Origin of the sequence: Streptomyces hyaluromycini (genome assembly GCF_002217755.1) — a bacterium.
In the GTDB taxonomy this organism is placed as follows: Bacteria; Actinomycetota; Actinomycetes; order Streptomycetales; family Streptomycetaceae; genus Streptomyces; species Streptomyces hyaluromycini.
Genome location: NZ_BCFL01000021.1, coordinates 1 through 57,671, shown reverse-complemented (window position 1 = coordinate 57,671; position 57,671 = coordinate 1). Strand labels below are relative to the sequence as shown.

At 72.0% G+C, this 57,671-nt stretch carries 52 protein-coding genes and 1 rRNA gene (1 of these 53 running past the window's edge); 14 read left to right on the top strand and 39 right to left on the bottom strand.

Annotated features, from left to right (window positions below):
• From SSP29_RS24580 to SSP29_RS24550, 7 genes are all read right to left on the bottom strand, one after another.
• A protein-coding gene (locus tag SSP29_RS24580) for a S1 family peptidase (RefSeq protein WP_089102976.1) crosses the window boundary here: on the bottom strand, positions 1–76 show its beginning. It extends 1,004 nt beyond the left edge of the window; only the first 76 of its 1,080 coding nucleotides appear in the window; its start codon is at positions 74–76; the stop codon falls past the left edge of the window.
• A 259-nt stretch (positions 77–335) separates the two neighbouring features.
• Complete coding sequence (locus SSP29_RS24575; RefSeq protein ID WP_089102975.1) at positions 336–1,163, bottom strand: slipin family protein; 828 nt, start codon at positions 1,161–1,163, stop codon at positions 336–338.
• A 123-nt stretch (positions 1,164–1,286) separates the two neighbouring features.
• Positions 1,287–2,186: a S1 family peptidase gene (locus SSP29_RS24570; RefSeq protein ID WP_089102974.1), complete on the bottom strand. Its 900-nt coding sequence runs from the start codon at positions 2,184–2,186 to the stop codon at positions 1,287–1,289.
• A gap of 249 nt (positions 2,187–2,435) precedes the next feature.
• Positions 2,436–3,215 (bottom strand): DUF1684 domain-containing protein, encoded by a 780-nt coding sequence (locus SSP29_RS24565; protein ID WP_089102973.1) that lies wholly within the window; start codon positions 3,213–3,215, stop codon positions 2,436–2,438.
• 111 nt (positions 3,216–3,326) lie between these two features.
• On the bottom strand, positions 3,327–4,142 hold the full coding sequence (locus SSP29_RS24560) for an LLM class flavin-dependent oxidoreductase (protein ID WP_089102972.1): 816 nt from the start codon (positions 4,140–4,142) through the stop codon (positions 3,327–3,329).
• Positions 4,143–4,254: 112 nt separating this feature from the next.
• Positions 4,255–6,027 carry an FAD/NAD(P)-binding protein gene (locus tag SSP29_RS24555; protein ID WP_089102971.1) on the bottom strand — a complete coding sequence of 591 codons (1,773 nt, stop codon included), beginning with the start codon at positions 6,025–6,027 and terminating at the stop codon, positions 4,255–4,257.
• Between the two features lie 279 nt (positions 6,028–6,306).
• A complete protein-coding gene (locus SSP29_RS24550; protein ID WP_089102970.1) occupies positions 6,307–7,845 on the bottom strand; it encodes a nitrate- and nitrite sensing domain-containing protein in 1,539 nt (512 codons plus the stop codon).
• Positions 7,846–8,542: 697 nt separating this feature from the next.
• Here SSP29_RS24550 and SSP29_RS24545 point away from each other — a divergent pair.
• Positions 8,543–8,983 carry a cell division protein SepF gene (locus SSP29_RS24545; protein WP_089102969.1) on the top strand — a complete coding sequence of 147 codons (441 nt, stop codon included), beginning with the start codon at positions 8,543–8,545 and terminating at the stop codon, positions 8,981–8,983.
• 36 nt (positions 8,984–9,019) lie between these two features.
• On the opposite strand, the gene SSP29_RS24540 is transcribed toward SSP29_RS24545, so the two are convergent.
• A complete protein-coding gene (locus SSP29_RS24540) occupies positions 9,020–10,213 on the bottom strand; it encodes an acyl-CoA dehydrogenase family protein (RefSeq protein ID WP_089102968.1) in 1,194 nt (397 codons plus the stop codon).
• A gap of 91 nt (positions 10,214–10,304) precedes the next feature.
• Positions 10,305–11,915, bottom strand: a complete 1,611-nt coding sequence (locus SSP29_RS24535) for an MFS transporter (protein ID WP_089102967.1) — start codon at positions 11,913–11,915, stop codon at positions 10,305–10,307.
• 260 nt (positions 11,916–12,175) lie between these two features.
• Here SSP29_RS24535 and SSP29_RS24525 point away from each other — a divergent pair, with 260 nt between their 5' ends.
• A complete protein-coding gene (locus SSP29_RS24525; protein WP_089102966.1) occupies positions 12,176–13,483 on the top strand; it encodes a mannosyltransferase family protein in 1,308 nt (435 codons plus the stop codon).
• Positions 13,484–13,720: 237 nt separating this feature from the next.
• The gene (locus tag SSP29_RS24520) at positions 13,721–14,740 is read left to right on the top strand and encodes a phosphatase PAP2 family protein (RefSeq protein ID WP_089102965.1); all 1,020 of its coding nucleotides are present in this window, start codon (positions 13,721–13,723) and stop codon (positions 14,738–14,740) included.
• Positions 14,741–14,878: 138 nt separating this feature from the next.
• Here the strand turns inward: SSP29_RS24520 and SSP29_RS24515 are convergent, their stop codons facing one another.
• A complete protein-coding gene (locus tag SSP29_RS24515; RefSeq protein ID WP_089102964.1) occupies positions 14,879–15,094 on the bottom strand; it encodes an I78 family peptidase inhibitor in 216 nt (71 codons plus the stop codon).
• Positions 15,095–15,589: 495 nt separating this feature from the next.
• The gene (locus SSP29_RS24510; RefSeq protein ID WP_089102963.1) at positions 15,590–16,285 is read right to left on the bottom strand and encodes a LysM peptidoglycan-binding domain-containing protein; all 696 of its coding nucleotides are present in this window, start codon (positions 16,283–16,285) and stop codon (positions 15,590–15,592) included.
• Positions 16,286–16,825: 540 nt separating this feature from the next.
• On the opposite strand from SSP29_RS24510, the gene SSP29_RS24505 reads away from it, so the two are divergent.
• The gene (locus tag SSP29_RS24505; protein ID WP_089102962.1) at positions 16,826–17,611 is read left to right on the top strand and encodes a DUF8842 C-terminal domain-containing protein; all 786 of its coding nucleotides are present in this window, start codon (positions 16,826–16,828) and stop codon (positions 17,609–17,611) included.
• Positions 17,612–17,773: 162 nt separating this feature from the next.
• Positions 17,774–18,181 carry a hypothetical protein gene (locus tag SSP29_RS24500; RefSeq protein ID WP_089102961.1) on the top strand — a complete coding sequence of 136 codons (408 nt, stop codon included), beginning with the start codon at positions 17,774–17,776 and terminating at the stop codon, positions 18,179–18,181.
• A gap of 68 nt (positions 18,182–18,249) precedes the next feature.
• On the opposite strand, the gene der is transcribed toward SSP29_RS24500, so the two are convergent.
• The 5 genes from der to aroH all read right to left on the bottom strand — a co-directional run bounded on the left by der (position 18,250) and on the right by aroH (position 22,694).
• The gene (der, locus tag SSP29_RS24495) at positions 18,250–19,734 is read right to left on the bottom strand and encodes a ribosome biogenesis GTPase Der (RefSeq protein WP_089102960.1); all 1,485 of its coding nucleotides are present in this window, start codon (positions 19,732–19,734) and stop codon (positions 18,250–18,252) included.
• 91 nt (positions 19,735–19,825) lie between these two features.
• The gene (locus SSP29_RS24490) at positions 19,826–20,413 is read right to left on the bottom strand and encodes a lysophospholipid acyltransferase family protein (RefSeq protein WP_089103351.1); all 588 of its coding nucleotides are present in this window, start codon (positions 20,411–20,413) and stop codon (positions 19,826–19,828) included.
• A 53-nt stretch (positions 20,414–20,466) separates the two neighbouring features.
• A complete protein-coding gene (gene cmk, locus SSP29_RS24485; RefSeq protein ID WP_089102959.1) occupies positions 20,467–21,153 on the bottom strand; it encodes a (d)CMP kinase in 687 nt (228 codons plus the stop codon).
• A gap of 96 nt (positions 21,154–21,249) precedes the next feature.
• Complete coding sequence (locus tag SSP29_RS24480; protein WP_089102958.1) at positions 21,250–22,335, bottom strand: prephenate dehydrogenase; 1,086 nt, start codon at positions 22,333–22,335, stop codon at positions 21,250–21,252.
• Positions 22,332–22,694 (bottom strand): chorismate mutase, encoded by a 363-nt coding sequence (aroH, locus tag SSP29_RS56245; protein ID WP_089102957.1) that lies wholly within the window; start codon positions 22,692–22,694, stop codon positions 22,332–22,334. The genes SSP29_RS24480 and aroH overlap by 4 nt, the downstream gene beginning before the upstream one ends.
• A gap of 234 nt (positions 22,695–22,928) precedes the next feature.
• On the opposite strand from aroH, the gene SSP29_RS24470 reads away from it, so the two are divergent.
• Genes SSP29_RS24470 through SSP29_RS24455 form a run of 4 tightly spaced genes read left to right on the top strand, consistent with a single transcriptional unit; the run spans position 22,929 to position 25,420 of the window.
• Positions 22,929–23,600 carry a hypothetical protein gene (locus SSP29_RS24470; protein ID WP_089102956.1) on the top strand — a complete coding sequence of 224 codons (672 nt, stop codon included), beginning with the start codon at positions 22,929–22,931 and terminating at the stop codon, positions 23,598–23,600.
• A 29-nt stretch (positions 23,601–23,629) separates the two neighbouring features.
• Positions 23,630–24,214: a DUF6529 family protein gene (locus SSP29_RS24465; RefSeq protein ID WP_089102955.1), complete on the top strand. Its 585-nt coding sequence runs from the start codon at positions 23,630–23,632 to the stop codon at positions 24,212–24,214.
• Positions 24,211–24,663 (top strand): Rieske (2Fe-2S) protein, encoded by a 453-nt coding sequence (locus tag SSP29_RS24460; protein WP_089102954.1) that lies wholly within the window; start codon positions 24,211–24,213, stop codon positions 24,661–24,663. The genes SSP29_RS24465 and SSP29_RS24460 overlap by 4 nt, the downstream gene beginning before the upstream one ends.
• 22 nt (positions 24,664–24,685) lie before the next feature.
• On the top strand, positions 24,686–25,420 hold the full coding sequence (locus tag SSP29_RS24455; protein ID WP_089102953.1) for a nucleotidyltransferase domain-containing protein: 735 nt from the start codon (positions 24,686–24,688) through the stop codon (positions 25,418–25,420).
• Between the two features lie 7 nt (positions 25,421–25,427).
• On the opposite strand, the gene SSP29_RS24450 is transcribed toward SSP29_RS24455, so the two are convergent.
• From SSP29_RS24450 to pyrG, 11 genes are all read right to left on the bottom strand, one after another.
• Positions 25,428–26,450: an ADP-ribosylglycohydrolase family protein gene (locus tag SSP29_RS24450; protein WP_089102952.1), complete on the bottom strand. Its 1,023-nt coding sequence runs from the start codon at positions 26,448–26,450 to the stop codon at positions 25,428–25,430.
• A complete protein-coding gene (locus tag SSP29_RS24445) occupies positions 26,447–27,166 on the bottom strand; it encodes an NUDIX hydrolase (protein ID WP_089103350.1) in 720 nt (239 codons plus the stop codon). Before SSP29_RS24445 ends, SSP29_RS24450 begins: the two co-directional genes overlap by 4 nt.
• Positions 27,167–27,377: 211 nt before the next feature.
• Positions 27,378–28,502, bottom strand: a complete 1,125-nt coding sequence (locus SSP29_RS24440; protein WP_089102951.1) for a pseudouridine synthase — start codon at positions 28,500–28,502, stop codon at positions 27,378–27,380.
• Positions 28,503–28,513: 11 nt separating this feature from the next.
• Positions 28,514–29,164, bottom strand: coding sequence for an SMC-Scp complex subunit ScpB (gene scpB, locus SSP29_RS24435; protein ID WP_089102950.1), 651 nt, complete (start codon positions 29,162–29,164; stop codon positions 28,514–28,516).
• On the bottom strand, positions 29,161–30,240 hold the full coding sequence (locus SSP29_RS24430; protein WP_089102949.1) for a segregation and condensation protein A: 1,080 nt from the start codon (positions 30,238–30,240) through the stop codon (positions 29,161–29,163). Before SSP29_RS24430 ends, scpB begins: the two co-directional genes overlap by 4 nt.
• An 18-nt stretch (positions 30,241–30,258) precedes the next feature.
• Complete coding sequence (locus SSP29_RS24425) at positions 30,259–30,873, bottom strand: hypothetical protein (RefSeq protein ID WP_089102948.1); 615 nt, start codon at positions 30,871–30,873, stop codon at positions 30,259–30,261.
• Positions 30,858–31,985, bottom strand: coding sequence for a ParA family protein (locus tag SSP29_RS24420; protein ID WP_089102947.1), 1,128 nt, complete (start codon positions 31,983–31,985; stop codon positions 30,858–30,860). The genes SSP29_RS24425 and SSP29_RS24420 overlap by 16 nt, the downstream gene beginning before the upstream one ends.
• 405 nt (positions 31,986–32,390) lie before the next feature.
• Positions 32,391–33,515 (bottom strand): alanine dehydrogenase, encoded by a 1,125-nt coding sequence (gene ald / locus SSP29_RS24415; protein ID WP_089102946.1) that lies wholly within the window; start codon positions 33,513–33,515, stop codon positions 32,391–32,393.
• A gap of 135 nt (positions 33,516–33,650) precedes the next feature.
• Complete coding sequence (locus tag SSP29_RS24410; RefSeq protein WP_089102945.1) at positions 33,651–35,726, bottom strand: tetratricopeptide repeat protein; 2,076 nt, start codon at positions 35,724–35,726, stop codon at positions 33,651–33,653.
• A 195-nt stretch (positions 35,727–35,921) separates the two neighbouring features.
• Positions 35,922–36,548, bottom strand: coding sequence for an NUDIX domain-containing protein (locus tag SSP29_RS24405; RefSeq protein WP_089102944.1), 627 nt, complete (start codon positions 36,546–36,548; stop codon positions 35,922–35,924).
• 85 nt (positions 36,549–36,633) lie between these two features.
• Positions 36,634–38,322 (bottom strand): CTP synthase, encoded by a 1,689-nt coding sequence (gene pyrG / locus SSP29_RS24400; RefSeq protein ID WP_089102943.1) that lies wholly within the window; start codon positions 38,320–38,322, stop codon positions 36,634–36,636.
• A gap of 515 nt (positions 38,323–38,837) precedes the next feature.
• Here pyrG and SSP29_RS24395 point away from each other — a divergent pair.
• From SSP29_RS24395 to SSP29_RS24385, 3 genes are all read left to right on the top strand, one after another.
• Positions 38,838–40,640 (top strand): glycoside hydrolase family 15 protein, encoded by a 1,803-nt coding sequence (locus SSP29_RS24395; protein WP_167449997.1) that lies wholly within the window; start codon positions 38,838–38,840, stop codon positions 40,638–40,640.
• 115 nt (positions 40,641–40,755) lie between these two features.
• Entirely contained in the window at positions 40,756–42,114 is a 1,359-nt protein-coding gene (locus SSP29_RS24390; protein WP_089102941.1) for an FAD-binding oxidoreductase, read from the top strand.
• Between the two features lie 43 nt (positions 42,115–42,157).
• A complete protein-coding gene (locus SSP29_RS24385; protein WP_089102940.1) occupies positions 42,158–43,801 on the top strand; it encodes a PucR family transcriptional regulator in 1,644 nt (547 codons plus the stop codon).
• 28 nt (positions 43,802–43,829) lie between these two features.
• On the opposite strand, the gene SSP29_RS24380 is transcribed toward SSP29_RS24385, so the two are convergent.
• From SSP29_RS24380 to SSP29_RS24360, 5 genes are all read right to left on the bottom strand, one after another.
• Positions 43,830–44,966: a glycosyltransferase family 4 protein gene (locus SSP29_RS24380; protein ID WP_089102939.1), complete on the bottom strand. Its 1,137-nt coding sequence runs from the start codon at positions 44,964–44,966 to the stop codon at positions 43,830–43,832.
• A gap of 560 nt (positions 44,967–45,526) precedes the next feature.
• Positions 45,527–47,245, bottom strand: coding sequence for a DNA repair protein RecN (recN, locus tag SSP29_RS24375; RefSeq protein WP_089102938.1), 1,719 nt, complete (start codon positions 47,243–47,245; stop codon positions 45,527–45,529).
• Between the two features lie 190 nt (positions 47,246–47,435).
• Positions 47,436–48,341, bottom strand: a complete 906-nt coding sequence (locus SSP29_RS24370) for an NAD kinase (protein WP_089102937.1) — start codon at positions 48,339–48,341, stop codon at positions 47,436–47,438.
• A complete protein-coding gene (locus SSP29_RS24365; protein ID WP_089102936.1) occupies positions 48,338–49,153 on the bottom strand; it encodes a TlyA family RNA methyltransferase in 816 nt (271 codons plus the stop codon). The genes SSP29_RS24370 and SSP29_RS24365 overlap by 4 nt, the downstream gene beginning before the upstream one ends.
• Positions 49,154–49,160: 7 nt before the next feature.
• Positions 49,161–49,508 carry a hypothetical protein gene (locus SSP29_RS24360; protein ID WP_089102935.1) on the bottom strand — a complete coding sequence of 116 codons (348 nt, stop codon included), beginning with the start codon at positions 49,506–49,508 and terminating at the stop codon, positions 49,161–49,163.
• A 42-nt stretch (positions 49,509–49,550) separates the two neighbouring features.
• Between SSP29_RS24360 and SSP29_RS24355 the strand changes: the two genes are divergently transcribed.
• A complete protein-coding gene (locus SSP29_RS24355) occupies positions 49,551–49,898 on the top strand; it encodes an SCP2 sterol-binding domain-containing protein (RefSeq protein WP_089102934.1) in 348 nt (115 codons plus the stop codon).
• On the opposite strand, the gene SSP29_RS24350 is transcribed toward SSP29_RS24355, so the two are convergent.
• From SSP29_RS24350 to SSP29_RS24335, 4 genes are all read right to left on the bottom strand, one after another.
• Positions 49,882–50,685 carry an ABC transporter ATP-binding protein gene (locus tag SSP29_RS24350; protein ID WP_438363808.1) on the bottom strand — a complete coding sequence of 268 codons (804 nt, stop codon included), beginning with the start codon at positions 50,683–50,685 and terminating at the stop codon, positions 49,882–49,884. The two genes, SSP29_RS24355 and SSP29_RS24350, sit on opposite strands and share 17 nt — an antisense overlap.
• Positions 50,686–50,768: 83 nt before the next feature.
• On the bottom strand, positions 50,769–51,806 hold the full coding sequence (locus SSP29_RS24345; RefSeq protein WP_089102933.1) for a FecCD family ABC transporter permease: 1,038 nt from the start codon (positions 51,804–51,806) through the stop codon (positions 50,769–50,771).
• Positions 51,807–51,814: 8 nt separating this feature from the next.
• Positions 51,815–52,858, bottom strand: coding sequence for a FecCD family ABC transporter permease (locus SSP29_RS24340; protein WP_089102932.1), 1,044 nt, complete (start codon positions 52,856–52,858; stop codon positions 51,815–51,817).
• Between the two features lie 43 nt (positions 52,859–52,901).
• Positions 52,902–53,930: an HAD-IIA family hydrolase gene (locus SSP29_RS24335; protein ID WP_089102931.1), complete on the bottom strand. Its 1,029-nt coding sequence runs from the start codon at positions 53,928–53,930 to the stop codon at positions 52,902–52,904.
• An 84-nt stretch (positions 53,931–54,014) separates the two neighbouring features.
• On the opposite strand from SSP29_RS24335, the gene SSP29_RS24330 reads away from it, so the two are divergent.
• Entirely contained in the window at positions 54,015–55,298 is a 1,284-nt protein-coding gene (locus SSP29_RS24330) for a DUF1015 family protein (RefSeq protein WP_089102930.1), read from the top strand.
• A gap of 87 nt (positions 55,299–55,385) precedes the next feature.
• Here SSP29_RS24330 and SSP29_RS56235 read toward each other — a convergent pair whose 3' ends face one another.
• The 3 genes from SSP29_RS56235 to rrf form a co-directional block, all read right to left on the bottom strand.
• The gene (locus tag SSP29_RS56235; RefSeq protein ID WP_089102929.1) at positions 55,386–56,183 is read right to left on the bottom strand and encodes a tetratricopeptide repeat protein; all 798 of its coding nucleotides are present in this window, start codon (positions 56,181–56,183) and stop codon (positions 55,386–55,388) included.
• Positions 56,120–57,325 carry a hypothetical protein gene (locus SSP29_RS58605; protein WP_167449996.1) on the bottom strand — a complete coding sequence of 402 codons (1,206 nt, stop codon included), beginning with the start codon at positions 57,323–57,325 and terminating at the stop codon, positions 56,120–56,122. The genes SSP29_RS56235 and SSP29_RS58605 overlap by 64 nt, the downstream gene beginning before the upstream one ends.
• 166 nt (positions 57,326–57,491) lie before the next feature.
• Positions 57,492–57,608 (bottom strand): 5S ribosomal RNA (gene rrf, locus SSP29_RS24315).
• Positions 57,609–57,671: the final 63 nt, after the last annotated feature.

Genomic DNA, 57,671 nt, shown 5'->3' with positions numbered 1-57,671 from the left:
CTCCGGCGGCGACGAGCGCGGCGACACCCGCGCCGGCGAGCGCCGCCCGGCGCCTGGGTATGCGTCGGTGCTTCAACTCATGTCCTCCTGTGGGGGGTCGGCCCGCAAGGTTGTGGGGACCTCAAGGGCCGGAAGGCTGGTTGACGGCCGCCTACTATTCCGAGCCCCACAGGGAGCACACAAGGTCGACTTCAGGTCTCGCGTGCGCGGATGTTGTGCGCCCCCCGTGTACGCGTCGTGCACAGCCGCCAGTCACCCCAGGAGAATTCGCACTGCAAACACCGCGTGCGAGCAACGGGCGGCCGACAGTGACGTCTGCCCCTGGCTGTCTCCGGCTATCCCTGGCCGGAATTCGCCCCCGCCGACCCGTCGGCACCATCAGTCCCTCCCGCCGGGGGCAGTTGCTGCTGCGCCCGCTCCAGGAACCTCAGCAGCTCCACCGGGAACGGCAGCACCAGCGTCGAGTTCTTCTCCGCGGCGACCGCCACCACGGTCTGCAGCAACCGCAGTTGGAGCGCGGCGGGCTGCTCCGACATCTCCTTGGCGGCCTCCGCGAGCTTCTTGGAGGCCTGGAGTTCGGCGTCGGCGTTGATGACGCGGGCCCGGCGCTCCCGGTCGGCCTCGGCCTGCCGGGCCATGGACCGCTTCATGGTCTCGGGCAGCGAGACGTCCTTGATCTCGACGCGGTCGATGGTGACGCCCCACTCCACGGCCGGACTGTCGATCATCAACTCCAGGCCCTGGTTGAGCTTTTCGCGATTCGACAGCAGGTCGTCCAGCTCGCTCTTGCCGATGATGGACCGGAGCGAGGTCTGCGCCATCTGCGCGACCGCGAACCGGTAGTCCTCGACCCGGACGACCGCCTCGGCGGGCGAGGTCACCCGGAAGTAGACGACGGCGTCGACGCGCACGGTCACGTTGTCCCGGGTGATGCCCTCCTGCCCGGGCACCGGCATCGTGACGATCTGCATGTTGACCTTCTGGAGCCGGTCCACGAACGGGAGGATCATGGTGAACCCGGGTCCACGCACCTCCGGTCGGAGCCGGCCGAGGCGGAACACCACGCCCCGTTCGTACTGTTTGACGACCCGTGCCGCGGACATCGCGTAGACCGCTCCGACGGACACGAGAGCGGCTGCGGCCGCCACCAGCGCCTCGACCATGCCGGCCCCCAAGGGGTGACTGACTTCAACGGTCCTTCGACGGTAACCCCGGGGTCGTACAAGGGCGAGCCCCCGTACGCCGGTTGCGTACGAGGGCTCGCCGGGAGTCGATCCGAAGGGTCGTCAGCCGACGCTCACGCCGTAGTAGCTCAGCGCCTCGGTGACGGGCTGGAAGAAGGTCGTACCGCCGGAGGTGCAGTCGCCGCTGCCGCCGGAGGTCAGACCGTAGGCCACGGTACCGCCGTAGAGCGGGCCGCCGCTGTCGCCGCCCTCGGCGCAGACCGTGGTCTGGATCATGCCGTAGACGATGTCACCGCTGCCGTAGTTGACGGTGGCGTTGAGCGCGGTGACCCGGCCGCTGTGGGTGCCGGTGGTCGAGCCGCGGCGGTACACCGTCGTCCCGACGCTGGGCGTGGCCGCACTGGAGATGGTCTGGCTGCCGACCGCGCTCGGGTGCGCGATCGAGGTGTTGGTGTACTTCACCAGCGCGAAGTCGTTCGTCGGGAAGCTGTAGCCGACGTTCGTGCCCAGGACGGTGGTGTGACCGGAGTTGCTGTACCAGGTCGAGGCCACCTCACCGCAGTGCCCGGCGGTCAGGAAGTAGTACGTGCTCCCGCTGTGCACGTTGAAGCCGAGCGAGCAGCGGTAGGCGCCGCCGTAGATGGCGTCGCCGCCGGTGATCAGCTTCTTGAAGGTGCCGTTGGTGTGCTTGATGGTGAGCGCTCCGGCTTCGGCGCCCGCCTGCCGCTTGATCTTGGCGATCTCGGCCTTGGAGACCGTGGCGTCGACGGTGACGACGACACGGTTGGTCTTGCTGTCCACGGACCAGGCGGTGCCGGGGACGTCTGCCTTCAGAACAGAGCTGTTCACGGCCTTCAGCTGGGTCGTGCTGAAGGTGTGTGCGTCGCTCGCGCTCGCGGTGGGGACGGCGAACGCCGCCGCGGCCAGGAAGCCGGTGCCCACGGCGATCAGCCGGGTCCGTCTTGTGATACCGCTGCGTGGGGTGGTGCGCTTGATCCTCACTTGTCGTTCCCTCCCAGGGGACGTCGGGGGCCCGCGTGGGGTCGGGGCCCGTGAGGCGCAGCCAGGGGTGGCGCCCGGATTTCGGACACACATGCCCCTGACAAGCGCTGAGGGGGAGTATTCGGGCGAACGACCGGTAGCCGCAAGGGGGCCTTTCGGCCGTGCGACCGTGTTCGAACCATGCCGACTTTGGGTGATCTCGTCGCGGTCCGGGCGAGTTGACACCATGTCACATTCCCCGCGAAAGCCTCAGACGAGCTGCCGCTCCCCCGCCTCGACCGCGAGGTCCAGCGTGTTGCCGGGCGGCGGGAACGGGCAGATGAAGTGGTCCGCGAAGGCGCACTGCGGCAGCTGTGCCCGGTTGAAGTCGACGGTGGTGGAGCCGTCGGCGGCCGGGGCGGCCGAATAGAGGAACCTGAACCGGAAGCTGCTGCCCCCGCTGGTGGTGTCGGCGAACACCGCCCACAGCCGGCCGTCGGCCTGCTCGGCGACCTGGAGCGTCAGCTCCCGGCCGGCCACGGTGAAGCCGAGTTCCCCGGCGAGCACGAGCGCGCGCTCCACTCCGTCCGCGGTACCGACGCGGACGCTGCGCGGTTCGTCGCCGTACGGCGTGAAGCGCCCCGGCACCGACCAGCGCGGGTCGTGGGGGGTGGCGTCGATACCCCGGAAGGCGCGGCGGGTCGCGGCGGCCGGGTCGTAGTCCCGTACGCCCCAGACGCCCTCGCGGACCAGCACGACCAGCCGGCGCTCGCCGAAGGTGACCCGGGCCGAGGGTTCGCGGTCGGCGGCGAGCCGGATCTCACCGGCGAAGGGCTCGCCGTCCAGGGCCAGGCCGTCGGCCGCCGTCGCGGTGAGCCGGACGCCGTCCCCGTCGACCGCCCAGCTTCCGGGGACGGCCGGCAGCCGGCCGTCCGGATGGTCCTCGATCCAGTGGCTGCCGACCAGTGCGAGCGGCCCGTACGGCGCCGACACCGTCTCCTCGCGGTGTTCGTGCCAGCGCTTCCAGTCCCCGGACGCGTCCGCGTTCATACGATCAGTCCTTCCATGGCTTTCGACACGACGTCATGAGGTCATGGCTCACGTCACGTCTCTCTCACATGCGCTCGGTCCGTCCCCAACGGCGGGAGAGCGCAGGGTATTTCACGGCACCGCGAGTTGCCCGGCGGGCCGGGCGAGGCCGAGGTGCTCGCGCAGGGTGCTGCCCGGGTAGAAGGTGCGGAACAGACCGCGGTGCTGGAGGAGCGCCACGGTGCCGTTGACCAGCCGTTCCAGGTCGCGGCGCGGTTCGGCGGGGACCAGGTGGAAGCCGTCGGCGGCACCCTCACCGTGCCAGCCTGCGACCAGCTCCGCCAGATCCACCGGGCCACCCCGGTACAGCGGTCCCTGCACGGTCTGCCGGGGCCCACCGCCCCCGTGCCCCGGCTCGGCCGCGCGCTCCCCGTCGCCCAGATCCACCACCAGGCTCACCAGCACCCGCAGCGCTTCCGGATCCCGTCCGAACTCCCCTGCGTGCGCCCGCAGTTCCTCTCGTACGGCGGCGGCCTGCGCGGAGCTCGCGGCCCGCACCAGGGCGACATCGGCGTACCGGGCGACGGCCTGCCGGGCGGCGGGCTCGGTGGCGTCGGCCACCCGGACCGGCTGCTCCGGCGCGGGCCCCGGGTCCTCGCTCCACCGGCCGGCCCGGCCCCGGCTGACCCCGTCGAGGTGGGCGACGGCGGCCTCGGGGGCGGTCGTCATCGGCACCAGCCCGATCCGCCGGGTGGCCGGGGCCACCTGTGCCAGCACGGTGAGCGGGTCGGTCTCCGTCCACCCGAACCGGCCGTCGAGCGTCACGAAGTCCAGTCCCCCGCTCTCGGCGAGCCGCACCAGCTCGACGTAGCGCTCCGCGTCGAACACGCCGACCTGATCCACGGCGGCGGCCAGATGCAACAGCCCCCGGCCGTACGAGCCGGTCATCACCACGAACCTCCCTGTAAGACACCCGTTTCACACAAGCCGCCGCGATCCCTTCTCCACAGTGCTGGAACACCTTCCGGGGTGATGGCCTCTCAGCTCGCCGCAGCCGCGCTCAGCCATGACCGGGCTCCGCGGCGGTCCCGCCCGCCAGGTCGGCCAGGAAGGCCAGTGCCGCGCGTGCCGTGGCGTCGTTCTGGCGGAACGCGGGTCCTCCGGTGCGCGGCCGGGTGAACGCCCCGGGCGTACGGCCGTTCGTGAACGGCCCGAGCGCGAACAGCCGGGGGTGCGGCCGCCCGCACCCGTCGAGGATCCGCCCGTCGGCGGAGTCCACCCTGAGCAGCCCGTCGGGTGTCTCGGCGGCCTCGCCGGCGTGCAGTTCGCGCAGCAGCGTGTCCCGGGCGCGCCCCACGGTCGGTTCGGGCAGCCTCGCCTCGACGAGGGCCCGCGCCTCCACGGCAAACCCGGGCACGGTGTCGGCGGAGGCCCGGAACACCCCGTCCGCCGCCGTCACCGTCATCCCGGCGCCGACGAACCGCAGCACTCCGGCCCGGGACAGCGCGAGCATCTGCCGCAGCCGGGGGCCGGGCGGCCCGGAGGCGAGGTAGCTGAAGAACCCGTGCCACCAGGCCCCGATGTCGCCGAGCCGCACCAACTGCCCGTAGACGGAGAGCAGTCCGAGGAACACCGCCAGGTCGGGGCTGTACGCGGGATCGTGACGGCGGTCCAGGTCCGCCTCGATGTAGCCGCGCAGCCCCTCCTGGAACTCCTCGTGCGATCCGTACCGCACCCCGTCCAGCGGGTGGTCCAGCGCCGCGAGGTCGAGCCGGTCGGCGGGATCCGGTACGGCGGCCGCCACCAGCGCCCGCACCTCGGCGTCGCCCTCCGCCGCGGCGTACTTCTCCTCGAAGTCCCGCCAGGCGACGGCCGTCCGCTCGGGATGGACGGTGAACAGCCGGTGGTAGTGGGCGAAGCCCAACTCCTTTTCCACCAGCGGCCACACGTCCCGCCGGAAGTCGAAGCCACCCGGCCGGGCGACGAGTTCGTCGATCTCGCCGGGTCCGAGGAACCGGGGCAGCGGCGGGCGTTCGCCGGTCCAGTCGTACCCGATCTTCGAGTGGTACGGCACTCCGCGCCGCGACCCGACGTACAGCACCGGCTCCTGCCCGGACGGCACATAGGTGTCGCCGTCGTAGCGTCCGCCCCGCCCCTCGGTGAGCAGCACCATCAGGTCGACGAAGGCGAGTCCGAACCCCCGCACGAGCACCGGTTCGCCGGGCCGCAGTGCGGACAGGTCGCTGTCGGCGGTGAAGTCGGGCGGCAGGTGGAGCAGGCCGTGCGCGTCGGCGTACGCGGCCAACGCGGCCTGTTCCGGGTCGAGTTCGGCGTCCAGGTGACCGAGGGCGAGGACGACGAGGTCGGCGAGGAGCGGGCGTGGCCGGCCCTCCAGCCAGACCTGCTGGCGGCCCTCGCGCGGCCCGCTCACCCGCAGGGCACGGCGCGGGTGGTGGTGGACGGTGACGCCGTCCGGGAGGCCGGCGACAGCCTGGTCGTAGACGTGCCGCAGATAGCGGCCCTGGATCTGCCGGTCGGCGAAGGTACGGCCGTCCAGGCCCGCCCACTCGTGCAGGGTGGGGCCCTCCCGCACCGGCCCGGCCATCCGCACCGTCTCGTCCGTGAACATGGTGACGTCCTCGGCGTGCGAGTTCATCCACAGCAGCGGCGACTGGGCGGCCCGCCAGATGCGTCCGGCGCCCGGCGGATGCGGGTCGACCAGATGGATGTCGAGGCCCGAGCCGGCGTACAGCTCGGGGGCGTTGGCGGCGATGCGCTCCAGGAGACCGGTCCCCCGCGGCCCGGCCCCCACGATCACCAGCTGGGGCCTCATCGGGCCGCCTCGGAGGTGCAGCGGTCGGCCGCGGGCCCGGGTATGCCGGAGGCGGGGACGGTGGTGGTTCTGACGAGGGTCTCGGAAGACATGCGAAGGCTCCGTGGCGGATCAATCGAACACGGTGGACGCGCACACGGGGGTGCGGGTGCCTTCACACGGAACGCCGGAGTACGGCGCTCTTACGGCCGAGCCCCTCAGCAGGGCCGTCCGTCGACTCTACGGTGCCGTTTCCCCTCGTTGTCAAGGGTGTCCAGAGTGTGGTCAGCGCGTCTCAGCTCAGTTGACGGAAAACCGGAGACCTGTTCCACTTGGCCCATGCATCCACAGCAGTGGCTGGTCAAGCGCTCCCACATCGACTTCGGTCGCGTGTGGTCCTGTTCCTGTTGAGCTGACCCCCTGCGCGCCCCGCGGACAGCGGGGACTCTTCGCGTTCTCCGCCGCGCCCCACCCTTCGCCTTCACACGCGCACCCCTCCCCTCGCGCTCCGTACGCCCGCTGATCCAGTTCCCCGCGCCCCCGCAGGGGCGCGGGGAACTGCGCGACCAGCCACGACGAAACCCGCGGCCGCCACACCGCTCCCGCGCATCGCACTCCAGCACCGGCACATCGGCCCCCAGCCCCAACGCCTCCCGGACCTCTGCGCTCGCCGGGCGCCGGGCGGCTTGGCCGGTCCGTCTCGCTGACGGCCTCCGAGATCGCGCTGCGCTGGGGCCGCTTGACGAGCCCGTTGCGGGTCCGGGCGACCGAAGCCCCCTTCTTCTGGGGCTGCTCGGGCCTGGCCACGGCGGCGACGGAGACGAGCTGCGTCTGGCCGGGCTCCCTGCGCGGGGCCGGCACGGTGGCCGGTTCGGCGGCGGCCGCCTGCTTCGGGGTGGCCGTCGCCTCCGTGAGCAGGTTGACCGGGATGAGCACCCGGGCGACCACGCCGGCGGCGGGCGCCTCCCCCAGTCGTACCTCGATCCCGCACTTGCGGGCGAGCGCGCCGGTGAGATGGGCCGGCTCGACCCGGCGCAGGGTGACCCGGCGGTACTCCTCGACCTCCGCGAGGGAGGCGCGCAGCACGTCCGTGATGGACGGCCGGGGGCTGGACTCCCCGGCGACCTCACGGGCCTGCTGGGCGAGTTCGGCGAGCGGCGCGGAGACGGACCGTACACAGTCGAGGGCGAGCGCGCCGGGCGCGGCGACGGTGCCGAGGGCGAGCAGCAGGAAGAGCAGCAGGTCGCGCTGGGCGGTGCCCTCCAGGGCCGAGGCCCGGTTCTCGACGCCGGTGCCGAGCGAGACCTGGACGTCCCGCAGCCCGTTGTTGGCGGAGGTCATCGCGTCCCACCACTGCATGGGCGGGATGTCGTTCCACTTCAGCTTCCCGCCGCCCTTGACGGCGGTGTCCTCGTACGCCAGCGCGCGCTCGGCGTCCGGGGTGGTCATGGCCGCGTCCAGGCGGCGCTGCTGGGCGTCGGTGGCCGAGCGCGGGAAGCCGTCGAGGGCGGCGAGGCGTCCGGCCCGGATCTCCATGAACCGGCTGTAGTCGTCGCCCTGGAACTGCCCGGCGCGCACCGAGCCGAGCACGATGGCGCGCTCCTCGCCGGTGAACTCCTTGACGCCGCCGACGTATCCGGTGGTGAGACCGCGTTCCTTCTGGAGTTCGTGGATCAGGCCCTGAAGCGTGATCTCCAGCCGGGCGTTGTCCGCGGTGGCGGAGGCGTTGCGATAGGCGGAGATCTGCCCGGCGGCCGCGACGCCCAGCAGCGTCAACAGGACGGCGAGGGCCAGGACCAGAATCCTCAGGAGCCGGGTGCGAATGGTGGCTGCTTGCACGGAAGTGCCTTAGTCATGATGCGAGTTGATGGATGCGCAGAACCGGGGCAGAAATGGTTCTGCGCTCCGGCCAACGACCCTCTCCGGGCAGCGGTCACCCGATCATGTTTTTGTTTTACGTCGGGGAAACAGGATCAAGGCGAATCCCGAGGCGACCGCCCTGGCACCCTGATTCCGTATACGGTGACGCGCCTGCACGCCGGTTGACGCCACTGGTTGTCCCGGGCCGGCCGCGGCTCCTGAGCCGCTGTCAGAGCCGGGCGGCGAGGCCCGTGCCGGCCGCGACGCCCCGCACGGGCCGCCCGTGATCACCCCGGCGGACCGGACCCGGCCCCGGCCGACCACGCCCCCGGCCACGCGAGTACGCCGCCCACCAGGCCTTTCTCCCCACCGCCGCGCCGGACGACCGCGCGACCAGACCGCCCCGGCGACGCCTCGAAGACACCCCGGACCGCCTCGCCCTGTTCACCCGGACGCACCGTTCATCACCCGCCCGCCGGAAACAATCATATTTCACTCCCAGTCAGCAGCCGTGTGAGCTATGGCCCTTGGCACACCTGGGCTCTCGACGTACGGGCTCTGCACCAGTACCGTCACAAACCCCCCGTGCGGCGTCTATCCACTTGGCGCGCCATCCGCATCATGGACGACCATAGGGATGCGGAAGCAAGAAGGACCGCTGTGAGAGGAGGCGTCCATGGGATCGGTACGCAAGGCGAGTGCCTGGCTTGGCCTCGTCGACGACAACGATGACGAGCGCTACTACGACGACGACTACTCCGAAGGGACCGAGCAGCCCGGGGATGCCTGGGTCACCGACCCCCGGGTCAAGGTGGCCTCGGACACCGCCGAGGAGAAGGGCCGCCGGATCGGCACGGTCACCCCGGACAGCTTCCGGGACGCCCGTGCGATCGGCGAGCTGTTCCGTGAGGGCGTGCCGGTCATCGTGAACCTCACGGCCATGGAGCCGGGCGACGCCAAGCGCGTGGTCGACTTCGCGGCCGGGCTGACCTTCGGCCTGCGCGGCACCATCGAGCGGGTCGCCAACCGGGTCTTCCTGCTGACCCCCGCGAACACCGAGATCGTCAGCGGCGAGCCGGCCAGGCGCCGGGAGGACGGCTTCTTCAACCAGAGCTGAGGCAGGGCCGCTCACCGGCCCTGCCCCGCGCGGGGTTCACCGGAAGGCGTCGAGTCCGGTGAGTGCCTTGCCCAGCACCAGCTGGTGCATCTCGACGGTGCCCTCGTAGGTGAGCACCGATTCGAGGTTGGTCGCGTGCCGCATCACGGGGTACTCCAGCGAAATCCCGTTCGCCCCGAGAATCGTCCGCGCCGTACGGCAGATCTCGATCGCCTCCCGTACGTTGTTGAGCTTGCCGAAGCTGACCTGCTCGGGACGCAGGCGGCCGGCATCCATCCGCCGCCCCAGATGGTGGGCGAGCAGGATCCCCTTGTGCAGTTCGACCGCCATGTCGGCGAGTTTGGCCTGGGTGAGCTGGAAGCCGCCGATGGGCCGACCGAACTGCTCCCGCGACTTCGCGTAGTCGACGGCCGCCTCGAAGCAGGTGCGTGCCGCGCCCATCGCGCCCCACACGATCCCGTAGCGGGCGTGCGACAGACAGCTGAGCGGGCCCTTGAGGCCGGTGACCTCGGGCAGTACGGCATCGGCGGGCAGCCGCACGTCGTCCATCACCAGCTCACTGGTGACACTCGCCCGCAGCGACCACTTGTGCCTGATCTCCGGCGCCGAGAACCCGGGTGTGTCGGTGGGTACGACGAACCCGCGGATCCCGTTCTCGCTCTGCGCCCATACGACGGCGACGCCCGCCACCGAACCGTTGGTGATCCACATCTTCCGCCCGTTGAGCACCCAGTCGCCGCCGGCGTCGCGCCGGGCGTGCGTGCGCATGGCGGCCGGGTCGGACCCGTGGTCGGGTTCGGTGAGCCCGAAGCACCCGATCACGTCACCGGCGGCCATGGCCGGCAGCCACCGCGACTTCTGTTCCTCGCTGCCGAACCGGTGAATGGCGTACATGGCGAGCGACCCCTGTACGGACACGAGCGACCGGATGCCCGAGTCTGCGGCCTCCAGCTCCAGACAGGCGAGCCCGTACTGCACGGCGGACGCGCCCGCGCAGCCGTACCCGCTGAGCGACATCCCGAGCGCGCCGATCGACCCGAGCTCCTTGGCGAGCTCCCTGATGCCGGGCAGCTCCCCGCTCTCGTACCAGTCGGCGACGAACGGCAGCACCCGATCCGCCGCCCAGCTCCGCACGGTCTCCCGTACGGCGAGATCCTCCGGCTCCAGAAGATCGTCGATACCGAGCGGGTCACCGGCATCGAACGGAGGCAACTTCACGGACGCGGACATCAGAACCCTCCAAAAACTAGCACCGCTAGTTACAACAGGTTACGCGCAGTCTGCCTTGTCCTCCCACAACCACAAGGGCCGGCCCACCGGGCTACGCCGAGACGCGGGACCTTTCCGGTTCGCGGGGGGCGGGGACCTCCACCGGGGTGTCCTCGCAGTGCATGGCTCGCGGCAACCGCAACGCCATCACCGCCCCCAGCAACAACAGCCCCGCGCTCACCAGCAACGTCACATGCAGACCGTGCACATAGGAGTCCCGCGCCGCCCGGCGCAACGCCGACCCGGCCGGCCCGCCCAGCCGGCCGGCGACCGCGTACGCCTCCCCCAGCGAGTGCCCCGCCGCGGCCGACGCCGACGCCGGTACCCCCGGCACCCCGGCCAGCCCCGGCGCGTACGCCGCGTTCATCACGCTGCCGAGGAGCGCGATCCCGATCCCCGCCCCCAGCTGGTACGACGTCTCGCCGATCGCCGCCGCCCCGCCGGCCTGCGCCGCCGGCGCCTCGCTCAGCATCGACTCGTACGCCCCGAAGAGCGTGGTCTCCAGACCGAAGCCGAGGAGCAGGAAGCCGAAGAGCAGCAGGCCCGCGTTGTCCGCCCCGCCCATCGCCGTCAGCGTGAGCACCGCCGCCCCGGTCAGGCAGAAGCCGAAGCACACCATCCGGCGCGGCCCGAATCGCCGCAGCAGCCGCGCCCCGGCCAGCCCCGCGGCCATCGCGGCGAGCGTCAGCGGCAGCAGCCGGAGCCCGGTCTGCAACGGCGAGAGGCCCAGCACCAGCTGCAGGTACTGCGCGGCGATCAGCTCAAGGCCCACCAGCGCCAGCATCGCCAGCACGATGCAGCCCACCGCCGTACTGAACGCCGGCCGCGCGAACATCCTCAGGTCCACCAGCGGGAACGCCCGCCGCCGCTGCCGTCGTACGAAGAGGACCAGCAGCAGCGCGCCGAGCACGAGCGGCACCACCGTCAGCGCACTGCCCGCGGGCTCGCCGCCGCCCAGGCGCTTCACGGCGAACACCACGCCGAACAGGCCGGCCGCCGCCATCAGCGCGCCGACCACGTCCCAGGGGCCGTCGCGGTCGCCGCGCGACTCGGGGAGGAAGAACCGGCCCACCGGGAGGCTGACCAGCATCAGCGGGATGTTGACCAGGAAGACGGAGCCCCACCAGAAGTGTTCGAGGAGGAAGCCGCCGAGGAGAGGGCCGACCGCCGCGCCGACCGCCGCCACCGCACTCCAGATGCCGATGGCGAGGGCCCGCTCACGACGGTCGGGGAAGACCTGCCGGAGGATGGAGAGGGTGGCCGGCATGATCATCGCTCCGCCGACACCGAGCAGCGCCCGGGCTCCGATCAGTGCCGCCGCGCTCGGCGCGACCGCGGCCGCCGCGGAGGCGATGCCGAACAGGGCGTAGCCGAGGAGCAGAACGCGCCGCCGGCCCACCCGGTCGCCGAGCGTGCCGAACAGGATCAGCAGCGAGGCGCAGACCAGCGGGTAGACGTCGACGATCCAGAGCAGTTCCATCGCGCCGGGCTTGAGGTCCTCGGTGACGGCGGGAACCGCGACATGCAGCACGGTCGCGTCGAGGGCGACCAGCAGCAGACTGACACAGAGGACGACGAGGACGACCCAGCGGTTGGCACCGGCACCGGCCCCGGACACCGTCCGAGGGCGCGGTCGTACGGTGGCCGTGGTCGTCCCGGACATGTACGTACCTCCCAGATGGTCCCTCGCGTGCGGCGGACGGGCGGGGTGGGGACGCCCCGTCGTACGGCCGGAGAGGAGCGGGGTCTCCGGCCCGCGCATACGAACGCGAGTGACATGTCAGCGTACGCGAGTTCGTTCCGGGGGCACGTGGCGGACCTCTCACACTCTCCGGAGAACTCATGTGGCGTACACCACTGCCCCCGCTCTGCACCACGCCCGCACGCACCCCGTGGTTCCGTGCCCCGTCGATAATCGAGCCCGTGACCGATCTTGAAACGCCCATGGCGGTACCGCGCGCCCCTGCCCTGCGCCGGGCGGCGCCGGCCCTGCTCGGGTACGCGGCCGTACGCGCCCTCGGCCTGGTCGTGCTGGCCGGGTGGAGCGCGGCACGCGGCAGGAGCGCGTACACCTTGTTGACGGCGCGCTGGGACTCGCTGTGGTACACGCGGGTCGCCGAACTGGGCTACGGCTACGAGGTGCGGCTGCCGAACGGCGACGTCCACTCCAACCTGGCCTTCTTCCCGCTGCTGCCCTGGCTGGAGCGCCTGCTGCACGCGCTCGCGCCGCTGTCGTACGCCGACGCCGGCTTCACGGTGAGTCTGCTCGCCTCGCTGGCCGCGGCCTGGGGGATCTTCGCGGTCACGGACGTCGTGTACGGCCGGCGGGTCGGGGTCTGCGCGGTGCTGCTGTGGGCCGTGCTGCCCGTCGGGATCGTGCAGTCGATGGCGTACAGCGAGTCGCTGTTCACGGCACTGGCCGCCTGGTCGCTGTACGCCGTGCTGACCGGCCGCTGGGTGACCGCCGGGGCGCTGGCCGCGCTGGCGGGGCTGACCCGGCCGGTGGGGCTCGCCGTGGTGGCGGCGGTGTGGACGGCGGGGGTGGTCTCGTTCGTGCGGGATCGGAGCAGGGGCGCACAGGACGGTGGTGCGGACGTTCCGGACGGCGCGCGGGACGACGAACGCGCCCCTGAGGTGTCCAGCGCCGCCCGCGCTCGGCGCGCCCCGCAGGCAACCGGCGCACCTCACGCGACACGCGCCCCCCACATCGCCATCACCACCGCCGACGCCCCGCCCTGGCGCCGCGCCCTCGGCATGCTCCTCGCCCCCGCCGGCACCGCCGCCTACGTCCTGTGGGTCGGCCGTCGCACCGGCAGGGGCCCGCTCGGCTACCTGGACGTCCAGGCGGGCTGGCGTAACGGCTTCGACGGCGGCTATGCGTTCGCACGCTTCGTAGCCGACAAGTTCACGTCATTTCCGTCCGCTCTCGCCGGAGCAGGTTTGATCCTCGGTGTCGGCCTCCTGCTGTGGCTCTACGTGATCGGCGTCCGCCAGCGGCAACCGCTCCCCCTGCTGGTCTACACGGGTGTCGTCCTGGCGCTGGCACTGTGTGCGTCGAGCTACTTCGGGTCCAAGCCGCGGCTGCTGATGCCGGCCTTCCCGGTGCTGCTGCCGCTCGCCCGGGCCCTCGCCCGGCTGCGCACCGGCAGATCAGTGCTGGTCACGGCGGGTGTGGCGGTGGCCTCGGCGATCTATGGCGCGTTCTGGCTGAACGGCTCCGGACCTCCATGATCATTTGGGTGCCCCGATGAGCAGCCGGAGAATTCCACCCCATGCTTTGGTTAACGAATTCATAAGTGCCATAAAACGGCGACCCGACATGATCAAAGGAATTGAAGGACGGACCCGCCGAGGATTACGGAATCCTTAGAATTCGGAGGCCTCCTGAGAGGTTTCCCACATCACATCGTCATCACAAAGCCGCAGTTTCGACCGGGAACAGAGCTCACTCGCTGTAACGTCGATTGGGTGCGTACCGAACGAAACCTCACCCGTCTGGACCGGGTGTTCGCCAGGCTGGACCGTGAGCCGGAACGGCCGGCCCACATTGATGTGCCGAAGATGAGCCGGCACCGGGTCGTGTTGTTCACCGCGACCCTGGCCTTCTACCTGGCGATCGTGTGGGCCGTCGTGATCACGTCGTGGCTGGTCCGGCTCGACTGGCAGGTCATGTTCTTCCGGCCGTACCAGCAGTGGTCGGGGATCCACTGGTTCGTCGACTACTACGTGGTCCTCGGCCAGCGCGGCCCGACCGCCGTGATGGTCGCGGCCTGGCTGGGCTGGCGCTCGTGGCGGCAGCACACCCTGCGCCCGATGCTGACCCTCGGCGCCTCCCTGCTGCTGCTCAACATCACGGTCGGCGCCGCCAAGCTCGGCATGGGGCGCCTCGGACCGCACTACGCGACCGTCATCGGCTCGAACGAGATGGGCCTGGGCGGCGATATATTCCCCAGCGGACACACCGCCAACGCGGTGGTCACCTGGGGAATTCTGGCATATCTGGCCTCCACCCCGAGGGCCCGCCGCTGGCTCTCCGCCGCCTCGGCGGTCACCTCCCTCGGCGTCGGCATGTCCACCGTCTACCTCGGTACGCACTGGCTGAGCGACGTGTTGCTGGGCTGGGCCGCGGGGCTGCTGATCCTGCTGGCGCTGCCGTGGTGCGAGCCGTTCATCGCCCGCGCCGAGACCTCGCTCTTCGACCTGCGCGACCGCTGGCGCGCCCGCCGCGGCAGCACGGTGCCCGCCCCGGTCCCGGTGCCCGTGGTCCTCAAGCCGCGGCCGACGCCCGTCGACCAGACGACGCCGGAACCCGAGCCGGTCTCCCTGGCCCGCGCGCCCAGGGCCCCGATCCATCTGGCACCCGGCCCGCACACCGCCCGCTCGGAGCGCACCCCGGTGACCCCGGCGGGCAGCCGCCGCCCGCCGCACCCCGAGCGGCAGCCGCGCGGCACCGCCACCCAGGCGGCCCGCCCCGTGGCGGGCGGCTGACGGCCGCCCCACCGGTACGACAGGGCGGTACGACAGGCCGCGGTACGACAAGCGGGGGTCAGGTACGCACAGCCGCCCCCGGCACCGCGAAGGCCCCGGTTCCCCACTGCGGGAACCGGGGCCTTCGCCGTCGTACGGTCAGCCCTTCCAGGCGCGCGCCACGACGCCGTCCCGCACCTCGAAGTTGAGCCGCCCCGTCCGGTACTCCATGGTGATGATCGCGCCCGGCGGCAGCGAGCGCACCGTCGTCCACCCCCGTTGCCGGGCGAACCGTTCCGCGTCGCCCGCGTCGAGGCCTACGTACCCTTGCGGGCTGTCCTGGGGCTCCTTCGGCGGAGCGGTGTCCGGTGCCATGCGGCCCACGCTAGGCCGCTTCCGGCGGAGACGGAAGCCGAAGTCCCACGTCCGTCTCCGGTCACGCTTCTGTCACAGAATCACGACACGCGTTTCGGTCGAACTCTGTCACACGTACGAGCGGTTCCATGCGCCTTCCTGGCGCATTCGAGCGCAATTCCCCGATGCCGGTAGGGTCTTCCGAAAAGCCGCCGGAAAGAACCGGAAGCCTGGATCCGGGACACTCCGGCGCCTGCATTCCATTCCGATTCCGCCGGGACGCACCGAAGCTGACACCGCATAAGAGATTCACCGGTTCGGCACAGAACCCCCGTAGCGCGCGGGTAGGAGCGGGGTTGCGGCAACGTGAACTCGGAGCATGCCGTCCGCACATGAATCGGCCTCACATACGGGCATGCGCCCCTCATTCGGAGCATGTACATGTCCCCACGAAACGCACCATGCCCCGCCCGGTCGGACCGGGCGGGGCATGGTGGTGCGGGGCAGGGGTTCGCGTCAGAGCGCGAGGCGCTGCCCGGGCACGATGAGGTTCGGGTCGTCGCCGATGACGGCCTTGTTGGCGGCGTAGAGGCGCTGCCACGTGGTGCCGTGCCGCTCGGCGATCTCGCTCAGGGTGTCGCCCTTGCGGACGGTGTAGTCACCCTTGGCCGAGGTGCGGCCGGTGCCGGCCGTCGGGCGCTGCGGCGTCTTCGCCGCGGGGGCCGACTTCCGGGTGGTCGTCGTGGTCGACGACTTCGACGACTTCGTCGCCGACTCCGTGGTGCTCTTCGTGGTCACCGAGGCGCTCTCGGGCGCCGAACCGGTCGCCCCGGCCCGCGCCGAGCAGACCGGCCACGCGCCCCAGCCCTGGGCGTGCTGGACCTTGGTGGCGACGGCGATCTGCGCTTCCCTGGAGGCCTGGTCGGCCGTCGCGGCGTAGGCGGTGCCGCCGTACGCGCGCCAGGTGGAGGCGGAGAACTGGAGTCCGCCGTAGTAGCCGTTGCCGGTGTTGATGTGCCAGTTGCCGCCGCTCTCGCACTGGGCGATGCGGTCCCACACTCCATTGTCCGCCGCCGCGGCGTTGCCGGTGGCCGCCAGCAGGCCCAGCGGGGCGAGCAGCGCCGCTCCGGCCAGGGCGGCTGTCGTACGGCCCTTGCGGGAGCCGTTCTTGGCGACGGCGGTCTCACGGGTGGTATCGGCACACTCGGACATGTATTTCCCTCTCCACATACCCGGGGTCCCCCAGGCGGGACGCGGTCCCCGCGCGATGGACGCGGTTCCTCGCGCTCGCCCCGTCCGCCGCGGCCGGTACTGCGGTGGTGCTCTGCCTGATGTGGCCGGCGGACGTACCCGAGCGGTGCTCGCTGCACACGGCGGAGGAATCTAGAGATCGGGAACGCCCGAAATCAACCAACTCCCTGTCGGGCCAGGCCAGTTCGGTGTTACCGTGGGTAGCGGCGATTTTCGGCCACCCACTACATTCCCTGATTTCGTCATTTGTCGACCATGGGTTCGATGGATCTGTGATTCACTTCACCGCGTCAAACTCCTTTGACTTGCGAAGAGTTGACGGGGAGTGCCGGATTCCGCACGAGGAGTGACCCTGTGCAGCGGATGGTTCGATCCCGATCCCCCCGATGCGTGACCCCCACCACAGATCACCCGTTGTCTTCTTCATGAGCCCGCGACCCCGGGGGCTCACGGACCGGGAGCCCCCCGGGCCTTCACGCACCGCATCCCGAGGGAGCCACCGTGCCGCGCATGCTCGACGTCAGCGACGAGGTACGCGCCGAGATCGGCGACGAAGAAGCCGACCGGCTGCTCGCCGGAGACAACGCCCCCGGCAGCTACGACTGCACGTCCTGCCGCACCCCGGGCGACTCCGAACAGGAGCGCACCAGCACCGTCCTGTTCATCGGCGACGAGACCGCCGTCCTGGCCTTCGCCCACGCCACCTGCCTGCCCTCGCAGGTCGTCCAGGTCACCGAGGAGCAGCTGCAGGGGGCGGTCCGCTCCATCAACGGCGACAGCGCGCCGGGCGGCGGGCCGCAGAAGTCCGTGCCCGAGCAGGCGGTGCTCGGGGTGACCAGCGGACTCGTGCTGATCGCCGGGGAGTTGCACCCCGCGCTGGTCGTGGAGCCGACCTCGCCGATCGTGCGGCCCGGCACGGACGGGGTGGGCGACGACTTCCTGCCGCTCCTCATCGAACAGGGCTTCATGCCGGTGCCGGAGCTGTCCGCGGTGCCGCCGGTGCTGCACGGGTGGTCGGTGCTGCTGGCGGTGGGTCAGCTGCACGCGGTGCTGCAGCCGGGCCCGACGGGCGGGCAGCCGGTGGCGTGGTGGCAGGCGCATCAGCCGCTGCAGGTGACCGACGGGTGGCGGGCGGCCGCCAACAAGCACCAGCAGGTGCTGATGTTCGCGGCGCCGGTGGGGTCGATCGGGCGGCAGCCGCGGGAGGACCTGCTGCGCGACGCGATCGACAAGGCGGCGGCGAACGGGAAACTGGTGGCGGCGGCGTTGCCTCTTGCGGGGGTGTGAGGCTCGCCCACGGAAGTGGGAGCTGCGGTCCGGATCGCGAGTGCGGCAGCGTCGTGGTTGCTCGCGCCCACGCGGCGGTAGCCGCAGATTCAATACAGCCCCGCGCCCCTAAAGGGCGCCTGAGAGCCGCATCTCTTCAAGAATCCGGTCGTTTGGACATACGTGCACGCATACGACCTTCCTCCCCACCGGCCGTCCTTCTCCGCCGTTCCCGCTGCTCGGGCGGCTCAGGAGGCCCCGGGCGGGCTCTCGGCCACGCCGATCTACGACTCGCTCTATACGGAGTGGGTCAAGGCCTTCCGTTCGCTGCCGGGTGATCGCAGCGGTGAGGAGTCGCTGGGGTTCGTCGCCTTCGGGAGCGCCCCGTTCAGTACCGGCACCCACGGTCTGGGGTCGTACGGAGGGAACTCGTACAGCGCGTACAGCGCCGGTGCCTACAGCGCCCGGAACGGCGGCGGGCAGCCGCAGCCGCCGCAGTGGCAGCGGGTCGGGACGCTCGGGCGGGCCCAGGAGACCGGGATGACGCCGGTCCCGGCTGCGCTTCCGCCGGGACCGCGCCGGGGGCAGTGACGGCCACGTCCGTGCCGCATGCGTGAGGGGCGGCCACCGCTGACGGTGGCCGCCCCTCACGCATGCGGTTACTTCTTCTTCGTGCCGCGCTTCTCGCGCACCCGCACGGAGATGTGGATCGGCGTGCCCTCGAAGCCGAACTCCTCGCGCAGCCGGCGCTCGATGAAGCGGCGGTAGCCCGCCTCGATGAAGCCGGAGGCGAACAGGACGAAACGCGGCGGCTTGGTGCCGGCCTGGGTGCCGAAGAGGATGCGCGGCTGCTTGCCGCCCCGGACGGGGTGCGGGTGGGCCGAGACCAGCTCGCCGAGGAAGGCGTTGAGGCGGCCGGTGGGGACGCGGGTCTCCCAGCCGGCGAGGGCGGTCTCGATCGCGGGGACCAGCTTCTCCATGTGGCGGCCGGTGCGCGCGGAGACGTTGACGCGGGGTGCCCAGGCGACCTGGCCGAGCTCGGTCTCGATCTCGCGCTCCAGGTAGTAGCGGCGCTCCTCGTCGAGGGTGTCCCACTTGTTGAAGGCGAGGACGACCGCGCGGCCCGCCTCGACGGCCATGGTGACGATGCGCTGGTCCTGCACCGAGATGTTCCCGGAGGCGTCCAGCAGGATGACCGCGAGTTCGGCCTTCTCGACGGCGGCCGCGGTGCGCAGCGAGGCGTAGTAGTCGGCGCCCTGCTGGAGGTGGACGCGCTTGCGGATACCGGCGGTGTCGACGAACTTCCAGGTGATGCCGCCGAGCTCGATCAGTTCGTCGACCGGGTCGCGGGTGGTGCCGGCGATCTCGTTGACGACGACGCGCTCCTCGCCCGCCACCTTGTTGAGAAGGGAGGACTTGCCGACGTTCGGGCGGCCGATGAGGGCGATCCGGCGGGGGCCGCCGACCCCCGTGCCGCCGAAGGTCTGCTCGGGCGCGTCGGGCAGCGCCTCCAGGACGGCGTCCAGCATGTCGCCGGTGCCGCGGCCGTGCAGGGCGGAGACCGGGTGCGGCTCGCCGAGACCGAGGGACCAGAGGTAGGCCGCGTCGGCCTCGCCGCTGGGTCCGTCGACCTTGTTGGCGGCCAGCACGACGGGCTTGCCGGCCTTGCGCAGCAGGCGCACGACCGCCTCGTCGGTGTCGGTCGCGCCGACCTTGGCGTCGACGACGAAGACCACCGCGTCGGCCGCCTCGATCGCGTACTCGGCCTGGGCCGCCACCGAGGCGTCGATGCCGAGGACGTCCTGCTCCCAGCCGCCGGTGTCGACGACCTTGAAGCGGCGGCCCGCCCACTCGGCCTCGTAGGTCACCCGGTCCCGGGTGACCCCGGGCTTGTCCTCGACGACGGCCTCGCGGCGGCCGATGATGCGGTTGACCAGAGTCGACTTGCCGACGTTCGGGCGGCCGACGACGGCGAGGACGGGCAGCGGACCGTGGCCGGCCGCCTCGATGGCACCCTCGACATCCTCGATGTCGAAGCCCTCTTCCGCGGCGAGCTCCATGAACTCCGCGTACTCGGCGTCGCCGAGCGCCCCGTGGTCGTACTCGTGCTCAGCCGAGTCGCCGGGCTGGATGTGGTCGTTCATGAAGTCCGTACCTCGTCGTTCATCGTGGTGATCGGTGGATCAGACCTGCTGCGGGCTCTCTCCCACGGGCTGATCCACTACTCAGTGTCGCCTAGCGTCCGGTCAGACGCCTGGCGTTTTCCAGGTGACTGGTGAGCTGCTTCTGGATGCGCTCGGTGGCCTCGTCCAGGGCCTTTCGGGTGCGTCGGCCGCTGCCGTCGCCCGCCTCGAAGGGATCGCCGAAGACGACGTCGACGCGGGCGCGCAGCGGCGGCAGCCCCTTTATCAACCGTCCGCGCCGCTCGGAGCTTCCCAGCACGGCCACCGGGACGATCGGCGCCCCGGAGCGCACCGCGAAGTAGGCGAGGCCCGCGCGGAGCGCGGCGAAGTCGCCGTCGCCGCGGCTGCCCTCGGGGAATATGCCGAGCACTCCCCCGGCCTCCAGGACGCCGAGCGCCCGGGTGATCGCCGCGCGGTCGGTGGAGTGGCGGTCCACCTTCAGCTGCCCGATCCGGGTCAGGAACGGGTCGAGCGGCCCGACGAACGCCTCCTTCTTGATGAGGAAGTGCGTCGGCCGGGGCGCCACGCCCATGACCATCGGGCCGTCGATGTTGTGGGAGTGGTTCACGGCCAGGATCGCCGGACCCTGCGCGGGCACCTTCCAGGAGCCGAGCACGCGCGGCTTCCACAGCCCGTACATCAGGCCGACCCCGATGCGGCGCCCGGTCTCGGCGCCCCGCTGCGACGGAACGCTCACTTCCCGGCCCGCTTCTCCTCGACGAGGGTGACGACGCACTCGATGACCTGGGCCAGCGTCAGCTCGGTGGTGTCCACCTCGACCGCGTCGCCAGCCTTGGCGAGCGGCGAGGTCTTGCGGGAGGAGTCGGCCGCGTCCCGCTTGACCAGGGCCTCGCGGGTGGCGTTGACGTCGGCGCCCTTCAGCTCGCCGCTGCGGCGGGCCGCGCGGGCCTCCGGGGAGGCGGTGAGGAAGACCTTCAGGTCGGCGTCGGGCAGCACGGTGGTGCCGATGTCCCGGCCCTCGACGACGATGCCGTCCGCGGCGGCGCGGGCCAGCGACCGCTGCAGCTCGCTGATCCGGGTCCGCACCTCCGGTACCGCGCTGACCGCGCTGACCTTGGAGGTGACCTCCTCGGTGCGGATCGGGCCGGCGACGTCCACGCCGTCGACGGTGATCGTCGGCTTGACCGGGTCGGTCCCCGAGACGATCTCCGGCTTGCCGGCCACCGCGGCGATCGCGGTCGGGTCGGTGAGGTCGATGCCGTTGGTCACCATCCACCAGGTGATGGCCCGGTACTGGGCGCCGGTGTCCAGGTAGCTCAGGCCGAGCTGCTCGGCCACGGCCTTGGAGGTGCTCGACTTGCCGGTGCCCGAGGGGCCGTCGATCGCGACAATCACGGGCTTTACGGCGCCGTTTTCCACGGGGGGACACCTTCCGGGTGCAGGGTGGTGGGTGGTGTGCGGGCGGCAGTGCGCCCCGCACAAGGTTACCGGCCCCCGGGACCGCCGTTCTCAGCCCTACTGCCGCAGCGCCCAGCCCCGGTCCCGCAGCGCCGACGTGAGCACGGGCACGGCCTTCGGCTCCACCCACAGCTGGACGTGACCGGCCTGCTGACCGGTCGCGTGCTCGATCCGCACGTCCTCGACGTTGACCCCGGCCGCCCCGGCGTCCGCGAAGATCCGGGCCAGCTGACCGGGCTGGTCGTCGATGAGCACCGCCACGACCTCGTACACCCGCGGCGCCGACCCGTGCTTGCCGGGCACCCGGACCTGACCGGCGTTGCCGCGGCGCAGCACGTCCGCGATGCCGGCCCCGCCCGCGCGCCGCTTGTCCTCGTCGGAGGACTGCAGGGCGCGCAGGGCGCGGACCGTCTCGTCGAGGTCGGCGGAGACGTCGGCGAGCAGGTCGGCGACCGGGCCGGGGTTCGCGGAGAGGATGTCGATCCACATCCGGGGGTCGGAGGCGGCGATCCGGGTCACGTCCCGGATGCCCTGTCCGCACAGCCGTACGGCCGACTCGTCGGCGTTCTCCAGGCGGGCCGCGACCATGCTGGAGACCAGGTGGGGCATGTGGGAGACCAGGGCCACCGCGCGGTCGTGGGCGTCGGCGTCCATGACCACCGGCACGGCACGGCAGTGCGAGACCAGCTCCAGGGCGAGGTTCAGCACCTCGGTGTCGGTGTCCCGGGTGGGGGTGAGCACCCAGGGCCGGCCCTCGAAGAGGTCGGCGGTGGCCGCCAGCGGCCCGGACTTCTCCCGGCCGGACATGGGGTGCGTGCCGATGTACGACGTCAGGTCCAGGCCGCGTTCCTCCAGCTCCCGGCGCGGGCCGCCCTTGACGCTGGCCACGTCGGCGTAGCCGCGCGCCAGGCCCCTGCTCATCGCGTCCGCGAGAACGGCGGCCACATGGGCGGGCGGGGCGGCGACGAGCGCCAGGTCGACCCGCCCGTCGGGGGCCTCGTCGGTGCCGGCGCCGAGCGCGGCCGCGGTACGGGCCTGCTCGGGGTCGTGGTCGGCGAGGTGGACGACGACGCCCCGCTGGGCGAGGGCGAGCGCGGCGGACGTGCCGATCAGGCCGGTGCCGATGACGAGCGCGGTTCTCACTGGGCGATGTCCTTGCGCAGGGCGCCCGCGGCACCGAGGTAGACGTGACTGATGTCGGCGCGCGGCCGGTCGGACTCGATGTGCGCCAGTATCCGGACGACCCGGGGCATGGCGCCCGCGATGTCCAGCTCCTGGGCGCAGATCAGCGGTACGTCGACGATGCCGAGCTTGCGCGCGGCGGCCGCCGGGAAGTCGCTGTGCAGGTCGGGGGTGGCCGTGAACCAGATACTGATCAGGTCGTCGGCGGTCAGCCCGTTCCGCTCCAGGACGGCCGTGAGCAGCGCTCCGACCTGCTCGTCCATGTGACCGGCCTCGTCCCGCTCCAGCTGGACGGCCCCCCGGACCGCTCGTACCGCCACGGCACCGCTCCTGTTCTGACGTCGGCCTCTTGGTCCGTCCAGCCTAGTCAGACCGCCGCCGGGCCCGTGCGCCGTGCCCGACCGCTGAGATGAGGCCGTTGCCTGCCATGGCCCCAATGTCACGTGTGACAACCCATTCCGCCACTTGGGGGGAAACACCCCTGTGCGCCTCTTTACGCCGGGCCCGCCGATCCGCTCTGATGGCAGGCAGACCCGCCTCGGGGGAGGCCCGCCATGAAACGTCCCGGTCCCTTGCTGACCCTGCTCGCGGGTCTGCTGCTCGGCCTGTTCATGCTGACGCTCAACGCGACGACGGGGACGAAGACCGCTTCGTCGTCGTACCAGGAGAAGTCACCGAGCCCGGCGCCGACGAAGACCACGGCGTCCCCGTCGCCATCGCCATCGGCATCTCCGTCACCGTCTCAGTCGCCGTCGAAGATCTCCGATGCCTCCTACGCAGGCCGCACCGACGACGACTCGTCCTCCGTCGCCGTCTCGGTCCGCGACGGCAGGGCGATCGCGTACTTCTGCGACGGGCACAGCAAGGAGTCCTGGCTCAAGGGCCGGGTGAACCCCGACGGCAGCATGAGGCTGACCGGCGGCCACGGCGCCGTACTGAACGGCACGCTCCAGGACAACAGCCGCATTCGCGGGGCCGTCGACCTGGACGGCGGCCACTACGCCTTCACCGCGCGGCGGGCCGTCAAGGGGTCGGGGCTGTACCGGGCCACGGCGACCGTGCGGGGCGCGAAGGTCGACGGCGGCTGGATCGTGCTCGCCGACGGCCGCCAGGTCGGCATCGTCGACCGCGACGGCAAGCCCTCGGCCGCACCCCGCATCGACCCGGAGACCGGCGCCGTGACGGTCGACGGACAGCAGCTGACGGCGAGCCCAGTCGTCCCCTGACATCCGGCCGTGACCCGAGGGAGCCGACCATGACCGTCGACCCGAACGCCGCCACCCAGAGCTGGCCGTCGCCCGAGCCGAACCACCGCCGCCCGCACCCCGCCCGCTATCTCGTGCCCGTCCTGGTGGCCGCCGCGGTCGCGGTCGCCCTCGGCGTGTACGGCAGGGTCCACCAGCCGACCGGGACCGCCTTCGACCTCGCCGGTTTCAGCAGCACGCGCGCGGTGAAGTCCTGGCTCGCCTCGACGGCGTTCTTCTTCGCGCTCGTCCAGCTGGTCTCCGCGCTGATGATGTACGGCAGGCTGCCGGGACCGCGCTGGGCGCCGGCGGTGCACCGCTGGTCGGGGCGGATCGCGTTCCTCGTCGCCGTCCCCGTGGCGGTGCACTGTCTGTACGCGTTGGGCTATCAGACGTACGAAACGCGCGTTTTGTGGCACTCCATCCTGGGTTGCTTCTTCTTCGGTGTTTTCAGTGCCAAGATGCTGCTGCTCCGCTCGGAGCGACTACCCGGCTGGCTGCTGCCGATCGTCGGTGGGCTGGTGTTCGCCGTGCTCACGCTCGTCTGGCTGACGTCCGCCTTCTGGTTCTTCCGCACGTTCGGGGTGACGACATGACCGACGGCTCCACTCGGCGCAGCGTGCTCACGACGGGTACCGCGGCGCTCGCCGCGACCTGCGTGGGATGCAGCAACTACAACGACAACGGCTCCTCCAGCTCGTCCGAGACGCCCGTCTCGTCCGGGGCGTCCGCCTCCGGAGCGGCGAGCGCGACCGCCGGGGAGGCGCTGGCCCAGACGAGCGAGATCCCGGAGGGCGGCGGCACGATCTTCAAGGACCAGAAGATCGTGGTGACCCAGCCGACGAAGGGCGAGTTCAAGGCCTTCTCGGCGATCTGCACGCATCAGGGCTGCACCGTGAACCAGGTGGTGGACGGCACCATCGACTGCCCCTGCCACGGCAGCAAGTTCCACATCGCCGACGGCTCGGTCGCCCACGGCCCGGCGACCAGGCCGCTGCCGGCCGAGTCGATCACGGTGACCGGAAATTCGATCACCATGGGCTGACCCGCCGCCTACGCTCCTGGGCATGGAGCCCGAGGACCTGGTACGCGACCACACGATCTACGCCTGTGTCATGGGGTCGCGGGCCTTCGGTCTGGCCACGGAGGACAGCGACACCGACCGCCGGGGTGTGTTCCTCGCCCCCACTCCCCTGTTCTGGGGCTTCGCGAAGCCGCCGACCCATGTCGAGGGGCCGGGCGAGGAGCGGTTCTCCTGGGAGCTGGAGCGGTTCTGCGAACTGGCGCTGCGCGCCAACCCGAACATCCTGGAGTGCCTGCACTCGCCCCTGGTCGAACGCCTCGACGACACGGGCCGCGAGTTGCTCGCGCTGCGCGGCGCCTTCCTCTCCCGGCGCGCCCACGACTCCTTCACCCGCTACGCCCTCGCCCAGCGCCGGAAGCTCGACGCCGACGTCCGGTCGCACGGCGCCCCGCGCTGGAAGCACGCGATGCACCTGCTGCGGCTGCTGACGAGCGCCCGCGACCTGCTGCGCACCGGCGAGCTGACGATCGGCGTCGGCGAAGGGCGCGCGGAGTTCCTGGCGGTGAAGCGGGGCGAGGTCTCCTGGGCGGAGGTCGAGTCCCGGATGACCCGGCTCGCCGAGGAGACCGAGCGGGCGCTGCACGGCACCCCGCTCCCGGCGGAGCCGGACCACGCGCGCGTGGCCGACTTCCTGTTCCGGACCCGCCGGACCTCGGCCCTCCGGACGCACGCGGACCACCAGGTCATGCAGGGCGTCGCGCGCGCCGGGCAGCGCTGAGCCCGGCTCAGGCGTCCCAGAGCGCGCCCAGGGTCATCAGGTCGCCCCGGTACTCGATCCGGTCGGCCCACTCCGTCGGCCAGGCGTCCTCGCCCAGCCAGGCCCCGGCGAAGGCGCCGCTCAGGCAGGCGATCGAGTCCGAGTCGCCGGAGGAGCAGGCGGCCCGGCGCAGCGCGAGCAGCGGTTCGCCGGGGAAGAGCAGGAAGCAGAGCAGGCCGGTCGCCAGGGCCTCCTCGGCGATCCAGCCGGCGCCGGTGGCCAGGCACGGGTCGGCCTCCGGCGAGGCGGTGCGCACGGCCTCCTGGAGCCGGTCGAGGATCTCCAGGCACTCGTCCCAGCCGCGTGCGATGAACTCCTCGGGGGTCGCGTCCTGGCTGCGCGTCCACAGGTCGCCGAGCCAGGTGCGGTGGTAGCGGGTGCGGTTCTCGCGGGCGTACGACCGCAGCCGGTCGACGAGCCGGTCCGGTTCGGTCCCCTGCGCGAGCAGGTGTACGGCACGCGCGGTGAGGTCGGAGGCGGCCAGCGCGGTGGGGTGGCCGTGGGTGAGCGCGGCCTGCAACTGGGCGGCGCCGGCGCGCTGTTCGTCGCTCAGCCCGGGGGCGAGCCCGACGGGCGCGACCCGCATGTTGGCGCCGCAGCCCTTGGAGTCGATCTGGCTGGCGTCCTGCCAGGCCCGGCCCTCGTCCTTCAGGAGGTTGCAGGCCCGCAGACAGGTCCGGCCGGGCGCCCGGTTGTTCTCGGGCGACTGGTACCAGTTCACGAACTCCTCGCGCAGCGGCCGCTCCAGCCGCTTGGGCGCGAGCACCCCCCGGTCCATCGCGGTGCGTATCGCGTGGCCCACGGCGAGGGTCATCTGGGTGTCGTCCGAGACGACGGCCCGCTGCGGCAGCTCCATCTCCCGCCACGGCCCGGACTTGGCGAGGATCGAGGGCACGTCGTTGAACTCGGTGGGGAAGCCGAGCGCGTCCCCGAGGGCGAGACCGATCAGGGAGCCGGTGGCGGCGCGCTTGTCGCCGATGTTCGTGGTCATGCGGGGCGTCCTTCCCGGGACGGGCGGAGCAGGGGCGGGTGGAGTGCGGTGGCGGTGCCCGCGCGGTAGAGGGCGGCCGGTTTGCCGCGGCCGCCGGTCAACCGGGCGGCGCCCGGGGCGGGTTCGACGAAGCCGGGGGTGGCGAGCACCTTGCGGCGGAAGTTGGGGCGGTCCAGCGTGACGCCCCACACGGTCTCGTAGACGTTCTGCAGCTCGCCGAGCGTGAACTCGGGCGGGCAGAAGGCGGTGGCGAGACAGCTGTACTCCAGCTGTGCGCCGACCCGTTCATGGGCGTCGGCCAGGATCCGGACGTGGTCGAAGGCGAGCGGCCGGGCCGGGTCGTACGGCAGCCAGCGCGCCTGGGCCGCGTCGCCGCCGCCGTGCGGCTCGGGGGCGTCGGGCAGCAGCGCGGTGAAGGCGACGGAGACGACCCGCATCCTCGGGTCGCGGTCGGGCTCGCTGTAGGTGCGCAGCTGCTCCAGGTGCAGTCCGGACACGTCCGACAGGCCGGTCTCCTCGGCGAGTTCCCGCCGGGCCGCCGTCTCGGCCGACTCTCGCGGCAGCACGAAGCCGCCGGGCAGCGCCCACTGTCCGGCGTACGGCTCCTGCCCGCGCTCGACGAGCAGCACGTGCAGGGCTCCGGCGCGGAGGGTGAGGACGGCGAGGTCGACGGTGACGGCGAAGGGTTCGAAGGCGTACTTGTCGTAGCCCTGCATGGGCCCGTCCACCCCCTCGGTGATCGATGTCACTAATAGTCCTCACGACTATAAAGAGCGGACGGAGGTCGCGCAAGGCCTCAGCGGCCGCTGGAGCCCCGTTCGCGGATACGACGGCGGCCGGTCCCGGACTACCCGGAACCGGCCGCCACAAAGCCGTACACGCCCCTTTACGGGGTTTTGAGGCCCTAGAGGGGCCTACCAGAGGGGTCTAGAGGTCGACTTCCTTCATGAGCATCCCGACCTCGGTGTTGGACAGCCGGCGCAGCCAGCCCGACTTCTGGTCGCCGAGGGTGATCGGCCCGAAGGCGACCCGCACCAGCTTGTCGACCGGGAACCCGGCCTCGGCCAGCATGCGCCGCACGATGTGCTTGCGGCCCTCGTGCAGGGTGACCTCGACGAGATAGTTCTTGCCGGTCTGCTCGACGACCCGGAAGTGGTCCGCGCGCGCGTACCCGTCCTCCAGCTGGATGCCGTCCTTGAGCTTCTTGCCCAGGTCGCGCGGGATCGGGCCCACGATGTGCGCGAGGTAGGTCTTCTTCACGCCGTACTTGGGGTGGGTCAGCCGGTGCGCCAGCTCGCCGTGGTTGGTGAGCAGGATGACGCCCTCGGTCTCGGTGTCCAGGCGCCCCACGTGGAAGAGCCGGGTCTCCCGGTTGGTGACGTAGTCGCCGAGGCACTGCCGCCCGTCCGGGTCCTCCATGGTGGAGACCACGCCGGCCGGCTTGTTCAGCGAGAAGAACTGGTACGACTGCGTGGCGACGGTCAGCCCGTCGACCCTGACCTCGTCCTTCTCCGGGTCGACCCGCTTGCCCTGCTCCAGGACGATCTCGCCGTTGACCTCGACCCTGGCCTGCTCGATCAGCTCCTCGCAGGCGCGCCGGGAGCCGTAGCCCGCGCGGGCGAGGACCTTCTGCAGCCGCTCGCCCTCCTGCTCGGCGCCCGGGAAGGTCTTGGGGAGCTTCACGTCCGGCTTGCCGGCGTACCGCTCCCGGTTGCGCTCCTCGGCGCGGGCGTCGTACTCACGGGAGCTCGCCGGCGCCGTACGGCCGCGTCCGGTGCCCTGCCCCTGCCGGGGTCCGCCCTTGGCGCCGCCGCGCGCCGAGGCGCCACGGCCCGACTTCGGGCCGTCCTGGGTGGCGCCGGGGCCCACGTCGTAACGCCGCTCCTCCGGGCGCGGCTTCTTCGGCCGGCCGGCGCCCTGCTTGTCGTCGCGGGCGTTCCCGGCGCCGCGGTAGTTACCGCGGGCACCGCTGCTCCCGCCGCGGCCGCCGCTGTTGCCACCACGGCTCCCGCCGTTGTTTCCGCTGCTGTTCCTGCCGCTGCTGCTTCGCATCAAAGTTCCGTCTAGTCGTCTGCGTCGTCTGTACCCGGCGCATCGGGTGCGTCCGGGTCGAACGACGGTACGCCCTCCTGGGTCTCGGCCTCGATCGCCTCCGCCTCCGGGAGGAAGGGCGCGAGCTCCGGGAGCTCGTCCAGGCCGCGCAGGCCCATCCGCTCCAGGAAGTAGTTCGTCGTCCTGTACAGGATCGCACCTGTTTCGGGTTCCGTGCCCGCCTCCTCGACCAGACCGCGCTGGAGCAGGGTGCGCATCACACCGTCGCAGTTGACTCCGCGGACGACCGAGACGCGGCTGCGGCTCACCGGCTGGCGGTACGCGACGACCGCGAGGGTCTCCAGGGCGGCCTGGGTGAGCCGGGCCGTCTGCCCCTCCAGGACCAGCCGCTCGACGGCGGGCGCGTACTCGCCGCGCGTGTAGAAGCGCCAGCCGCCCGCGACGAACCGCAGCTCGAAGCCGCGGCCCTGTGCGGTGTACTCCTCCGCCAGCGCCCGCAGCGCCTTCGTGATCGTCTGCTTCGGCCGCTCCAGGAGCTTGGACAGGTGCTCGGCGGTGGCGGGCTCGTCCACGACCATGAGCACGGCCTCCAGGGCCGGCTTGAGGTCGAGCTCGGCGACGGGCCGCAGCCCCGCCGGCAGCTCCGCGGTCTCCTCACTCACGCCTTCTCCTCCTTGGGCGGCTTGGGCGGCTCGGGCGGCCGGTCGAATTCGTCGGTCACCGCCGGCTGGGTCCCCCCGTCCCCGCCGGTCCACCGCACGATCAGATCGCCGAGGGCGGTCTCCTGGTCGAGGGCGACGGCCTTCTCCCGGTACAGCTCCAGGAGCGCCAGGAAACGGGCCACGACGGTGAGCGTGTTGTCGGCGTCCTCGACGAGCACCCGGAAGCTGGCCTCCCCCAGCTCCCGCAGCCGCGCCACCACGATCCCGGCCTGCTCCTGCACGCTGACCAGCGGGGCGTGGATGTGGTCGACGTACACCTGCGGCTTGGGCCTGGGCTGCATCGCCTTGACGGCGAGCTTGGCGAACCCCTCAGGACCGATGCTGATGACGACCTCGGGCAGCAGCTCGGCGAGGTGCGGTTCGAGGCCGACGGTCCGGGGCCAGCGGCGGGCCTCGTCGTCCAGGCGCCGGTTGAAGATGTCGGCGATCTGCTTGTACGCGCGGTACTGCAGCAGCCGTGCGAAGAGCAGGTCCCGGGCTTCGAGGAGCGCGAGGTCGGCCTCGTCCTCGACCTCGGCGGCGGGCAGCAGCCGGGCGGCCTTGAGGTCCAGCAGGGTGGCGGCGACGACGAGGAACTCGGTCGTCTGGTCCAGGTCCCAGTCCGGCCCCATGGCCCGGATGTGCGCCATGAACTCGTCGGTCACCTTGGAGAGCGCGACCTCGGTGACGTCCAGCTTGTGCTTGGAGATCAGCTGGAGAAGCAGATCGAAGGGCCCCTCGAAGTTGGCAAGCCGAACCTTGAAGACGCCGTCGGGGACGTCTTGGGGCTCCTCCTCGGACACGCTGCCGTTGTGGGCAGGCGTTCCGCTGGGAGTCCCCCCAGGCCCTTCAGGCACTGGGGGAGGAACGGGTGGGCGCAACGGCCCACCGGCCTCGGCAGGACCCACGGCCTCAGCCGACGACGGCCCCTCGTCCACCAACGGCACCGCTTCCGGCGCCGGCGGCGAAAACCCCGGCCCCCGCCCCAGCGCACGCCTGCGGCCGGGACCGGGAGCGGGAACGTCGTTCGAGGTCATAGCCCCCGCAGGCTACCCCTACCGCCCGCGCAGCCGTCGTACGAGGATGCTCGCGTCCCCGCGGGACTCCAGGTCGGCCAGGACCACGGCGACCGCCTCGCGGACGATCCGGCCCCGGTCCACGGCCAGCCCGTGCTCGCCCCGGAGCACGAGACGGGCGTGCTCCAGGTCCATCAGCTCCTCGGCGGAGACGTACACGGTGATCTTCTCGTCGTGCCGCTCGCGCCCGCTGGGCCGCCGGGCGGGCGCCCGGCCGCCGCCCCGCTGCTTGCGGGGCTGGGCCTGCCCGGCGGGCCCGCCAGAACCTTCCTGCGCCGCCTGCTGCCGCGCGGACCGCTCCGCCGACGGCGCGACCGTGACGGACTGCGCGGCATGGTTGCGGGACTCCCCGGCGTCGGCCGGCTCGGCCTCCGCCGCCACGTGCTCCGCGCCCTCGCCGTCGCCGCCCCGCACGGGCACCGACTGGGGCACGTCCTCGGCGGCCGAGGCCGCCGTCTCGTCGCTCTCCCCCGCGGGAGCCGGCACCCGGGCCTCGCCGTTGACCGGGCGCCTGGGCGTGGACGGCTGCAGCGCCATCCCCCCGGTCGTACGGAACAGTTCGTCGGCCCCGGGCAGACTCACTCGGCGTGACACCGGGCGAGCACCTCCCTGGCGAGCTGGCGATAGGCGGCGGCACCGACGGAGTTGGAGGCGTACGTGGTGATCGGCTCACCGGCGACCGTGGTCTCCGGGAAGCGGACCGTGCGGCCGATGACCGTGTGGTAGACGTGGTCGTCGAAGGCCTCGACGACCCGGGCCAGGACCTCACGGCTGTGGACCGTGCGCGAGTCGTACATCGTGGCGAGGATGCCGTCGAGCTCCAGCTCCGGGTTGAGCCGCTCCTGGACCTTCTCGATGGTCTCGGTCAGCAGCGCCACACCGCGCAGCGCGAAGAACTCGCACTCCAGCGGCACGATCACCTTGTGAGCGGCCGTCAGCGCGTTGACCGTGAGCAGGCCGAGCGAGGGCTGGCAGTCGATCACGATGTAGTCGTAGTCGGGCAGCAGCGGCTTCAGGGCGCGCTGCAGCGTGGACTCACGGGCGACCTCGGAGACCAGCTGGACCTCGGCGGCCGACAGGTCGATGTTGGAGGGCAGCAGGTCCATGTTGGGGACCGCCGTCTTCAGGAGCACCTCGTCGGCCGCCATGCCCCGCTCCATGAGCAGGTTGTAGACGGTGAGGTCGAGCTCCATCGGGTTGACGCCGAGACCGACCGACAGCGCGCCCTGCGGGTCGAAGTCCACGAGCAGTACCCGCCGGCCGTACTCCGCGAGCGCGGCACCCAGGTTGATGGTCGACGTGGTCTTGCCGACGCCGCCCTTCTGGTTGCACATCGCGATGATCGTCGCGGGGCCGTGACTGGTCACCGGGCCCGGGATCGGGAAGTACGGCAGCGGGCGTCCGGTCGGACCGACGCGCTCGCGGCGCTGGCGGGCCGCGTCGGGCGCGAGCGTGGCCGCGTACTCCGGATCGGGCTCGTACTCGGCGTCGGGGTCGTAGAAGTGCCCGTCGGGCAGTTCGTCGTAGTCGGCGAACTGGCTGTGGGGCGCGCCACTTCCGTCGCCGGCCATGGCGTTCACGTGATGGCCATCCATGCTCTGGTGTGCTGTCCGCGTGGTCAGCGAACTCTGATGGGCTGCGAAGGTGCGCACCGCGACGGAGCCGACAGCCTCGAACCCCGCGGGACCCTGGTCCCTCACCGGCATTCCTGGTTGACCACCCCCGGGAGAAAATGTCGACTCATTCACAAGTCGTCTTACCTCCTTGGTGACCAGGAAACTTCTAGACAGGTCAGCGTGGCACCATGCCGACAGTCGGCGACTCTATGGCGTGTCGGGCGTTCGCAGCAACACAATCCGCCGGACCCGGCAGGATGTGTCGGCAATGAAACATCCCGCTGTCAAGGGCGTACGGCCGTCGCACAGCAGGTTTCACCGGTGTGCGAATCGGTCGAAGGGTTACGTTCGAGGCGAGTTGACCGCAAGTCGCAAAGTGACCATACACACATCCGGCCGGACCTTGTCGGGCAAGGTCCGGCCGGATGTGCGCCATTGACGCGGCTTGTTGACGTATCGCCTTTACGAAAAGGTGACTTGCCCGCCGGGTCCCGCTCAGCCGATCAGCGTGTCGAGGTCCACGTGCTCCAGGCCGTGCGCCTCGGCGACCTCCTTGTAAACGACCTTGCCGTCATGGGTGTTGAGGCCCTTGGCGAGCGCGGCGTCACGGCGCAGCGCCTCCGCCCAGCCGTTGTTCGCGAGCGACACGATGTACGGCAGCGTGGCGTTGGTGAGCGCGTAGGTCGAGGTGTTGGGCACCGCGCCGGGCATGTTGGCGACGCAGTAGAAGACCGACTCGTGGACCTTGAAGGTCGGCTCGGCGTGCGTGGTGGGGCGGGAGTCCTCGAAGCAGCCGCCCTGGTCGATCGCGATGTCGACAAGGACACTTCCCGGCTTCATCCGGGAGACCAGCTCGTTGGTGACGAGCTTCGGAGCCTTGGCGCCCGGGATGAGCACCGCGCCGACCACCAGGTCGGCCTCCAGGCAGGCCTTCTCCAGCTCGAAGGAGTTGGACATGACGGCCTTGACCTTGGTGCCGAAGATCCGGTCGGCCTCACGCAGCTTGTTGATGTCACGGTCGAGCAGGGTCACGTCGAAGCCCATGCCGATGGCGATCTGCACGGCGTTCCAGCCGGAGACACCGCCGCCGATGACGACGGCCTTGGCGGGCAGCACACCCGGGACACCGCCGGGCAGGACACCGCGGCCGCCGGCGGCGCGCATCAGGTGGTAGGCGCCGACCTGCGGGGCGAGCCGGCCGGCCACCTCGGACATGGGCGCGAGCAGCGGCAGCGCGCGGCTGGGCAGCTCGACGGTCTCGTAGGCGATCGCCGTGGTGCCGGACTCCAGGAGGGCGTCGGTGCACTCCTTGGAGGCGGCCAGGTGCAGGTAGGTGAAGAGGGTCTGGTCCTTGCGGAGGCGCTGGTACTCCTCCGCGATCGGCTCCTTGACCTTCAGCAGCAGGTCGGCGGTGGCCCACACCTCGTCGGCGGTGTCCAGGATCGCGGCCCCGGCGGCGATGTACTCGTCGTCCGGGATCGACGAGCCGACACCGGCGCCGCGCTCGATGACGACCTGATGGCCGTTACGCACCAGCTCGTGCACGCCGGCCGGGGTGATGGCCACCCGGAACTCGTTGTTCTTGACCTCGCGGGGGATGCCGACCTTCACGTCGATCACGGTCCTTGGCTCAGAGGGTGTGGGGGCATAGACACGCATACCCGGCATGCGACGGCATACCAGGAGACACCGCGGAAGAACCGGCGGCAGAGCCAGTTTAATGAAGGCGTTCCGACTGTCTAGCCTTTCATTGCATCAATCTCGGCCGGAAGCACTACGGATTTCGTAGGCGTTAGCGCCGTGTTCCGGGTCGGAGTCCGGGCCCGAGGGGTCCGAGGGGCCCAGGGACTCCTCACCCAGCATGCGCTCGGCGGCCGAGCGGTGCAGGCTCGCGGCGGTGGAGTCACCGAGGCGTTCCAGCGTGTCGGCGAGTCGCAGCTGGAGCGCCGCCTGGAGCCGGGTGTCCTCGGCACGGCGCGCCCACTCCACCGCCTCCTGGCAGGTGTGCAGCGACTCCTCGGGCCGGCCGGCGTACTCCTGGACCCGGGCCAGCTCGCTCAACGCCCTTGCCTGCGCGGGCACATCACCGTTCTTGCGGTGGCCGGAAACGGCTGCCCGCCACGCCCGCAGCGCCTCCCCGTACCGGCCCGCGTAGGTGTGCGCGCCGGCGATGCGGCCGTAGAGCCGGGCCGCCTCGGCACGCTCGTCGCGGGCCAGGCGCTCGGCGAGGGCGCGGCCGAACCAGTCGGCGGCCCGGTCGTAGTCCCCCAGCTCCTGATACGCGCCACCTACGGATTCCATTGCGCGACCGGTCGCGTACGGGTCATTTGCACGGCGTCCGGCATCCAACGCAGACCGATAGCGCACCAAAGCGTCCGCCGTACGCCCGGTCTGCGCGTCCAGGTCGCCGAGGTTCAGCAGTGCGGCGGCCTGCTCCCGGGGCAGGTCGCGGCGCTCGGCGACATCGAGGACGAGCCGGTGGACGCCGTACAGGTCGGAGGCCGCGGCCTGGGTGCCGAGGTGCGCCACCATGGCCTTGACCAGCTGCGCCATCAGGCGGCGGGCCAGTGTGTCGAGCTCGCCGTCGGCGACCGCCGCGCGGGCGGCGGCCAGCAGCGCCGGGCGCCGGATGCGCAGCCAGTCGGCGGCGGCCCGGGGGGTGGGGAAGCGCAGCTCCCGGGGCAGGGCCTGGAGCTTCTCGCGGGCCTGCGGGTTGTCGGTCTCGGTGATCGCCCGGCAGGACTGCAGCAGCCGTACCGTGCGCTCCAGCATCCGGGCGCGGGCCAGCTGGAGCTCCCCGGCCCGCTCCTGGCTCTCGGCCAGCGCCCGGAGCAGCGGGTGCAGACAGCCGGGGACCTCGTACTGGGGCAGCGGGGAGGGCACGGTGTGCAGCAGGCCGAGACGGACCAGCTCGTCCAGGGTGGTGCGGGCGGTGTCGACCGAGCAGCCGGCCAGGGAGGAGGCGGTGTGCGGGTCGACCAGGCCGGCCGGGGCCAGGCTGAGGAGGCGCAGTATCCGCGCGGACTGGCCCGGCAGCTGGTCGTGCACGAACCGGAAGACGCGGACCAGCGCGGTGCCGTCGTCCGCCTCCGCGTGCAGGCGTTTGGCGAGGTCGGAGACGGCCGCCTGGGGGCGGGCGGCGAGCCAGCCGCCGGCCAGGGCGAGCGCGGCGGGCTGCGCCTGGCAGACCTCGACCAGCGACTCGGCGGAACGGGGATCGACGGTGATGCGGACGGAGCCGGTGTACCGGGTGAGCAGTTCGACGGCCGACTTGGTGTCCAGGCCGCCCAGGGTGCACGGGCGGACGTCCGAGATCCCGGTGAGCGGGCCGCCGGAGACGGCGACGGCCAGGCAGTCCGGGGTGTCCGGGAGCAGCACGTCGACCTCTTCGGCGCCGGGCGCGTCGTCGAGCAGGAGCAGCATCCGGCGCTTGGCGAGGGCGGTGCGCAGGGCGTGGGTGAGGTCGTCCGCGGCGGCGCCGGCCGGGGTGGGCAGCCGCAGCGCGGTGAGGAGGTCGCGGGCGGTGCGCTCGACGGGGACCGGGGTGCCGTCGGGCTCGGCGAGGCGGGCGCGCAGCACTCCGTCGGGGTAGCCGGGGGCGACCTGCCGGACGAGTTCCTCGGCGAGGGCGGTGCGGCCGGAGCCGGGTCTGCCCGCGATCAGCAGCACCCGGGCGCGGGGGGCCTTGCGGCCGGCGATGGTGTCCAGGCCCGCGCGCTCGATGTCGGCGCGCAGTTCCTTCAACTCCCTTGTACGGCCCAGGAACCGGTCGTCCGTGGCCGCGGGCGCCGACCGCCTTGCGCCGCCTGTGTCCACCGCCTGATCCGTCACGGGCCACACTCCCGTCCCACCGCACACGCAGGCCCGCCGGGGCTCCGGTTCGGGCGTTTCGGCTCAATCGCGTCGAGCCTAGTTCACGTGCTCGGACGTTCCGGGCAGCGCGCGGCGGGCCTATCGCCCGATCGGATCAGGCGATGGTCACACCGGCGCGCTCGAAGGGCGGACACAGGCCCCCGGGGGCGGGGCTCAGGACTCGAAGGGGCGGGCCGGCCAGGGCGCGTCGGCCGGGCGCAGCGCGTCGAGGCCGTCGCCGGTGCGGGCGGCGACCAGGGAGAGGACGCCCGTCACGAGACAGTTGTTGTGCACATCACCGGCGAGCACCAGGCGCACCAGCTCGTCGACCGGCACGCGCGCGTACTCCAGGTCGATCTCCTCGTGCTCCGTCTCGAAACGCTCCCCCTCGGCCTCGGAGAGATCGCGGGCGAGGAAGATCCGTGCGGCCTCGTCGCAGCCGCCGGGGGTGGTGTACAGGTCGGTCAGCACCCGCCAGTCCTCGGCCTTGACGTGCGCCTCCTCGTACAGCTCGCGCTGGGCGGCGTGCAGCGGGTTCTCGCCGGGGATGTCGAGCAGACCGGCCGGGATCTCCCAGAGCTTCTGCCGGACCGGGTGCCGGTACTGGCGGATGAGCAGCACGCGGTCCTCCTCGTCGAGGGCGAGGATGGCGACCGAGCCGGGGTGCACCTGGTAGTCGCGGCGGACCACCGAGCCGTCGGGCATGACCACCTCGTCCGTGCGGACCGAGGTCTTGTTGCCCACGAAGGGGGTCTGCGTCGCCCGGATCTCCCACTCCTCGGGGGTGTCCTTGATCGTCATGCCGAACCCTTCCAGACGTACGCGGAAAAAAACCGGGGTGCGCACCTTTGAAGGTATGCACCCCGGCCACCGTACAACCGGTGTGTTACTTCGAATCCTCCTGCTCGACGGCGCCCTGCTGACGCGCGACCGCCGCCTTCACCAGGCCCGCGAAGAGCGGATGCGGGCGGGTAGGGCGGGAGCGCAGCTCCGGGTGGGCCTGGGTGGCGACCAGGTAGGGGTGGACGTCGCGCGGGTACTCGACGTACTCGACCAGCTTGCCGTCCGGGGAGGTGCCGGAGAACTGGATGCCGGCCTTCTTCTCCAGCTCCGCGCGGTAGGCGTTGTTCACCTCGTAGCGGTGGCGGTGCCGCTCCTCGACGTACTCCTTGCCGTCGTAGACCTCGCGCACGATGGAGCCCTCGGCCAGCTTGGCCGGGTACATGCCCAGGCGCATGGTGCCGCCCATGTCGCCCTCGCCGGCGACGATGTCGAGCTGCTCGGCCATGGTGGAGATGACCGGGTGGCCGGTGGCGGAGTCGAACTCGGTGGAGTTGGCGTCCGGGATGTCGGCCAGGTTGCGCGCGGCCTCGATCACGATGCACTGCAGGCCGAGGCAGAGGCCGAGCAGCGGGATCCGGTTCTCACGGGCGTAACGGATGGCGCCGACCTTGCCGAGCACACCGCGGTCGCCGAAGCCGCCCGGGATGCAGATGCCGTCGACGTCGGAGAGCTGGGCCGCCGCGCCGGCCGGGGTCTTGCAGTCGTCCGACGTCACCCACTTGATCTTCACGCGGGCCTTGTTGGCGAAGCCGCCGGCGCGCAGCGCCTCGGTGACCGAGAGGTAGGCGTCGGGCAGGTCGATGTACTTGCCGACCAGCGCGAGGGTGATCTCGTGGTCGGGGTTGTGGACGCGGTCCAGCAGGTCGTCCCAGGTCCGCCAGTCCACGTCGCGGAACGGCAGGTCCAGCTTGCGGACGACGTAGGCGTCCAGGCCCTCGCCGTGCACGGTCTTCGGGATGTCGTAGATCGAGCGGGCGTCGGGGCAGGCCACCACGGCGGCCTCGTCGACATCGCACATCAGCGAGATCTTGCGCTTGATGGCGGTGGGGACCTCGCGGTCGCAGCGCAGCACGATCGCGTCCGGCTGGATACCGATGTTCCGCAGGGCGGCCACGGAGTGCTGGGTGGGCTTGGTCTTCAGCTCGCCGGACGGGCCGATGTACGGCAGGAGCGAGATGTGCACCACGAACACGTTGTCCCGGCCGACCTCGTGGCGGACCTGGCGGACGGTCTCCAGGAACGGCAGCGACTCGATGTCGCCGACCGTGCCGCCGACCTCGGTGATGACGACGTCGACCTCGTCGGTGGCCATGCGGCGGATGCGGTGCTTGATCTCGTTGGTGATGTGCGGGATGACCTGGACCGTGTCGCCCAGGTACTCGCCACGCCGCTCCTTGGCGATCACCGTCGAATAGACCTGACCTGTGGTGACGTTGGCGGAGCCGTCCAGGTCGCGGTCGAGGAAACGCTCGTAGTGGCCGATGTCCAGGTCGGTCTCGGCGCCGTCGTTGGTGACGAACACCTCACCGTGCTGGAAGGGGTTCATCGTGCCCGGGTCGACGTTCAGGTACGGGTCGAGCTTCTGCATCACGACGCGCAGGCCCCGGGCCTTGAGCAGCATGCCCAGGCTGGAGGCCGTCAGACCCTTGCCGAGCGAGGAGGCGACACCCCCGGTGACGAAGATGTGCTTGGTCGTCGTAGCTGTGCTCGATCGAAAAGCGGGCGTCGGCATGGCCAAGAGGGGGCTCCCGTGGTCGCGGTCTGTCGTGCGGTACGGCTGCCGTCCTGGAGTTTCCGGGGTGGTGCCGTCGCTGCGGTTCGGGGGTTTCGTGCCCACCGGTCCACGGGCTACCAGGGTATCAGCGCCGCGGAGAGATGGCTTCCGGCCACGCTCCGTACACACGTCGGCACAGACGTGTGGCCTGCCTTACCCGCTTTTCACCCAGGGCTCACCCGTTCGGCCCACACGGGTTGCCCGGAGCGGCACGCAGATCATCTACGTGCGTCGTATCCTGCTCGGACACTCGCTGCCGAGCCCGTCCGGAAAACACGGCACACCCCCGCCCGTCACTCCCGGAACAACGAGAGCTTGGCAGTTCGTTGAGCTATGACTGTCGTTTTGCCTCAGGGCGCGGCGGGCTGCTTTGCTTCACCGCTTAACGACGCACAACAACAACCCCCCTTGACCGCACTAGCGACAGCCCCCTTTTGCCTGGGGGTGACGTGGCCGTTCGACTGGAGTTGCACGTGGCCGGGCGCATCGAAGATTACGCACTCATCGGAGACATGCAGACCGCTGCCCTGGTCTGCCGGGACGGCACAGTGGACTGGCTGTGCCTGCCCCGCTTCGACTCGCATGCCATCTTCGCCGGTCTGCTCGGCACCGAGGAACACGGCTTCTGGCGGCTCGGCCCGGCGCACGCGGCCGACTCGCAGCCCCCGACCGCGGCGCGCCGCACCTACCGGGGCGACTCGCTGATCCTGGAGTCGGAGTGGGACACCCCGCGCGGCACGGTCCGGGTGATCGACTTCATGCCCCCGCGTGACGGCGCGCCCCAGCTGATCCGCATCGTCGAGGGCGTCACCGGCCGGGTGCCGATGCGCTCGGTGCTGCGGATGCGGTTCTCCTACGGCCGGGTGGTCCCCTGGGTGCACAAGCACGACGGCCGTACGGTCGCCGTCGCGGGCCCCGACTCGGTGTGGTTCGACACCTCGGCGGAGACCTACGGCAAGTCGCTGACCACGTACGCGGACTTCACCGTCGCCCCCGGCGACCGGATCGCGTTCACGATCTCCTGGGAGCCCTCGCACAAGCAGCCGCCCGCGCTGCCGGAACCGGAGCAGTCGCTGCAGGCGACCGAGGACTTCTGGCGGGAGTGGGTCGAGCACTGCACGTACCACGGCCCGTACCGCGAGGCCGTGGTCCGCTCGCTGATCACCCTGAAGGCCCTGACGTACGCCCCCACGGGCGGCATCGTCGCCGCGCCGACGACCTCCCTCCCGGAGGACATCGGCGGCGTCCGCAACTGGGACTACCGCTACACCTGGCTCCGCGACGCGGCCATCACCCTGTCCTCGCTGCTGCGCACCGGCTACCGCGAGGAGGCCCGCGCCTGGCGCGAGTGGCTGCTGCGCGCGGTCGCCGGCGACCCCGAGAACCTGCAGATCATGTACGGCATCGCGGGCGAGCGCGAGCTGGGCGAGGCCGAGCTGGACTGGCTGCCCGGCTACGAGAACTCGGCGCCGGTCCGGGTCGGCAACGGCGCCGCCCACCAGCTCCAGCTGGACGTCTACGGCGAGGTCACCGAGGCCCTGCACCTGGCCCACATGACCGGCCTCGCCCGCAACGACTACGCGTCCCTCCTCCAGCTCAAGCTGATCCGCTACCTGGAGGACCACTGGGACGAGCCTGACGAGGGCATCTGGGAGGTGCGCGGGCCGCGCCGGCACTTCGTGCACTCCAAGGTGATGGCCTGGGTCGCTGTCGACCGCACCATCAAGCTCATCGAGTCCGGGGACGCGGACGGCCCGCTGGAGCGCTGGAAGGAGCTGCGCGACGACATCCACCGGGACGTCTGCGAGCGGGGCTACGACAAGGAGCGCAACACCTTCACCCAGTCGTACGGCTCCCAGGAGCTGGACGCCTCGCTGCTGCTCATCCCCCAGATGGGCTTCCTGCCCCCGGACGACAAGCGGGTCATCGGCACCATCGAGGCGATCCAGCGGGAGCTGTCCACGCCGGACGGCTTCATCCTGCGCTACCCGACCTCGGGCGGCGAGGAGGGTGTGGACGGCCTCCCGGGCGACGAGGGGGCCTTCCTGGCCTGCTCGTTCTGGATGGCCGACGACCTCGCGATGATCGGGCGCGTCGACGAGGCCCGCAAGCTGTTCGAGAAGCTTCTCGCGCTGCGGAACGACCTCGGGCTGCTCGCGGAGGAGTGGGATCCGCGGCTGAAGCGGCAGGTGGGGAACTTTCCGCAGGCGTTCAGTCATGTGCCGTTGATCGATACGGCGCTTCGGCTTACGGCTTCGGGGGCGTACGGGGGGTAGCGGCCGTCGCTCGGGTGCCGGTGCGTGGGGGCTGGTCGCGCCCACGCGGCGGTAGCCGCAAATCAGACAGGGCCCCGCGCCCCTCTGGGGCGCGCTGCTGCTTAGGCTGGTCATCATGGCTGCCTTCTCTAAGGCGCGCACGGCCCTCGCCGCGCTCCGTGATGACCTCACCGGCGATGTGTTCGCCCCTGGGGACCCGGGGTACGACGCGGCGCGGGTCGTCTTCAATGGCATGGTCGACCGGCGGCCGGCCGTGATCGCCCAGTGCGCGGACGACGCCGACGTGGTCCGGGCGGTGCGGTTCGGGCGGGATCTGGACCTGCACATCGCGGTGCGCGGCGGCGGCCACTCCGTCGCGGGCTCGGCGGCCGCCGACGCCGCGCTGGTGGTGGATCTGCGCCGGATGGACGGGGTGACCGTCGACCCGGCGGCGGAAGCCGTACGTGTGCAGGGCGGGGCCACCATGGGCCGTCTGGACCGGGCGACCCGGCTCCACGGTCTCGCCTGCACCGGTGGGCGGGCCCCCGGCATCGGGGTCGGTGGGTTCGTGCTCGGCGGCGGGTCGGGATGGCTGGACCGGGTCTTCGGGCCGGCCGTCGACAACCTGATCGGTGTCGAGCTGGTCACCGCCGACGGTGAGCGCGTCCACGCCAACGCGGACGAGAACCCGGAGCTGTTCTGGGCCCTGCACGGCGGCGGCGGGAACTTCGGCGTCGCCACCGCGCTCACCCTCGCCCTGCACGAGCTGCCGGCTTTCTCCGTCGCGCTGCTGCGGTACCCGCCGTCGTCCGGCCCGGACGTCGTCCGCGCCTTCCGCGAGGTCATCCGCACCGGTCCCGACGAGGCGGGCGGCGCGGTGGTGTACCTCGCCGACGGCGAGCCGGTGTCGCCGGTGTGTGCCGCCCTCGTGACCTACGCGGGCGGCGCGGAAGGGCTGCGCAAGGTCGCCGGACCGCTGCTCGCGCTGCCGCACGAGGCGGAGATCGCCGGACCGCTGCCGTACCGCGAGGTGCAGTGCCTGCTCGACCTTCCGTCCGGGCTGCGGAACCACTGGTCGGCGGAGTGTCTGACCGCTCTGCCCGACGAGGCGGTGGACGCCTGGTGCGGCTGTGCGGAGCGCATGCCGGTGCCGAGCGGCTCGCAGCAATTGCTGCTCCCGCTGGGCGGCGCGATCGCCTCGGGGCCTGCGGAGTACCCCGTGCCGTACCGGAACGCGGCCTGGGCGGTGCACCCCCTCGGGCACTGGGCGGACCCGGCCGACGACGAACGGGCGATCGCCTGGGTGCGGGACGTCCGTGCCGGGGTCCGGCCCTGGTCCACCGGCGCGGTCTGCCTGAACCTCATCGGTGACGAGGGTCCGGAGCGGGTGCGGGCCGGTCTGGGCGCGGGAAACGCGCTGCGGCTCGGCAAGGTGAAGCGGCACTGGGACCCCGACAACGTTTTCCGTTTCAACCACAACATCGAACCGCTCTGACGGAAAGTGCCGTGAAGGCGTTCGCCCAGGTAGCGTCCGCTCCATGGACAGCGGTACGGACAGCGGATTCGACACCCAGGGCGCCGGGATCACCGTGCAGCGGGCGCTGGAGCTGCCCGCGCTGCGCAGCGGGCTCCCGGAGATCCTGGCGGGCGCCGACCGGCTGGGCCGTACCGTGCGCTGGGTGCACGCGGGCGAGGTGCCGAACATCGCCTCGCTGCTGAAGGGCGGCGAACTGCTGCTCACCACCGGCTACGGCCTCGGCACCCGGCCGACCGAGCAGCGGGCGTTCGTCCGCACCCTCGCCGAGCGTGGCATCGCCGCCCTGGTGGTGGAGCTGGGCGCGCGGTTCTCCCGGCTGCCCGCGACCCTCGTCGACACCGCCAAGGCGACCGGGCTGCCTTTGGTCGTGCTGCACCGCGAGGTGCCGTTCGTGACGGTGACGGAGGAGATCCACACCGAGATCGTCAACCACCACTACGCCCTTCTCCAGCGCGCCGAGGAGGTGCACCGCCGCTGCACCGAGGCCCTGCTGGGCGGTGGCGGGGTCCCCCAGGTGCTCGCCATCCTGGCCGACTTCAGCGGCAACCCGGTCTTCCTGGAGACCACCGACGGCCAGCTGCTGTACGCCGCCGGGTCGGGGCCCGAGGGAGCCGACCCGCTCCAGGTGTGGGAGGGGCTGCGCGGCCAGCACAAGGACGCGCCGCCGCCGACCGGGGTGGTCCTGGTGGACGTGCCGGGCGGCGGTCCGGGGACCGGATCGGTGCGCGCCCGTCTGGTCCTGCTCCCGGTGCGCGGCCCCCTCGCCCCCGTCCACCGCATCGCCGCCGAGCGGGCCGCGGGCATCCTGGCCGTCGTGCTGATGCAGGCCCGCCAGGAGGAGGAGCTGGCGGCGCGCGGGCGCGGCGACTTCCTGACCGACCTCGCCGAGGGCCGGATCACCGCGGAGGACGCCCCGGCGCAGGCCCGTGTCCTCGGCTTCAAGCCGGGCGGCAGCCCGCTGCTGCCGGTGGTCATGCGGGTCGGCGACTCGCTGTCCCCGGGCGGGGGCTGGGCGTTGCTGGCGCGCGCGGTGGGTGAGGAGCTGGCGGCCGTGGGCGTGCCCGTCCTGCTGGGCGTACGACCGGTCGAGGGCCGCGTGCCGCTGCTCCTCGGCCTGCGCTCGGAGGCGGAGCGGACGACGGTCGCGGACCGGGTCGCGGCGGTGCTCAGGGCGGGGGTGGAGCGCGCCGGGATGCAGCGCCCCGGGGCCGCTCCCCCGGTCGTGGTGGTCGGCGTGGCCGGCGGCTGGGCGGCCGCGTCGGCGGGCCTGCGGCACGCGGCCGAGACGGCGACGGCGGCCCAGGGCCTCTCCGACCGGCCCTGGTACGACGCCCGCCGCCTCGACATCGACCTCCTCCTGTGGCGGCTGCGCGACCACCCCGACCTGGCGGCCTTCGTCGACCGCGCGATCGGCCCGCTCCGCGACCACGACCACCGCTCCAAGCCGCCGCTGCTGCCCACCCTGGAGACCTACCTGGCGCACGCGGGCCGCAAGGCGGAGACGGCCCGCGAACTCCACCTCAACCGGCAGACCCTCTACAACCGCCTCGCCCGCATCGGGGAGTTGCTGGGCACGGACCTGGACGACCCGCAGGCGGTCCTGGCGTTGAGCCTGGCCCTGCGGGCACGCCGACACGTCCCCTAGGGCCGCACGACCTCACGGCCCGACGGCCTCAGGGCAGCGGCCGGGGCTGGGTCAACTCGTCGTACACGCTGAGCACTTGGGCCACGGTCTCGTCCTCCGTGGGCCAGCTCGCCGCCTGCCGGGCACCCCGCTCACGCAGCTCCGCGCAGCGCCCTGGGTCGTCGAGGAGGCGTACGACGGTGTCGGCGAGGGCCCGTGCGTCGCCGTACGCGACCAGCTCTGCCGCGTCCCCGACCAGGTCGGGGACGCCGCCGACGGCGGTCGCGACGAGCGGCACCCGCGCGTGCAGGGCCTCCTGGGCGAGGACCGAGCGGGACTCCCAACTACTGGACAGCAGCGCCAGATCGGCGGCGGCGAGCAGCTCGGCGACGTCGTCACGGCGCCCGATCAGCCGCACGGGCAGCTCCTCGTCCTCGATCCGCCGCTGCAACGCCGCACGCAGCGGCCCCTCGCCGGCGATGACGAGGAGCGGCACCGGGTCGAGCCGGCACCAGGCGCGCGCCGCGTCCAGCAGCAGGTCATAGCCGCGATGCCGGTCGAGGGAGCCGACGGCGATGAGCAACGGCCGCCCCATGGCGCCGAGTTCGGCGCGGACCTTGGGCCGCAGCCGCTCCGCCTCGTCCTGGTCAACGGACCGCCGCGGGCCGGGCAGCGCCACGGCGGCGAGCCGGGCGTCCCGGGCGCCGGTACGGCGGGCCCGGTCCACCAGGTCGGAGGTGGTTCCGAGCACCACGGCGGCCGTCCGCACCACCCGCCGCTCCAGCATCCGCAGCAGATGCGCCCGGGCGCCCTCGGCGTGCGCCCGGTTGTGCCAGGTGACGATCAGCGGGGTGCTGCGGCCGCTCAGCGCCAGCACCGCGCGGAAGGAGGCGTGCAGGCCGTGGGCGTGCACCAGGTCCGCGTCCGTGCAGGCGGCGCGGAGGGCCGCGACCGAGCCCGGGTCGCTGCTGCGCGGCACGTGCACGTGGTCGGCGCCGACGTCCGAGAAGCCGTAGGCGCGATCCGCCTCGACGGGGGCGCACACCGTGACCCGCACGCCCCGCTCGACCAGGCCGGCGGTCAGCGACCGCACGTGCGCGCTGCTGGCGGCGTTGCCGCCGCCCAGCACCTGCACGGTGCGCAGCGGCGACTGACCGTGCGGTGCGTTGCTGCTCACGGGGCTCACGCGGCCGGGACTCCTGGTTCGGCGTGGGGCGGTCACGAGGGAACGTACAGAAGGTATCGGGGCCGAGGGGGTCACCGCGCGCCTCCCCCGGGCGCCGCGTCCTCCTCAAGGATGCCAGCACACAGGGGTGTTCCGGGCACTCCGAGAAGGCACATACCGAGGCGGGCCGGGGCAATGCGCCGGAGCGTGTCACCCGGGAGGGTGAAGAAAACGCCGCCGAGGAGGAACGCCGTGGGCGCCACCAGCCACGATGCGCTCCCGTGCCGGGACATCGCCGAGGGGGTGGCTGGCACCCCGGACCGACAGCCTCGAAACCAACAGCCCCCGGCCGACGGCCTCGAACGGACGGCCTCAGCCCGACGACCTCGAACCGACGACCTCGAACCGACGGGCTCGAACCTACGGGCTCGAACCTACGGGCTTTGACCGCCGGCAGCCTTTGACCGCCGGCAGCCTTTGACCGGCAGAAGGAATGGCAGCGGAAGCGGCGGGACGGACGACGCCCCGCCGCCCCGCCGCTCCGGCCGGGCGCTCCGGCCCGGCGATCCGTCAGCGGGCCGTCAGCGGTCCGCCCGTGCCGTCGCCAGCAGTTCCTCCGCGTGCGCCCGTGCCGTCTCCGAGTCCTCCTGGCCGGCCAGCATGCGGGACAGCTCCCGGACCCGCTCCTCGCCCTCCAGGACCTTCACGCCGGACCGGGTGACCGTGCCGTCGTTGGTCTTCTCGACCAGCAACTGCCGGTCGGCGAAGGCGGCGACCTGGGGCAGGTGGGTGACGACGACCACCTGCGCGGACTTGGCGAGCTTGGCCAGGCGCCGCCCGATCTCCACCGCCGCCTTGCCGCCCACGCCCGCGTCGACCTCGTCGAAGAGGTACGTCGGGACCGGGTCGGTGTCCGCGAAGACGACCTCCACCGCGAGCATCACGCGCGACAGCTCACCGCCGGACGCGCCCTTGGCGATGGGGCGGGGCGGAGCGCCGGGGTGCGGGGCGAGGAGCAGCTCGACCTCGTCGGCGCCCGACGGGCCGTAGGCCACCGCCCGTCCGTCGACCTCCACGCCCTCCGGGTCCTCGGCCTGCCGGATGGCGAAGGACACGCGCGCGTGCGGCATCGCCAGGGAGCCCAGCTCCGCGGTGACGGCGGCTGCGAAACGTTCGGCGGCGTCGGTACGCGCGTCGGTCAGCGCCTGTGCGAGTCCGCCCAGTTCCGCACGGAGGGCATCCCGCTCGGCGGTCAGTTCGTCGATCCGCTCGTCGTCGCCGTCGAGTTCGGTGAGCCGCGCGGCGCCCTGTTCCGCCCACGCCAGCACCGCGTCGATGTCCGAGCCGTACTTGCGGGTGAGCGCGGTGAGCGCGGCGCGCCGCTCCTCCACGGCCGCGAGCCGCAGCGGATCGGCGTCCAGGTCGTCGGCGTAGCCGGCCAGCTCGCCGGCCACATCGCCCAGCAGGATCCCGACCTCGCCGATCCGGTCGGCGAGCGCGGCCAGTGCCGGATCGTGCGAGCGAACGGCCTCCAGGGCCCGGTGCGCGCCCGCCACGAGGGTGGCCGCGTCGATGCCCTCGGGGTCCTCGGGGTTGCCCGCGAGCGCGGAGTGCGCGGCGGTCGCGGCCGACGACAGCGCCTCGGCGTGCCCGAGCCGCTCGGCCTCCTCGGCCAGCTCCGCATCCTCGCCGGCCCTCGGCTCCACGCCCGCGATCTCGTCCAGCCCGTAGCGCAGCATGTCGGCCTCCTGGGCCCGCTCACGTGCGCGCGTGACGATCTCCTCCAGCTCGGCCGCCACGGCCCGCAGCCGCCGGTAGGCCTCGCCGTACTTGGCCAGCGGTACGGCGACCCCGTCGCCCGCATACCGGTCGAGGGCCTGCCGCTGCCTGCTCAGCTTCAGCAGCCCCTGCTGGTCGGTCTGCCCGTGCACGGCCACCAGGTCGTCGGCGAGCTCGGCGAGCAGCCCCACGGGCACGCTCCGCCCGCCCAGGTGCGCCCGTGAGCGCCCCTCGGCGGAAACGGTACGGCTGAGCAGCAGCGCCCCGTCGTCCAGCTCGGCACCGGCCTCCTCGGCCCGTACGGCCGCCGAGGCTCCGGGGGGCACGGTGACCCGCCCCTCGACGACCGCCTTCTCGGACCCGATCCGCACGAGCGCGGGATCGGCCCGCCCGCCGAGCAGCAGCCCCAGGCTGGTGACCACCATGGTCTTGCCCGCACCGGTCTCACCGGTGACGGCGGTGAACCCCGGCGACAACTCGACGACAGCGTCGTCGATGACCCCGAGTGACCGTATCCGCATTTCTTCCAGCACGGGGAAGACCTTACGAGGTAGGGCGGGAGAAGCGCGAGGCACCCTGTCACCCGGGCGAGTGGAGGTGCGCCCCAAAGGGGCGCGGGGCTGTACCGACTTGCGGCTACCGCCGCGCGGGCGCGACCAGCCCCCACGCACCCGCGCCCGCCGACGCACCGAACCCGGCCCCCACGAACCGCTAGTGCGGCGCCCCCCGCCATCCAGAGACGGGCAGCGCGAACTTCGCCACCAGCCGGTCCGTGAACGACGCATGATGCAGTCGGGCCAGCCGCACCGGCACCGCACCCCGCCGCACCTCGACCCGCGCCCCCGGCGGCAGCTCCACCGTCCGCCGCCCGTCGCACCACAGCACCCCCGGCTGGATGTGCGGCAGCACCTCCACCGCGAGCACCGAGTCCGGCGAGGTCACCAGCGGCTTCGCGAACAGCGCGTGCGCGGAGATCGGCACCATCAGCAGCGCCTCCACCTCCGGCCACACCACCGGCCCACCGGCGGAGAAGGCATAGGCGGTGGACCCGGTCGGCGTCGACAGCACGATCCCGTCACACCCGAACCCCGTCACCGGCCGCCCGTCGATCTCCAGCACCACTTCCAGCAGCTTCTCGGCGCCCGCCTTCTGCACGGCCGCCTCGTTCAGCGCCCAGTCGGTGTGCACGATGTCCCCGTTGCGGTGCACGACGACGTCGACGGTCATCCGCTCCTCGACCTCGTACGCCTTGCTCACCACCCGGTCGACGACCTTGTCGAGGTCGTCCCGCTCGGCCTCCGCGAGGAACCCGACACTGCCGAGGTTGACGCCGAGCATCGGCACCCCGGAGGCGCGGGCGAACTCGGCGCCGCGCAGCAGCGTCCCGTCACCGCCGAGGACGATGAGCAGCTCGCAGCCGTCGAGGCTGTGCGGCGAGGCCTCCTCGACGAGTTCGACCTCTTCGGGCAGGGGCAGGTCGTGTGCCTCGTACTCCAGCACCCGGACGCCGACTCCGGCCGCCAGCAGCCCCTTCACCACGAGCTCGGCGCTGCGGATCGCCGCGGGCCGCCCGGTGTGGGCCAGCAGGAAAACAGTACGAGCTCGGTTCTGTGTCAACGCGGCCCCTCCGCCACTGCACGGTCAACGTCGGCCGGATCCAACTGGGGTGCGCCGGCCCGCAGCCACAGAAAGTACTCGACGTTGCCGGACGGCCCGGGCAGCGGACTGGCGGTGACTCCCTTCACCCCGAGCCCCAGCTCCCACGCCTTCTCGGCAACCCCCCGCACGGCCTCCGCCCGCAGCTGCGGACTCCGTACGACTCCCCCGCTGCCCAGTCGCTCCTTGCCCACCTCGAACTGCGGCTTGACCATCATCACCAGGTCGGCGTCCGCCTTCACACACCGCGCCAGGGCCGGCAGCACCAGCCCGAGCGGGATGAAGGACAGATCACCCACGACAAGATCCACAGGCTCCCCATCGATCGCTTCAAGCGTCAACTCGCGTACGTTCGTACGGTCCTTGACGGTGACGCGTTCATCGCTCTGCAGAGACCACGCGAGTTGGCCGTATCCGACGTCGACGGCGACGACGTGCGCGGCCCCCGAGCGCAGCAGCACATCGGTAAAGCCGCCGGTCGACGCGCCGGCGTCCAGCGCCCGCCGCCCCTCGACCAGGAGGCCCTCCGGGACGAACACCGCCAGCGCGCCGGCGAGCTTGTGGCCGCCGCGCGACACGTACTCGGGATCGCTGTCGTCGGCCTGTACGACGATGGCGGCGGCGGTCTCCACCTGGGTGGCCGGCTTGGTCGCGACGGCCTTGCCGACGGTGACCCGCCCGGCGGAGATCAGCTGGCTGGCGTGCTCGCGCGAGCGCGCGAGCTTCCGGCGGACCAGCTCCGCGTCCAGACGGCGACGTGCGACTCCTGCCACGGTGGGTTCAGCTCCTGCTCTGGTGGTACGACGGTGCTGGCGCCCTGTTGCCGTACGGCGGGGCGGGCGCCGGGGGGCCCGGAGGCCCCGGAGGTCCCGGAGGTCCCGGGCGGGCGTCGAGCTCGGTCAGCGCGTCGCGCAGCCCCCCGTGTACATCCTCGTACACCTCCAGATGCCCGTCCGTGGCGAGGTGGTCGGCGTCGGCCAGCCGGTCGAGCTGTGCGTCTACCCCGGCGTTGCCGGTGGGAGTGCGCGGGACGTTCAGCGGGGCGGGCGCGGCGGGGTCGTACTCGGGTTCGACGGCGGCCGCTTCCTCGGCCTCCGCCACCCGGCCCTCGGGCACGGAGTCGGTCATGCCCCGACGCTACATCGAACCGCTGGGGTACCGTCGATCGCGATGGCCACGATCGAGGAGTGCCGCGCCGCACTCGACAAGCTCTCGCACAACATGGGTGGCGCCGAGGGCGACGTCCGGACGGCCGCCGCCATGGACCGCACGGTCAGCTGCCACATCACCGACCTGGACGTCACCTTCGCCGGCCGGCTCACCGGCGGCCGGATCGAGGTCGAGGAGACGTTCCCCGGGCCGCCGCGGGAGAAGGCGCAGATCAGACTCGCCATGGCGGGCGACGACCTGGTGGCCCTGGTCGACGGTGAGCTGAACTTCACCGGGGCCTGGGGCTCGGGCCGGGTGAAGCTGGAGGCGAACCTACTGGACCTGTTCCGGCTCAGGAAGTTGTTGTGACCCTCGCCTTCCGGGCCGCCGGCACCACCAGCGGGGTCCCCGTCTCCGGGTCGTCGATGATCTGGCAGCGCAGCCCGAACACCTCCTCGACCAGCTCGGCGGTGACGATGTCGTTCGGGGCGCCCTCGGCGACGACCCGGCCGCCCTTGAGTGCGATCAGGTGGGTGGCGTAGCGAGCCGCGTGGTTGAGGTCGTGCAGCACGGCGACCAGCGTCCGCCCCTGCTCCTCGTGGAGTTCGGCACACAGGTCGAGGACGTCGATCTGATGCTGGATGTCCAGGTAGGTGGTCGGCTCGTCCAGGAGCAGCAGGGGGGTCTGCTGGGCGAGCGCCATGGCGATCCAGACGCGCTGCCGCTGGCCGCCGGAGAGTTCGTCGACGTACCGGTCGGCGAGTTCGGCGACGCCGGTCCGGGCCATCGACTCCTGGACGACCCGTTCGTCCTCGGCGGACCACTGGCGCAGGATGCCCTGGTGCGGGTAGCGGCCGCGGCCGACCAGGTCGCCGACGGTGATGCCGTCGGGCGCGATCGACGACTGCGGGAGCAGGCCGAGGGTGCGGGCGACCTTCTTCGCGGGCATCGACTGGATGACCTGGCCGTCGAGCAGCACCCGGCCCTGGCTGGGCCTGAGCATCCGGGACAGCGCGCGCAGCAGCGTCGACTTGCCGCAGGCGTTGGGGCCGACGATCACCGTGAAGGAGTTGTCGGGGATCTCCACCGACAGCTGCTCGGCGATGACGCGCTGGTCATAGGCGAGGGTGACGTTCTCGGCGGACAGGCGGTTCACTGTGCTCCTCTTGCTGTCGGACTCGTCTGACTCGTCTGACTCGGGTGTCACGCTCAGGTCCGAGCCATCTTCCGGTTCCGGTGTCATATCCGGCCCGCCCGGCGCTCGGTGACGAGGAGCCACAGCAGATAGACCCCGCCGAGGACGCCGGTGACCACGCCGACGGGCAGCTGGTCGGCACCGAAGGCGCGCTGCGAGGCCCAGTCGGCGGTGACCAGCAGGGCGGCTCCCATGCTGAGGGAGGGCACCAGGTTGGGGCCGGGCGAGCGGGTGAGGCGGCGGGCGAGCTGGGGGGCGGTGAGGGCCACGAAGCTGACCGGGCCCGCGGCGGCGGTGGCGGCCGCGGTCAGCAGGACGGCGGCCACCATCAGCAGCATCCGCACCCGCTCCACGCGCACCCCGAGGGCGTTGGAGACGTCGTCGCCCATCTCCATCATCCTGAGCCCCCGCGCATTGGCGAGGACCAGCGGGACCAGGACCGCGCACAGCGCGAGCAGCGGCCAGACCTGGCTCCAGTCACGGCCGTCGAGGGAGCCGGTCATCCAGACCACCGCACGCGTCGCGTCTACCAGGTCGGCCTTGGTGAGCAGATAGCCGTTGACCGCGGTGACGACCGCGGAGACACCGATGCCGACCAGGACCAGCCGGTAGCCGTGCACGCCCTGCTTCCAGGCGAGGAGGTAGATGGCGAGGCCGGTCACCAGGCCGCCGATCAGCGCGCCGACGGTGACCTGGGCGGCGCTCCCGGACAGCAGCACGATGACGACGAGCGCGCCGGAGGTGGCGCCCTGCGAGAGGCCGAGGACGTCCGGGCTGCCCAGCGGGTTGCGGGAGACCGACTGGAACAGGGCGCCGCCGAGACCGAGCGAGGCGCCGACCAGCAGACCGACCAGGACCCGCGGCAGCCGCAGCTCGTTGACGATGAAGTCCTGCCCGGCGGTGCCGTTCCCGGCCAGGGTCCGCAGCACGTCGCCGAAGGAGATCGGGAAGTCCCCGGTACCGATCAGCACGACACTCGCGGCGGCCGTGGCCAGCAGCAGCGCGCCGACCACGGCCAGCACGCGCACGTCGGCCCGCACGGAGAGCCCGCCGGGGGTGCGCAGAGTACGCGTGTTCCTCACAGCGGTCCTCACAGCTGGGCCGTCCTACGCCGTCGTACGAGAAGAATGAAGACCGGCCCGCCGATGATCGCGGTGACGATGCCGACCTGGAGCTCCGCGGGGCGGGCGACGATCCGGCCGACGACATCGGCGCCGAGCAGCAGCACGGGCGACAGGACCGTCGCGTACGGCAGGATCCAGCGCAGGTCGGGGCCGGTGAACGAGCGCACGACGTGCGGGACCATCAGGCCGACGAAGGCGATCGGGCCGCAGGCGGCGGTGGCCGCGCCGCACAGCACGGTGGCGGCGAGCATGGCCAGGGCCCGGGTGCGGCCCAGGTTCGCACCGAGGGCGCGGGCGGTGTCGTCGCCCATCGCCACCGCGTTCAGCGGCCGGGCGAGGCCGAGCGCGAGCAGGGTGCCGGCCGCGAGGAACGGCAGCACCTGGGCGATCGTCGAGTCGGAGGCCGAGGCCAGCGAACCCACCGTCCAGAAACGCAACTTGTTGAGCGCCGCGTCGTCCGTGATCATCACGGCCTGGAGGTAGCCGTAGAGCGCGGCGCTGATCGCCGTACCGGCCAGGGCGAGCCGCACGGGGGTGGCGCCCCGGCTGCCGCCCAGGAACCACACCAGCGCGCCCACCGCGGCCGCCCCGAGGAAGGCGAACCACACATAGCCGTTCAGGGTGCTGACGCCGAAGTAGGTGATGGCGGTGACCACCGCGGCCGACGCGCCCGCGTTGATGCCGAGCAGGCCGGGGTCGGCGAGCGGGTTGCGGGTGAGCGCCTGGAGCACCGCCCCGGACAGGCCGAGGGCGGCGCCGGCCAGCAGGCCGAGGACGGTCCGCGACAGCCGCGCGTCGACGACGACGTCGCCGTACGTCCCCGTGTCGTGGAACAGGCCGTGCCAGACCTGGTCCAACGGCAGCTCTTTCGCCCCGATCGCGATGCTCGCCAGGGCGACGAGCAGCAGGATCGCAAGGGAGACGAGGAGCCCGAGGGCCCGTATCGCCCGGCGGTTCGGGGGCGCGGGGGCGGTCTCCGCGCGCTGTTCGGGAGGACTGTCGACCAACACGAGGTTAGGTTAGCCTACCCTCGCATCCGGCCTCGATGGGGTCTCAGAGCCCCAGCCGCGCCAGTGCCTTGCCTCCGTCCAGCTCGCAGGAGCCCTCCCCGGCCGCCGTCCAGGCCGCCGCGCACAGCGCCCGCAGCCCGTCGAGCGCCTCGCCGTCGCCCTCCAGCTCCAGCCGGTCGGCACCGGCCGTCGCCGTCCAGCCACCGCACCGGAAGCCGTCGCCGGCCGCCGTGGCCTCCGGCTGCCCGGTGAGCAGACCGCGCAGATCGGCGTCGACATAGGTCGGCCGGTGCTGCGGCGGCGCGGCGAGCAGCTGACGCCCGTCGGTGACGCCGGTCAGCACGAGCAGCGAGTCCACCCCGCCGTTGAACGCGCCCTCGATGTCGGTGTCCAGCCGGTCCCCGACCACCAACGGCCGCTTCGCACCCGTCCGCAGGATCGTCTCCCGGTGCATCGGCGGCAGCGGCTTGCCCGCCACCTGCGGCTCGGCGCCCGTCGCGATCCGCACCACCTCCACCGCCGCGCCGTTGCCCGGCGCGATTCCGCGCCCGCTCGGGATCGTCAGATCGGTGTTGGACGCGAACCACGGCACCCCGCGCGCGACGGCGTACGACGCCTCGGCGAACCGCCCCCAGGGCAGCTCCGGGCCGCCGAACCCCTGCACCACGGCCGCCGGATCGTCGTCCGCCGACTCCACCGGCTCAAGCCCCCGCTCCCGCAGGGCGACCCGCAGCCCCTCCCCGCCGATGACCAGCACCCGCGACCCCGCCGGCACCTGCTCGCTGATCAGCCGCGCGACCGCCTGCGCCGAGGTGATGACGTCGTCGGCCCCCGTCGGGATCCCCAGCTCGGTGAGGTGCTCGGCCACCGCGGCCGGCGGCCGCAGCGCGTTGTTGGTGACGTACGCCAGATGCATCCCGCCCGCGCGGGCGACCTCCAGCGACTCCACGGCGTGCGCGATCGCGCTGCCGCCCGCGTACACCACCCCGTCCAGATCGAGCAGCGCCGTGTCGTACGCCGTGCTCAGGGCCTGTCCGCTGCCCTCGGGACCAGTCCTGACGCCCTGGCTCATCCCCATCGCTCCTCGCCACTCCTCGTTGACCCGCCTTGCACCGTCGATCATCCCGCACGCCACTGACACACGTACGATGCCGGGATGAACACTGCAGGTCACTCGGAAGCAACGGAGCGCCGAGGCCTGGAACTCACCCCGTTCCGAGGCCTTCGCTACGACCCCGACCGGGTCGGGAGCCTCGCCGCCGTCACTTCCCCGCCGTACGACGTCGTCGTACGCCCCGACGGCGTACACCACCTCCAGTCCGCCGACCCGCACAACATCGTCCGCCTCATCCTTCCCCAGGCCGGTTCCCCCAGCGCCGGTACCGAACAGGCGGCCGACACCCTGCACCGCTGGCAGGCCGAGGGCATCCTCGCCACGGATCCCGAGCCGGGCCTGTACGTCTACGAACAGCACGACGGCAACGGTCTGCTCCAGCGCGGTGTCATCGGCGCCCTGCGGATCTCGGAGCCGTCGGAGGGCGTGGTGCTGCCGCACGAGGAGGTCATGCCCCCGGTCGTCGCCGACCGCGCGGCCCTGATGCGCGCCACCTCCGCGAACCTCGAACCCCTCCTGCTCACCTACCGGGGCAACGGCGCGGCCGCCGAGGTCGTCGACGCGGTGGCCGGCCGCCCCCCGCTGCTCGCCACCACCACGGAGGACGGTTTCCACCACCGCCTCTGGTCGATCACCGACCCGGCGGAGGTGGCCCTCGTCCAGTCCGACCTGGCCCACCGCCAGGCCCTGATCGCCGACGGCCACCACCGCTGGGCCACCTACTTGCGTCTACGCGCGGAGCACCCCTCTCCCAGCCCCTGGGACTACGGCCTGGTCCTCCTCGTCGACACCGCCCGCTACCCGCTGCGCGTCCGCGCCATCCACCGCCTGCTGCACGGCCTGCCGGTGGCGCAGGCCCTGGAGCACGTCAAGGGCCTGTTCCGGGTACGACGGCTCGACGTCCCCCTGCCGGCGGCCCAGGAGGCGCTGGCGGACGCGGCCTGCGCCGGCAACGCGTTCCTGCTGGCCGGCGACGGCGCGTTCCATCTCATCGACCGCCCGGACCCAGACCTCCTGGCCCGTACGATCCCGGACGACCGCCCGGCCGCCTGGCGCACCCTGGACGCGACCGTCCTGCACGCCACGCTCCTCGACCACGTCTGGCGCATCCCCGAGGACTCACCCGCGCACATCGCGTACATCCACGACACGGCGGCGACGGTCGCCAAGGCCGAGCGCGACGGCGGTACGGCCGTCCTCATGCACCCGGTCCGCGAGGAGGTCGTCCGCGACCTGGCCCGCCAGGGCGTGACGATGCCCCGCAAGTCGACGTCCTTCGGCCCGAAGCCGGCGTCGGGGCTGGTGCTGCGGGCGCTCGACGTCTGAAAGAGGACGTCTGAAAGCGAGAGGGCAGACCCCGATCGGGGCCTGCCCTCTGCCAGTCATTCAGCCTCAGTCACCCGGCCACTGACCTCAATCCTGCTCGGCCTCAGACTCGGACTCGGACTCGGCGTGGGTCCCGGATTCGGTCTCGGTCTCGGTCTCAGCCGCAGCCGCAGCCGCGGTCTCGGCCGCGGTCTCGGCCGCGGTCTCGGCCGCGGTCTCGGTCTCCTGGGGGGTCTCCTCGGACTCCCCCTCGTCCAGTGCGTCGACGAACTCGACCCCGTCCAGCTCGGCCAGCCGGTCGGAGGCGTCCGTGCTGCCGTCCCGGTCGGCCTCGACGGCCTTGGCGAACCACTCGCGGGCCTCGTCGGCACGCCCGGCGGCGAGCAGGGCGTCGGCGTAGGCGTACCGCAGCCGCGCGGTCCACGGCTGTACGGAGTTCGAGGCGAGCTCGGGGCTCTGCAGTGTCACGATCGCCGCGTCCAGCTGCCCCATGTCACGCCGGGCCCCGGCGGCGACGAGCCGCATCTCGACCTGACCGGCCTTGTCGAGCTTGTGCACCTCGGGGGCGCCGGCCATGTCGAGCGCCTTCTCCGGCCGCCCGAGCCCACGCTCGCAGTCGGCCATCACCGGCCACAGGTCGACGGTGCCGGTCATGCGCCGCGCGGCCCGGAACTCGCCGAGTGCCTCGGAGTACTTCTGGTTCGCGTACGCGGCGAACCCGGCCGCCTCACGGACGGCTGCGACACGGGACGCCAGCCGCAGGGCCACCTTGGAGTAGCCGTAGGCGCCCTCGGGGTCCTCGTCGATGAGCCGGGCGACCATCACCAGGTTCTTGGCGACGTCCTCCGCGAGCGTCTTGGGCAGGCTCTGCAGCTCCTGCCGCACGTCCTTGTCGATCTCGTCACCGGTGACGTCCTCCGGGATCGGCAGCCGCTTGATCGGCTCACGGTCCCGGTCACGCTCCCGCTCGTCACGGAAGCGGCCGCCGCCGCGCCGGTCATCACGCCGGTCGTCCCGGCGGTCGTCACGCCGGTCGTCCCGGCCGCGGTAACCGCCACCACGGCTGTCGTCCCGGCGCCCGTACCCGCCGCCACCGCGGTTGTCGTCGCGACGGGGGCCGCGGTCGCGGTCGTCGCGGCGCCCGTAGCCGCCCCGGTCACCACCACGATCGTCACGCTGGAACCCCGGACGAGAACCACGGCTGTCATCACGACGACCGTAACCACCGCCACCGCCGCCGCCACCGCGGTTGTCATCACGCCGGTCGTCCCGACGGAAGCCACCACGGTCATCGCGGTCGTCACGCCGGAAAACAGGACGGTCACCACGGTCATCACGACGGTCATCACGGCGATCGTCACGACGGAAAGCCGGACGATCCCCACGGTCATCGCGACGGGGGCCGCGGTCGCGGTCGTCGCGGCGCCCGTAGCCGCCCCGGTCACCACCACGATCGTCACGCTGGAACCCCGGACGAGAACCACGGCTGTCATCACGACGACCGTAACCACCGCCACCGCCGCCGCCACCGCGGTTGTCATCACGCCGGTCGTCCCGACGGAAGCCACCACGGTCATCGCGGTCGTCACGCCGGAAAACAGGACGGTCACCACGGTCATCACGACGGTCATCACGGCGATCGTCACGACGGAAAGCCGGACGATCCCCACGGTCATCGCGACGGGGGCCGCGGTCGCGGTCGTCGCGGCGCCCGTAGCCGCCCCGGTCACCACCACGATCGTCACGCTGGAACCCCGGACGAGAACCACGGCTGTCATCACGACGACCGTAACCACCACCGCCGCCACCGCCACCGCGGTTGTCATCACGACGGCCGTAACCGCCGCCGCCACCACCGCCACGGTTGTCATCACGACGGTCGTCACGACGGCCATAGCCGCCGCCACCGCCGCCGCGGTTGTCGTCACGCCGGCCGTAACCGCCGCCACCACCGCCACGGTTGTCATCGCGCCGGCCGTAACTGCCACGATCTCCACGGTCGTTGCGGTCGCCGCGGTGTCCGCCACGCTCGCCGCGGTCACCGCTGTCCCGTTGCCGCTGGTCGCGCTCCGGTCGGTCGTCGGGAGAGTTGGTGGACATGGTGACTCCTGTCTTCGGTACCGCAAGCATTGTAAAAACAAAAGGACCCCTGGTCCCAGCTGAACGCTGGGACCAGGGGTCCTTCCAAAGATTGTTCGGCGGTGTCCTACTCTCCCACAGGGTCCCCCCTGCAGTACCATCGGCGCTGTAAGGCTTAGCTTCCGGGTTCGGAATGTAACCGGGCGTTTCCCTCACGCTATGACCACCGAAACCCTAATGGTTTCGAGCGAACAAGCACACTCTTTAATTGTGTGTTCAGCTCTCACCGGCAAC

Coding starts and splice junctions, on each gene's coding strand:
- SSP29_RS24335 (WP_089102931.1), bottom strand. CDS start 53,930: ATGAGCCAGGGCGTCAGGACTGGTCCCGAGGGCAGCGGACAGGCCCTG.
- SSP29_RS24575 (WP_089102975.1), bottom strand. CDS start 1,163: ATGGTCGAGGCGCTGGTGGCGGCCGCAGCCGCTCTCGTGTCCGTCGGA.
- SSP29_RS24360 (WP_089102935.1), bottom strand. CDS start 49,508: ATGACCGACTCCGTGCCCGAGGGCCGGGTGGCGGAGGCCGAGGAAGCG.
- SSP29_RS24330 (WP_089102930.1), top strand. CDS start 54,015: ATGAACACTGCAGGTCACTCGGAAGCAACGGAGCGCCGAGGCCTGGAA.
- SSP29_RS24440 (WP_089102951.1), bottom strand. CDS start 28,502: ATGCGAAGCAGCAGCGGCAGGAACAGCAGCGGAAACAACGGCGGGAGC.
- SSP29_RS24555 (WP_089102971.1), bottom strand. CDS start 6,027: ATGAGGCCCCAGCTGGTGATCGTGGGGGCCGGGCCGCGGGGGACCGGT.
- SSP29_RS24390 (WP_089102941.1), top strand. CDS start 40,756: ATGGCTGCCTTCTCTAAGGCGCGCACGGCCCTCGCCGCGCTCCGTGAT.
- recN (WP_089102938.1), bottom strand. CDS start 47,245: ATGCGGATACGGTCACTCGGGGTCATCGACGACGCTGTCGTCGAGTTG.
- SSP29_RS24510 (WP_089102963.1), bottom strand. CDS start 16,285: ATGTCCGAGTGTGCCGATACCACCCGTGAGACCGCCGTCGCCAAGAAC.
- SSP29_RS24355 (WP_089102934.1), top strand. CDS start 49,551: ATGGCCACGATCGAGGAGTGCCGCGCCGCACTCGACAAGCTCTCGCAC.
- SSP29_RS24450 (WP_089102952.1), bottom strand. CDS start 26,450: ATGACCACGAACATCGGCGACAAGCGCGCCGCCACCGGCTCCCTGATC.
- SSP29_RS24445 (WP_089103350.1), bottom strand. CDS start 27,166: ATGCAGGGCTACGACAAGTACGCCTTCGAACCCTTCGCCGTCACCGTC.
- pyrG (WP_089102943.1), bottom strand. CDS start 38,322: ATGCCGACGCCCGCTTTTCGATCGAGCACAGCTACGACGACCAAGCAC.
- SSP29_RS24420 (WP_089102947.1), bottom strand. CDS start 31,985: ATGCCGGTGAGGGACCAGGGTCCCGCGGGGTTCGAGGCTGTCGGCTCC.
- SSP29_RS24385 (WP_089102940.1), top strand. CDS start 42,158: ATGGACAGCGGTACGGACAGCGGATTCGACACCCAGGGCGCCGGGATC.
- SSP29_RS24560 (WP_089102972.1), bottom strand. CDS start 4,142: ATGACCGGCTCGTACGGCCGGGGGCTGTTGCATCTGGCCGCCGCCGTG.
- SSP29_RS24540 (WP_089102968.1), bottom strand. CDS start 10,213: ATGTCCGCGTCCGTGAAGTTGCCTCCGTTCGATGCCGGTGACCCGCTC.
- SSP29_RS24460 (WP_089102954.1), top strand. CDS start 24,211: ATGACCGACGGCTCCACTCGGCGCAGCGTGCTCACGACGGGTACCGCG.
- SSP29_RS24545 (WP_089102969.1), top strand. CDS start 8,543: ATGGGATCGGTACGCAAGGCGAGTGCCTGGCTTGGCCTCGTCGACGAC.
- SSP29_RS24430 (WP_089102949.1), bottom strand. CDS start 30,240: ATGACCTCGAACGACGTTCCCGCTCCCGGTCCCGGCCGCAGGCGTGCG.
- SSP29_RS24565 (WP_089102973.1), bottom strand. CDS start 3,215: ATGAACGCGGACGCGTCCGGGGACTGGAAGCGCTGGCACGAACACCGC.
- SSP29_RS24490 (WP_089103351.1), bottom strand. CDS start 20,413: ATGTACGGGCTGTGGAAGCCGCGCGTGCTCGGCTCCTGGAAGGTGCCC.
- SSP29_RS24515 (WP_089102964.1), bottom strand. CDS start 15,094: ATGGCACCGGACACCGCTCCGCCGAAGGAGCCCCAGGACAGCCCGCAA.
- SSP29_RS24535 (WP_089102967.1), bottom strand. CDS start 11,915: ATGTCCGGGACGACCACGGCCACCGTACGACCGCGCCCTCGGACGGTG.
- SSP29_RS24470 (WP_089102956.1), top strand. CDS start 22,929: ATGAAACGTCCCGGTCCCTTGCTGACCCTGCTCGCGGGTCTGCTGCTC.
- SSP29_RS24455 (WP_089102953.1), top strand. CDS start 24,686: ATGGAGCCCGAGGACCTGGTACGCGACCACACGATCTACGCCTGTGTC.
- der (WP_089102960.1), bottom strand. CDS start 19,734: ATGAACGACCACATCCAGCCCGGCGACTCGGCTGAGCACGAGTACGAC.
- SSP29_RS24465 (WP_089102955.1), top strand. CDS start 23,630: ATGACCGTCGACCCGAACGCCGCCACCCAGAGCTGGCCGTCGCCCGAG.
- SSP29_RS24405 (WP_089102944.1), bottom strand. CDS start 36,548: ATGACGATCAAGGACACCCCCGAGGAGTGGGAGATCCGGGCGACGCAG.